The following is a 57671-nucleotide window of genomic DNA, read 5'->3' on the forward strand; positions in this document are numbered from 1 at the left end:
TTGCCGACGAGCGTGACTTCATCGCCAACGCCGCGCAGTTTTCGGCGTTTCTTTATAACCAGGTGGACGACCTGAACTGGGCGGGGTTTTACCTGAACCGCAACGAAGAGCTGGTGCTCGGGCCGTTCCAGGGGCAGGTGGCGTGTGTGCGCATCCCGTTCAGCAAGGGTGTGTGTGGCGCGGCTGCGGCCACGCGGCAAACCCAGCGGGTGGAAGACGTGCATGCGTTCCCGGGGCATATCGCTTGTGACAGCGCGTCCAACAGCGAGCTGGTGATTCCGTTGGTGAAGGCGGGCAGGTTGATTGGAGTGCTGGACCTGGACAGCCCGAAGGTGGGGCGGTTCAGTGAGGCGGACCAGGTGGGGTTGGAGCGGTTGGCGGCGATCTTCCTGGAATTGACCGACTGCTGATTGCTGTATTGCCTGTACTGGCCCCTGTGGGAGCGGGCCAGCACAGGTTAACGTATCAGTCGTACATCGCCTTCTTCTTCCAGGTCTCTTCCTCGTCGGTCTTGAGGCCGTCGGTCAGTTCGTTGTGCTCGTCCTCCGCCGGCGCCATGCGGTCCATCACCTGGGCGTTGGCGCGTGCCAGCAGTTTCTCCAAGTAGGTCAGCTGCTCTTCATACACCTTCGGCTCTGGCTGCTTGCGCAAATACTGCACACCCCGCTCGAAGGCGAGGCGTGCCTGGCCCGGCTGAGCTTTCTGCAAGGCCAGCTGGCCAAGGTTGTTGAAGAACTCGATGTGCAGCAGCACCAGGATATGACGGATCTCCTTGACCCACTGCTTGGCCTCGTTGGCAGGCAGGAAGCCCTCCTGTGCGGCGCGGGCAACCTGCGTGTGCAGCGCTTCGAGCAGAAAACGCACGTCCTTGGCCTTGGCCTCGGTCTGGATCGGGTTAGGCGGGTTGTTCACCGGGATCTTTTCGCCCAGGGCGATCTGGCCTTCCAGCTCGGCGATGCGCGCTTTGAGTTCAGCATTGTGTTTGTCCACCGTCAGCTGGCGCTGGTTGAGGTTCAGCTCCAGGCGGGCCAGCAGCAGCTTGAGGGCCGGGGTCATGAACTGGCCGGGGAAGGTCTCGGTGATTTCGCCGCAGCGGCGCAAGCGGTCGGCCAGCTCGATCTTCAACCGTGCACGTTCCAGCTTGCTGTTCTCGACCACATTGTTGAGGTAGCCGATCACGATCAGCAACGCGATACCCGCCACGATGAGCAGAGTGATCAGAAGTGGTGTCACCGTTAATGCCTCATGAATAGGTTTGCATTATTGAGTGTAGGAGCGAGCTTGCTCGAAAGAGGCCCTGACAGGCATTCTCTTTTCTATCGGCAAACTGTGCCATGGCTGGATGCTGGCACATTAATGCTGACTTGACGCCAGAAAATCAACGCCAAACCCCTGCGGGCTGCCTGAAACAGCGCTCGGCACACCCGGAAGTCATTGATTTAAATAAATTTCTACAAAGGGGTTGACGCACCTTCGAAGCATCCATAGAATGCGCGCCACTTGCAGCGTAAAGCACACAGCGAAACGCGGCAGGGAGTGAAAGCAGCATGTAAATGCTTGCAGCGTGTCCCCTTCGTCTAGTGGCNNCGAGTCTCGTTTCCCGCTCCATTTATTGGTTTGCAGAGTCATGATTGTTCTGTGGGTCATTGGAAATAGACGCTTAGGCGTCTTTTTTCGTTGTATTTAAATATCCAGATTACAAAAACGCCACTCAATCGAGTGGCGTTTTTTTTTGCAAAAATGCTCAACGTTCGGAGTCCACCAACGTCGCGTCCACGAACGGAAAGACCCTCCAACTTACCTTATTGTCGAAGCTCACGCGTACGTGGATCCGGAACTGATAAAGTGGCGCAAGCGTCTCGAGGCTGGCTTTGTCCAGTGAGCCCAGGGTAATGGTCGTATCCTCGCTTGGCACTTCCATCTCAGTGGCGATCGGCAGTATCACTGTGTTCTCCACATTGCCTCGCTCCACGCCTTCTATCCAGGCACTGATGTACTGCGTGGTGGCGATGTGTGACCAGGTGCCGAGTGTGAAGGTGGCATGGCCGATTAGGGTATCCAATACCAACACGCCATCTCGGATCTGTTCTGACTGCGTGGGGGGCATGCCGGTAATCCATTGCACGGCTGTACGGTGGATCTGCGACGGTTTCTCGCCCTCGACCTGGACTTGGTAGTGGACCTCGACGACCTTGTTCATGTGCGGTGCAATGAAGGCCTTGGGGATTCTGTATTCTCTGGACCCTGGAGAGACTGGCGTGTCAGTTTCATAGGCAAAGGCAGTGCCAGGAGCCCCCCAATACACCAGGGTTTTGGCCCCTTCGATCACTGCTGAAGCCGGTATGAGCACTGTTGCGCCATTGATCGCGTCGGCAGGTTTGAGTTCGCTTGAAAACGCGTTGCCAGAGGCTTCCTTGATGGTAGGCGGCGTGCGGGCAGCAACCGGAGTACCTTCGAAATTCAGTGCCACGCTCATCGAACGCTGAAGCGCCGTGCCGGCGCGGTCCTGAACTTCGTACCGAGGGTAATGTCGTCCGTTGCCGGATTGGCGTATGAAATCAGCCGGAAACCTCACCTCCAGCGGCTTGCCCAGGTCGGCCTTTTTCAGTTCAAGACGGCCGACCAACTCATTGCCAGCGGGGTCTTGGCTCCAGTACCACATCACTGCATCGCCCACCGCAGCACCGATAAAAGGCAGCGTTTCACCTTCGAAACCCGGTGGAATATCTTCAGCGCGAGGCCGTGGCAATGCCCCTATGAGCTGTTGATCGTTGTTCTGGAAGTAGGCATCAGTGAGTGTGTCCCTGACCACAGGCGGGTTGAAAATGAACAGGGGCGTCTGGCCTAGTGAGGGTGGTGTGGTGTCGATGTTGATGATCAGTTCTTTGGACGGGGTCAGATCGCCGTTGAACAGTTTGACTTCGTAGTGGTACTTGTAACGACCATCGCGCAAATAGCGGGTGGGAACGTCAACGAACAGGTCGTTTTCCTCAATCGGGGCAGTCCACGTCTTAGAGGCGACTGGGACCCGCATGGCCGTCCTGGCACTGGCCAGGTCATACAAGACTTCCATGTACAGCGTCAGCGTTTCAGGGTCGTCCTCAGAAGGGTCGGAGAGCAGCCATTTGGGGAACTCCACACGCAGTGGCTTGTAGGTGGCAGCGAACGGTAGCTGATTGCTTGGCGCATCGTCCACGTCCATGAGCAGGTCGGGAATGATGGGGGGTGAATAGAATGCGATGTCATCACGCGTTCTGCTGCTTTTCGAGCGCTTAGCCGGGGTTGATCGTTTACCGCGGGGCGACGCGTTTGAAGGGGCCATTGACGGTTCTCCATGGACAAAAAGGGGAGGGTCGCCGGCGACCCTCCCCATGAACAAAAATCACCAGTTGTAACGCACTCCGAGATTCACGCCCCAGGGCTGTTCGAGCTTCTCGCCGTTGCTGTAGTCGAAGTCGGCGTGAGCCTGCCATTTGTCGGCCCAGGCCACCGCAACCCCGACACCCACTTCACCGCGCGAGCCTGAAAGGTTGTTGTTGAAATGGTTGCCGTTGACCTTCACCGCATTGTCGTTGGCAAATTCATGTACCCATGCCATCCGCACATAAGGTTGAACCGTGCGTGCGTCGTCGACGTTGTAGGTGCGCCCAACAGTAGTCCCGAGCTTGCCCAGCACCGACTGGGTGTTGCCGCCCTCGGCGCGCATGCCATTGTCAAGGTCGTAGTCTTTCCCTTCGATGACCAGCGCTGACAACTGGGCGAAGGGTTCAACAAAGTAGCCTTGGTCAAATTTCAGATGACGGCCGCCCTCCAGGGAAACACCGACGCCATGGTTGTTGTACTTGCCTTTGGTTTTCTGGCCGTCGCTGAGGCGTACATCGGAGCTGTTTTCGTAGCGGTTGACCCGTGCCGCAGCATCGAAGTAGTAGCCGTTTTGCGGGTCGAGCCAGGTGGTGTATGCACCGAGGTGATAGCTGTCGACATTGGCCGATGTGCCCCGGTCAAGGTTCAGTTCGGAGCTGCTGTAGCCTGCAGTCACACCGGCCAGCCAGTTGCCGTCGCCGATCGGCAGTGGCGTATCGGCACCGAACGAAAAGCCCTGCTGGGCTTGTTGGTAGGCCACACCGGCTGCTGCCGAAACGTTGTACTTGTTGCCGAACGTACGTATCCATCCTCCAGCTTTGCCGCTGTTCTGGCGCACTTCGCCCATGCGGCTACGCAGGCTGCCGAGCTCGCCGTACCAGACGGTGGGGGCGCTGTTGAACAGGGCCAGTACCGAGCCTGCAGCAGGGCTTACCTTGCGGGTGGTCAGGTCGAGGTACCAGTCCGTGTTTTCCTTGCTCACCAGGTCATAGGAGAATGTGCCCAAGTCTACCGGGCCGCCCTCCAAGGCAAAGCGGGCATCGCCGTTGGCGGCATGGACCACGTGCAAGCTGCTTTCGGCCACGGGGTCCGTGCCACTGCTGTCGATGCGCAGTGTGTGCTCGCCGGTGGCGCTACCGGTGATGTTGAGCAGGTCCGCTTGGCCGGTGGCAAAGTTACCTTCCATGATGAAGGTGCCGTTGCCGGACAGGTTGTCTACTGAAAGCGTATGGAAGTCGCCGGGGTTGCCGAAACGGACGCTACCGCCCGCCATCGCCAGGTTGGCGAGCGTGCTGTCGCCGACGGTAACCCACTGCGCGCCGCTGTCCACTGCCAGCCGCTCTACGTTGTCGAGGCGGCCTGTGAGGGTGGCGGAATGTTCGAGCGTCACGCTGGCATTGCCTCCTTGCGCCACGCGCACGTCACCCACCAGGTGCGTGTTGCTGTCACTGACGCGCAAGGTTGCTGTGGCACTGTCGGCAACTTCCAGCAGCACACCATTGCTGGCGCGGAGCTCGGCGCCATTGCGCACCTCGATCTGTGCCGAGGTGGGGCGTCCGGCGCCGCGGCCAACCACTACCGCTGAACCGTCGCGGCCCTCGACCAGGCTGTTGTCGAGTACCAGCGTGGCAACGCCGCCTACCGCACCGGGGGCTTCGCGCATGCGTACGCCGTTTTGTCCACCGCTGACGCTGCTGTCTTTGGCCACCAGTGTGCCGTTGAAGAATTCTGCGCCAACGCTGTTCGCGTCAAGCCCGCGCAGCTCGCTGCGCTCAAGTTCTAGTCGACTGTCGTTAATCACGGCGCCGCGGTTGCCACCGTGAAGGATGCTATCCGTGGCCTGGATCAGGGAGCCACGGCCAGCGCTATCTACGGTCGCGGTCACAGCGCGGCCTGCGGCCGTGACCGTGGTGCGGTTCAGGGACGCATTGGCGCCCACCAGTGCTACGCCGATCGCGCCCCTGCTGCCTGGATCGACCTGGGCGTCATTGAGCACCAGCGACGCGCCGGATTCGACATCGACATAGAGCAACTTGGCGTCATTGCCGGTCAACGTAGCGCCGTTCATGACCCGGTAATTGTCCAGAGGCGCCCCAGGGCTGATAACAGTGTCCTTGGTCACGTTGGTCTGTGCCAGCGTCGGTGTGGCAAGCAGCAAGAGCGGGCCGGCGAGCAAGGTAGGCGCGAAGCGAAGCAGTAGGTTGGGCTGGGGCGTTGAGCGATTGGTCATTGAGAGCACCCTGTATTGAAAGTGAGGTCACACACGTGATCCGGAAGAACTCCAACAGTCGATGGATCGGTAGGGTGCTGAGCGTAGATTCCTTGTTTCCGCGAAGATGTAGGAAAACCCCTACATCCCTAAGTGAAAAACCCTACGTTGAATGGCAGGGGAGTAGCTGGCCGTACCTTGTGGGTACGGCCTCGCTAACTACGGCTTGCGTGGGGGCGGCAGTGGGCAGGAAGTGTTACCGGCTGCTAGGCTTAGCTTGTGCACTATCCAATCGGACGTGATCGAGCCGTCCTCCTTGGTGACGCGGAAGCGCGCCCGTGCTCTGGTGTGGTCCGGATAGTTGAATGTCGGGAGCAAGCGCTCGTGATAAGGTTCGATGTGCCAGGTGAAACCACCGATGTTGGTGTCGTCCAGTGTGATGGTCTGTCTATCTTCGGCGCCGGGCACAGGAGTGTCACCATCGTTATCATTGCTACCAATCCAGGGCTCCCATATCATGGTCACACGATCACCGCTTTTAAGGTGCTCGCTCAGATCAAGAATGGTTACCCTGAGTGACAATGGCCCATCTGGAATGGTCGGGTGTGCCAAAGATCCACAGTTGAGCCAACCGTCCTTGATGCCCTCATACCTGGGCGCCGGCAGCTTGATTTCAACGGCAGCCACGTTCACCGATTGCGGCACGGCATGCTGCTCGTTCAGGGCGGCGATGTCGGCGCGTACGGTGTAGTAAACCTCGACGTCAGGTTTGTTGCCGGCCTGCAGGATGTACTTCCAGGGGATATCGATCGAAATGGGATCAGGGTCGCTGGTATCGACTTTGTATTCTTTCTCGCTGACCCGTACGCCATTCCAGTAAAAGTCCACATAGTGCCCGTCCATGATGCTCGGGTAGTGGGGAAATGTCAGCGTGGCATCCTGGTCTTTGTCTGCGGGTGTCAGCACGTTGTCGGTGTTCGATACCTTCCCGCGAATGGTCGGTGCCACGAGCTGATCGTTGATGGGGTTAGGCCATGTATCGTCGGGGTTGGGGCGCTCGGGCCCGACCACGCTGAAATCGACCTGGACGTCCAATGACAAGGGGGTATCAGGGAAAGGCACCTCACCGCGCAATACCTGATAACTGATCGTCGTGTTCAGCGGGCCCGCAGCGGTACCGAACTCATGGCGCAGGACGGGGTTAGGGACATGCACAATAATTTTATCTTTCACCCCCACGGTCTCCGGGGCCAGCACGGAGTTACCCCAGCGGACCACAACGCGATCATTCTCGCGCGCGTGGTCGTATCGATCGATGACCACGGTAACGCCTTCGATCGCGTCCTTCAGGTCGATGAGGTTATCGCGCTGAGCCAGCGGCACTGTGTGAAGGTTGAGGTTATCGGGCAAATCACCCAGTACCACATTCAGCGTAACGGGAAGGGACAGTCGACTTTTATTACCAGCCCTGTCCCACAGGTAATAGGCCACATGGTATTTGCCGTCCCCTTTGTCCCTGAAGTGGTTAGCTGGAATCACCACGGCCCTGTTAGCATGTACAACACCCTCGCTGACAGGGTTTCTGAAATCGTCGCCTTCTTCTGGCCAGCGGTCGAGGAAATACAGTTCGTAGGTATCACCCTCGCCGCCGTGGGGGTCGTCGGGGAGGATGCCCTGCACACCAGTACCCAGGTTTGCTTCATTGATGACCAGTGCGGTGAACGCTACCCCCTCGGGCTGAGCGTCCCTTCCCCACGGTGGTAGGCTGTCGCAAATAAGTGCGCGAGCAATGGAAACAGTGGGATAACTCGTAAAGTTGACATGACGGTAACGGACGTGAATGGTGCCGTTTGCAGGAAGTTCATTTTGAGGGATGTGCATGGCGTACGGGAAGATTGAATCGTCGACTGGCCCGTAGAATGTTGCGGAGGCGACATCTTTGTAGCCGGAATCGATGTCCCCTGTTTTGGAAATTTGCAGGTATACATACTCTGTGTCGCCATCATCTGGTAACAGCAGCCAACTGGGAATGCTGACCTCAAGGTCGCTGTCCAATGCCTTGCGTGCCAACGTGCCGTCGGGGTGAACCATGTCTTTTACCTCCACAGGCTGCAGAGGCTGGTTGGTATTCCTGGGTTTTGCATATTCATCAAGGCGTGATTGCCTGGCCTGTTCGCGTGCAGTGCGGTAATCAAGGCGAACTTGTTCGGCGGTGTTGCGTGGGTTGGATGAAGCGAGTGGTGTGCTCATGGTTTTGCTCCATTCGACTGGCGGGTGAATGCGTGGGCAGATACGTGTGCGGCGTACTCAATGTCGTTGAAGATAATTTAATGACGTACCAATGATCCTGAGGTTGAAGCTAGCTGGGCATCGAATAGTCGATTAGAGTGGATTGTCAGTTTCTCAAGCGGGGATGGTGATGGTGGTGGGATGATTCGTTGAGGGTACGTTGCTGTTTCAAGCTCGTAAGCATATTCAGCCGCTTTGAGGGAGAAGTTATCTGTCCGTGTTCCAAAGACTTTGTTGAATCCATACCGCATGAATTTGGGCATGCCCATCCCTATTCTGTTCGCATGGTGGCTTAGCCATTTTGGTGAATGTCGGGCCAGTGCCTTAAACGCTTGTCCCATACCCCGTCTAATCGTATTGAGCGTCCCTGGTAGATAGGTCGCAGCCGCTGCAATCCCTGTCCAGAGCGCAATGTCACCCGCTTTTGTATTATTAGGGTCCGCCAAGTTAATGCCGCCGGCGACCGTTGAGGCGGTCGCGAGTGCGGCGCCAGTGACTTTGAGTGCTGCCGTCGCAGCAAATATCGCGGGTGTGGCTGCGCCGGCGGTAGCCACCACGGCTGCCGCCACGGCAAAAGCCGTGACCACAACACTGATGCCGTAAGCGATCCAGAACCCGACCGTTCTCAACGACGTGGACCTGGCGCGCACCGTCCCGTTGTTGGGGTCGTCTTCATAGACTTCGCGCAACCGACCGCTCCATCCGATAGCAGACGCCCCGGTAGGGTCGCGGAAGTTGACGGGGTTGCCTTCGCAATAGGCGTAGTAGTTCAATCCGCCTTCGCCGAACGGGCTCTGAACATCTGGGCTATGGAAGCGCATCAGTGCTGGGTTGTAGGCACGATAACCAGTACCGAGCAGATACCAGCCACTGTCAGCGTCCACTGCCTCGCCGTTGTACCCCAACCCTGCGCGCAGCGGTTCGGCGAGGTTCACAGGCTGAGCACCGTACGCCGTGTAGGCCGCGTACCGATAGTCACCTGCCAGGCTTTCAGCGATGACGCTGTGGCTGGCGCTGGTCTGCAACAATAGCGGTGCCTTGCCGTCATTGCTCTGCTGCGCCAACGGCCAGTCGCCGAGGTGGCAGTACAGGCTGTTCAGGCTGCCACGCACGGCAAGGCGTAGGCGGTCGCCGTCGAACAAGAGCAAGGTCTCTTCTCCGTTGGCATCCTGTTTGCCCAGCAGGTGCCCGAAGCCATCGTAGCGGTAGCGGGTGGCATCGACCGAGAGCAGCTTGTTGCGGCTGTCATACGTCAGCGTGCGCCCGCGTTCGTCACTGATCAGGTTGCCATTGGCATCGTAGCGCAGCACCGAATTACCGGTGGGGCGTGCCGGGGTGTACTCAATGCGTCGCAGTTGGCAGGGGTCGTTGGCGGCGTAGAAGTACCTTGCGCGTTCCTGGCGTGAACCATCCGCATATTGAGTGACAGTCGTGCTGACGTTGTCATAGGCATCCATCACGAACGTCTGCGACTGGATCGCTCGACCCAGGGCATCACGTGGCAATTGCGTGCCTTCGCATCTATGACTGGTAAGGCGGCTTCGCCTGTCATAGACGAACGATTCCTTGAGCAAGACCTGGTTGTTTTCGGTCAGCTCGCGGCTGATCAGCAAGTCGTCTCCGCCCCACTCCTGTACCTGGAGACGGTCCGGTCGGCCGGCCTGTCGCCAGATTCTTCGGCACTCTCGGTCTCGGTGGTCATAGGTGAGTTCAGTCACCAACTCTGTGGACGTGACGGTATCAAGGGTGGTGATGCGCAACAGCCGAGCGAGCTCGTCATACGCGTGGGTGGCCCTCACTGCCCCTTGTACCGTCGTGGCCAGGCGACCATAACGATCGTAACTGTGCTCAGTGGTGATGCCATTGGCTTCAATGCTTTGCAGCAGCCGGTCTTCGACGGAACTGAGGTATTTTCGCGACTTGGTCGTTGCGTCTTGCGGGTTGACCCAGCGCTCCTCAATGATCTGATTGGCGATGTTGTAGTCGTAACTGCGACCACTTTTAGCATTATCAGCGGTTGTAAGGCGGGCACTCACCGGGTTGAAGGCAAAAAGGTCTTCCTCATCTTTAGCGACGATGGAGGTCGGCTCTGTGGTAAGCGCCAGGTTGTAGTCATAGGTGACCGTGGCGCCTGCCGCCGTTTTGTGCTCGCGGAGGTGCGATTCGCCGCCACGGTAGTAGAAGTACTCGGTTCGCGGACCGGTTCGGGTGAGGCCCAACCGATCAAGGCCATCGAACCAGCGCTCGCCAATCTGGCAGGGGAGAAGGGTGGCATTGTCAGGGATGACGGTGATGCCGGTGGGCAGGTCTGCTTCGGTATGAGGGGCGTAGTCGCGTTCAACGCGGGTGCCATCCGCCAACTGGGTGCTGATCATCCTCCCCCAGCCGTCGTAGCTGTAATCGGTAGCATACAGCCGCTCATCGAGCTCACGTACACATCGGCCCAGGCCATCGTACGCGTAAGTTCGGGTCACGCGCTGCCCACCCGATGCGTCAAGGCGCAGGCTGCGCTGGGGTTTTTCGAACAGGTTCTGCCAGACCTGTTCCCAGTTGCTAATGATCTCAGACGAGCCTCTGCCCACCTGCCGCCAACTTGTCACGATCGGGCCACTCGGATGCTCGCGGCTACCGAGGGGGTCGGTGACTTCGTAAACACGCACGGCATCTGATCCAATCGCTGTTGCGTCCACCCCTTCAGGGCCGATGAGGCAGCATTGCTGGCCCCACTCGTCATACTCGAAGTATTGGGTCAGGTCGCGGCTTCCTTGCGCGTGGAGCCAGTCCGAGCGCGTTTCTGATGCGCGTTGGCCGAGCGCGTCGTAACGTAAGGTGTGGGTGGTGTGAAAGCGTTGTGGGTAACCTTCGTAAACGTTGTCGCGACGCTCTTCCACTACTCTGGCGAGGCCATCGACCAAGGTCAGGGTCTTTACCTTGCGCGCGTTGGTCACCGTCTGCGAGGTTTGGCCACCGGTTGAGTTGGCGAAGGTATAAGCATACTCGCGCACGGCCTCGAAGGCAGTGCCGGGTGCCACGGTTTCCTTGGTTACCCTCAGCAGTGGGTCGTACTCGTAGCAGATGTCTACGCCGTTCTCGTTGCGTACCAGCAGGGGTTTGCCATGCTGCAATGAGCGTTGGTCCAGGGTACTGCGACGGGTGCCGTCATAGCCGATCAGTACCTGCTCCGTCTGCAGGGCGGGGTGGCCTGCGTCGGGTCCATCGACCTGGGTGAAGTGCCACTGCGTGACGGTTTCCAAGCCATTGCACACTTTGACCTGCAAGTAACGGCGGCCATGCAGCAGCAGATCACCGGCAGAATTTGCATAGTAGTAGCGGGCCTGCGAAAGCACCTGTTCGGTGTCGGTTTGTTCGGTCACGGTCTCGCTATGCACGGCATGCCACTGCTGTTTGTGCCACGCGTGGTCGGGATTGGTTTCGTCATGTTCCGGATCGTTCAAGCGCGGCAGGGTGAGGTAGCGATAGCGCTCGTGTTGCACCCTTGCTGGCGTTTTCCCCGGCGCGGGCGCAGGCGTAGTGGTTTTTTGCTTGAGGTGGCGGACGAAGCCTTCTGGGTCAGCTGGGCAGCCTTCTTCACCCGCAGCGGAATACCATTCGAAACGTTCAATCACCCCATTGGCGAGTTTTTTCGTGCGTATGTTTCCGTGGTTGTCGTAGGTCGTTTCGATGTATTCGCTGCGGGACGGGCGAGCATTGTCGAGAAGGCGCCAGCGACGTTGCTCCTTGATAATAAGCTGGCAGGTGGCGGGCTGCTGATCGAACGGCTTGTCGTCAATAGCGGCGTACTCATTGAGCACCTCAGCCACCGTATTGCCTTGGGTGGTGATTTCTGCAGTCTGCAGATGAAATCGATTGAAGCGGCGCTCGACCGTGCGAACAACATTGCCGTTGACCCTGGCCTGTTCCTGCGAGCGATACTCGTACGGACCGACGTACTTGTAGAGGTTGTCTCGGCCTGAATCGTCCCAACCGATGTTGGTGCCGCTGCCGATGAAACTGTGGTTGCGAAACACGCCGCCCGCGTCCATGAAGCCGTAGGTGTAAGTGACTTCCATGGGCGGCTGGCCGAAGCGTGGTTCGATGCGGTGACGGGTCACCCGCGGTAAGTTTGGGCCGATATTACCTGGGAAAGGATGACCGCCATCTTCGTATGACAGGTATTCTCTAGCGCCGGTGGGCGTATGAACGGTATCCAAGCAGAGAATGCCGAGCACGTTTCGATACCTGAATTGCCACGCGGCGGGTTCATCACCCGGCAGCGTGATTTGGCTGACCCAATTCTCGCTGCCCTCCAACACCATGGTGTAACGCAAGCGTGATGTGGTCGCACCCTTCCGCGATGTGGCCGTACCCTTCGTAAATGGCAAGTAGTCGAATGTCACCTGGCCGGCAGATCGTTCAACCTTCAACAAGGGTGCCTGGTCACTGTCCTTGATGGTGTCGACGACATACTCATCGCCTTGGAAATGTGTGTAGGTCAAATACAGCTTGTGGCCTTTCGGTGAGTGAATCTCCACCGGAAGTGCAGTGCTTTTTCCGTGCACCTGAAGGATCTCGACCACGCCCGAACGGTGCATCACTCGAAACCGCTTGACCTTGTCCAGGCTGTCTTTGCCCTCTTTATAGACATTGAAGCTAGTCAACTTTTGTTCGTTCACGCCGAGGCGTTGCCCCGAACTACTGTCTGTCAATTGGAAGGACTCACCGGTGCTCAGGGACAAGACCTGATTTTTGGTCGAATACTGTGACAGGTTTAAGTTCCAGCCTTTTCCGTAGCCAGAGTCCGCCTGGTTTAAAGGGTTGAAGTCAAGGTTCAAGGTAAGCGATGGCTCACATTGGCGGTTGCCGAGCAGTGCGGGAAGTTCGACCGACAACGTGTACTGCCCCGTGCGTGGATCTACCCCATTTTTCATGAAGCTTAGAAAGTTCATCGCGTTGGAATGCAGTGACAAATTGGTCGACATTTTTTAATAACCCCCGTGTGCATGAGAGGGAAGGCGCTAGCCCCTTCCTGTGGGTGCAAAGTCGATTGCTGCTGATTACGCTATCGGTTTGAGCGGTACGGGTCACCTAGCATTTCTACTAGTTTTCAACGCTGGCCCTTGGCGCTAATACTTCCTCACATTCAACGAGCACGAGCGCTCAATGAGGGTGAGATCATGCGGCGCAATAAGAAATTGAAATCAATGGAAATACCCCACATCCCTGAGTCTTATCTAGACCCCGACACGGAGTCTGTAGACCTCGCGCTGCTGGCCGGTCGCGCCTTGCCAACGTACTTGCCGGCCCCGGGCATGCGCATTGGGGACTTCTTTCATGTTCGTTGGTGGGGCCGCACTGCAAGCGGTGAGGCGCGGGATATTGTCGACCGTGTTCAAGTTCAAGAACTGGATGACGAAGGGCGCATCAAACTCGACATCCCATACCCCACCCTGAACGCATTGAACGGTGGCGATGTTTTCTACTCTTATGCGCTTGATGGGCAAGACGGGGCTGCAGGCGAGGAGTCCAAGCGCCTCGCTTTTCGCGTCAACCGTCACGTACCCGCTGGGTTGCGGTTGGGGGTGGCTCAGGTACGCCAATCCCATGATTTGAAGATCGCAATCGAAGACTTGGAAGATAAAGATGCAACGGCAGTGACCCCCCCTTATCAGGCCATGACAGCAGGGGACGTTCTGACACTGACGTGGTTCGGATACTTTGATGAAAACGATCCGTTTGAGCCGTATATACGATCCTATACGCTGAAGCCGGAAGATGTTGGCCGCCCTGTGAGCTGGACCTTGCCCTACGATCAGATCGCCGTGCTTGAAGACGGGTTTGCTGATCTGCACTACTGCATTGAGTATGCCAACGGCGGATTTACTGAATCTCGAGTGCAGCGTTTTGACATCCCTTACAGCCGACCGCCTTCTGAGCCGCTGCTAGAGGCACCGCGCGTCAAAGGGCATTTGGGTGGGTCGCTGGATCCAGGCGCATTTCCAGATGGCATTGAACTGATCATACCGGTTAACGCCGAGTTGAGGATGGGCGATGTACTGGTCGTGTACATCGAAGGCGTCGAGCGCGTCGTTTATGCCGCACGAGTTGATCAAACCTCGCTGGAAAGCCAGTTCATGGCGGTAATCGACCGTGCCTGGATCAGCAATGTCGAAAACTTCGGTAAGCCCTTCGCGATCAGCTATCAGTACGCCCGCCGGCACCTGGACAGGCACTCGCACGCGCTGGGGTTGGTGTTGCGAAAGCCGTTGGTTTTGCCGGCGCCCATCATCGAAAACTCGATACCTGAAGGTGAAGAAAATCAGGGCGTGGTTTACCCGGTCGATTTACGCAGTGGCGCGAAAGTGCGTATTCCCGGTAACGCGGAGATCAGCGGGGGGGAGGTCAAGTTGATCTGGCAGGGCCATGAAACGCTGGAATTCCCCGTTTCGGTTGGTGACCCCCGTTTGTTCAACATCCCGCCCGGCGTGATTCCCGCCAACTTAGGCAAGCGCGTGCCCTTGTACTACACCGTTACGCTACCCGACGAATGGCCACACGATTCAGACCCGTTCGACCTGCGTATTGCTGATTTCAGTATTGGCAGTTATCCACCCATACAAAGTGAGCACGTCCGAGAGGGGGGGCTTTCTTTGGCTGAAATTGCCGATACAGAGTCTGAGGAAGCGCTGTTCACGTTGAAAAGTTGGCCGTTCATGGCCGAGGGGCATCGGTTGCGGATTGTCGCAGAAGGGGAGTCCCAGACCGCTGCCGACTGGTCGATGCGCCATTCCGATATTACTAACAGCGAATATCTAGCCGGGCTCGCTTCGGCGTCTTTACCCCATGCATTCCTGAGTCAGTTGCAAGTGAATAAATATTTTCGGGTATCGGTAAGTGTCAGTTTCGACGGTGGGCACAGTTACAAGAACTTCCGCCACATCGACATTCAACTCATCGCTTGATACCACACGTGAATCGTGAGAGGTGCAGCATGTCTTCAACTTCCCTTGAAAGTGTATTGCAGTGGTTACGCGCACACGACCGTTTGTTTGGTTGGGACGCGATTGTGGCCCTTGACCGTGGCAAGCTCAATGCATTGTTGGTGCAGGAGTATATTCGTCGCTTCAATACTCAAAGTTTTCTTGATCCGGTCAATGGCGAGCTGAGTGTGAGCAATGAGTCAAAGATTTTTATTCATGACTTTCTTCTCGCCCATCCCCGCTTGTCGTTTGAGAATGCTGACCAGTTTGATTCCAAGGCGCGGTTGCGCATGGCCGTTATCGGGGGTAATCAACTGGGGTTGAGGAAGGATGTCAGCCACTGGTATGTACAGCGCTTGGATTGGATTGGACCGTTGGCGGGGCCGGAGTTGCGCCTGGATCTGCGCTTGGATGATGTCCCCGGCGATGTGTCGGACGGGGGGGCGATCAGCCTCGACCTCAGCAAGAGCGACAACTTCACGCTCACCTTCTCCAATCAGGAAGAGGAGCGTGAATTAGGGGGTAATTTCTTCAAAGAGTTGTTCCAACGCCTCCCGGATGAGCAGCGGGTATGGTCGCTTGGCTCCATTGCGCCGAGCAACCGGCCGCTGTTGCGCCCTGAGGCCTTCAGATTGCGAACGCAGGCCAAGCCAGCCAGTGCCTTGGCACCGGCCGTCGAGGGCTCGCAGGATGGGGATGGCGCCATGCTTGCGTTCATTCGCATGCACAAGGGCCTGGGCGGTAGCATGCCGGACAGAAACTCTGATTTTCGGTACTTGATCCCGGACAAAGGGACGAAGGGCTTTTCGGCAGCTGGAATTTTTAACGCTCGCCGTTTGATCCTGGAGCATCTGCTTGGGCGGTTAACGCCATTGTTAGTGCCGATGACACCCTCCGGGCTACGTTTTCAAATTGATGAACATCCCAAGGGTGTGCTCACAGGGGCAAGTGAATTTTGGGGATACATTTCATCGCCGGTGATAAATACCAGTGTGTCGATTTTACTGGGGCCTAGTCATTTAGTAGAAATCGACATGGAGATTTTGAGGGGGCCGGTGTCTGCGTTCCCTCTTCGAGTTGAAGTCGATGACGATGGCGCCCGTGTAACGTGGCCAATGAAACTTATAGCCAGCGCCAAAATGTTGTCGTTAAAAGACAACTTCAACCGGTATACGGCGGACGATTTCCCAGATCTCAAGACCATTGATATTGATAAGGACATCACGTGCCTTGTTTCCTACCGTCTTGCCGACCGTGAAGGCGGTGTTTATGAACTGTCCAGTTTTATTTTCGACGCTCTTGAAGAGGCGCCACCAGGCGGGTTAGAAGCATCTAACACTCAGTCATTACGCTTGAGAAAGGGATTAGGCGATGCTCACAAGAAACTCATACGTGCGTTTTACCACTACGCTATCCGCAAAAGGGTGGAGGATGCGGTTGTTGCGCTGTTGCGGGATGAGCTGGCCATGGATTTAAACGTGGACCAACTCCTCGAGCCCTTGCTCAAGGAAACGCTGCACTTGAACTTTGGTAATGCGTTTGTGGGCGATGAAGTGCATGGCGCTAAAGCCATTGCCGTTTTTGGCAATGTCAGCCCAGATGGCAATAACTTTGCAGTCTATCCAATGGAACCCAAACTCAAGCCCGGTGGCACTTTACAGTTCAAGGTCGAGCCGCCGGTTAATAACGTGCGCTGGCAAGTCGATGCATTGCAGGTGTTTTCAGATGAGGTCGGCAGCATTGACCCGGACGGGACCTATCACGCTCCGTTTGCCCTTGGGTTCACAGGCGGTTTCACGCAAGTACGCATTACCGCGACGGACCCAATCACAGCCGTGACTCGTTCAGCGTTGGTTACCGTGGTCGATCATGCCATCGCCTTGAGTCCGTTGCTTGAGGTGACCGCGCCGGGTGAGTCGCTGGAACTGACTGCCGGGAACGGTGGAACGGTCGACATTGAGTGGTCGTTCGCTAACGCGAACCCTCATGGTCGGTTGGCTGACCCAAATGCCTCAGGTGCTGCCAACACTTACATCGCAGGTGCGGATTCGCGCACCGACGCATTCAAAGTCGACGTCATCACGGTCCGCAATAAAGGTGTCTACGGCGAGCGCAGCACGTGTGTGGTAACGCGCATGAAGCGGAAAAAGCCCATGCCGGTCACCCCCGAAGAGTGGGGAAGCTCAATCGAAACGGACTGGGTTCGGCCAGCACTTTGGGTCGCTACTGACGAGCAAAAGGATGTCGAGTGGTCCGTAGTGTACGGGCCGGGAACCATCAGCCAGGACCGCTACGAGGTCAAGCGTAACAGCCGTGACCGGTTTGCCGTAGTTGCAGGGCGTGTCCGGAGCCAGGAATGGGGTCATCTTGAAGGCTTCATTATTTTGCCGCTCCCTTTGGATGCATCTATCGAAGCCTATGAGGCTCAGTCTTCGGTCACGAGACGCCGCCTGGCCACTAGCACCCAGACCTCCACTGCTTCTAATGAAGCGCCCAAGCCCTGAACGCATTTGAGGTGACTGCCATGCCTGGTAATTCTCTATTGGCCTTGTTGGAGTGGATGAAACGCAATCCACACCTGTCGGACTGGGATTTCATTTTCGCGATGTCGCCCGCTACGGTCGGCTCACTGGTCGAGCAAGCCCAAATCAATCACATCATTCAAGGGCGGGATGTGGGTTGGGAACAGCTCAGTATCAGGGTTCCCAGTAGCAAACAAACGCATGTGCTGAACAACTACCGGCTCACAGCGCCGTCTCTAGACTGGCGTGTGGCCTCCTACGATAACCCCAGGGTGAGTTTCAGTTTGGCGGCAGAAGGCGGCACACACATTATTGAGGATGATTTCTACGATGTGCTGGCCGTCTCTGCGCATGATGCGCTCGACGGTTTGCAGGTGCGTGGGCGCACGCGCTTTGATACCGAGTCACTTCGCCTTGGGTTAGACCTGAAACGGCCTGAAGCTGAAAGCCTTGAGTTCGATGTGGGTGACAGTCTTCAGGAACGCTGGGCAGGTGGCCAGCAGCTTGCGGACTTCCTTCAGACCTTGCCTGAGGACCGTGGCCTTTACGCGCTGGCGGCTGTGTCAGCAACGTCCAGTAACCCATTCCTCCAGGTGCGGGGCATCGGGGCGAGGATGCAAACCAGTCGTGTTGACAAGCAAGGTGCGCTGGTTGTTTTTGCGGCGCTTGAGCACGGCCCCCTGGGCCAGTATCCGAGGGAAGATTCGGACTTCCCCTTCCTGCTGCCGGATGCGATGGCGGAGCGTGCGCCGGTCACGTTTTTGCTCTCCCGGCGGTTGTTGCACCGTGCCGCCTATGCCTATGCCTTCGAGACCATGATCGAAGGCGGCATGATCGACTACCGCCTGACGCCGCAGGGTGTGATTCAACGCTTGCAAGCCACTGCTGGAAAGCTTCCGGTCTTTGAGCTTGAACACAAGGGCAACCGCTATGAGTTCAAATCGCAGCGGTTCAGCGTTGAGGCGTGGATGGGCGATACGCCATTGCGCGCCGAGTTCGATGAGGAAGAAGTGCAGCTGAACTGGCACTCTCAGTGCGACCTTGACTTCGACTACAAACCCAAGGGCGAAGAGGGCTGGCGGGGGCTTTCTGGAACATTCGAATTTCACCTGCATCATCGATTCTATTTCTTCCGACCATCCGAGCAAGAGGCAGATGGCGGCTTGCTTATGGCGCAGGTGGCATCGCCTTGGCCGGAGCACGTTGAGGTCACGCTGCGTAAGGGGCTTGAAGGCAATCTTCCCGAGGCGCTGCGTGAGGAGGTCAATCAGTTCGTCGCATTGGTACTTAAGCAGGCACTGCTTGAAGGGTTGTCGCGCACGCTTACGGCGAGAATCCCCGAGAGGGTGCTCGAGGGCGTCAGCCTGGCCGGAAACAACCGCTTCGTTGGACAGGATGTCGAGCTTCCGCATGGCCTGGCGTTGTTCGGGTCGATCGCCAGCAATGCTCAACGCCTGCGTATTCTTGATCAAGGCATACGACTGTCGCCTGGGCAAACACATACGTTCAGGGTCGAATCGCCCTTTGCTTCGGTCAGCTGGGCGCTGGAAGGGATGCCTGGTAATGCAGGTGACATTGGGCAAATCGATCCTGCATCTGGCCGCTACAGCGCCCCGCCGGCCCATGCGTTGCGCTATCGCCAAGCCCGTGTGCTGGTGGTGGCGACCGATAACCAAACCCGCGCTCGCAGTACCTCGATGCTGATCGCCTTACCACAGGGCATCACTGCCAATCCGCAGATTCGTGTCTGTTCCTTCGGCGATCAGCTCACATTCACCGCCGGCGCTCTGGGTGGCGACCCGCAGTGGCGTGTCATTGAGCAGGAAGGAAGCGGGCAAGTGAGCCCCAGTGACGACGGCCGCCGTTGCACCTACACGGCCGGTTGGCAGCTGGATGAGGGGGCCTATCTGCTGGAAAAGATCGAGGTGAAGAACAGTGAAACGGGTGAGCTCACTCATGTTCATGTGCTGGTCATGCAGGAAGAGCCTCTCCTGTATCTGGAGGCAGGAGCACCAAAGCCTGACGGTAGCGTTCAATTGAGTGCGTCCTTCAACGGTACGGACTTCACCCAAAAGGTGATCTGGAAACATCATCTCGGTGACGGCTCCCTGGAAGACACTGGGCTCTACTCGCCACCCGATGACGGCGCCCTTGCATATGCACTGTTTACGGCCGTATTGCCCGATACGCCGTTTGGCGATCTGGAGGGGCATCTGGTACACCCGCTTAATCAAGCAGTGCAGGGCATGTAACGCGCCATCAGTTTGTGATCATTCAACGCATCGAACCGGATGCATCGTCAAGAGGATTAAACCATGTCCAACTCCATGCTAGAAGTGCTGGCGCGTATGTGGGGAAAGTCTGTCACCCTCGGGTGGGGAGCCGTGGCGATATATAGCCGTGAGCGACTCAACCGGTTGCTGCACCAGCAGTATCTGGACCGCTTGGGTGGCCCTCGGGACTTGCCACTGCTGACACTTGAACTGAGCACAGGCACGCGGGAGGCAACTGGGGGCCAGCCCGAGCTTGTCAGTAACGCCCCCTCATTGACTTCGGTCCGCGCCAAGCGTGTCAGCGATTCGCGCGTGCACCTCTCGCTGGATATCGATGAGGGGGCTGCAGTTCAGAGCGATCGTGCCTCAGCGCCCTCCACTGCAATCAGCCTGACAGGAATCGAGCTCGGTACGCCGCTGCTGTCATTCAGCACGGCTTCGGTGACGAATTCCAGGGCCCGCCTGACGATGAGCATCATTGCCGGCACCTGTTCGAGTATCAACAGGGATGACAGTAAGCTGTTCTCGGTATTCAACTTCAGTGAAGCCATGGACTTCCGGGTGGAGATCGATGTGAACCTGGCCATGGTAACCGGTTCGGTGGACCGCAAGGGCCGGGTGACGCTTGACCTTGCCAAGGGCAGTTCGTTTCGGTGCAACCTGTTTGCCGACAACCCCGCTCTCAACGCCCAACTCACTGCCAGCCTTGCCGAGTGGTTCAAAGGGTTGCCAGCACGTTGCAGCCTTTTCGAGCTGGGGGTTATCGACCTTGACGGATATGGCCCGCTGACCCCCACCGGGTTTATTTTGCGAACTCAGGCTGCACCGGGTGCAAAGGTCAGAAGTGCAATAAACTATGGTGATGGTGCGGTACTGGTGTTCATTCGCGTGCGTGCAGATGGCCGGGACGGTGCATCACCCGACCAGCACTTTCCGTATTTGCTACCCGATGGTGACTACTCCGCCACGTTGGTGATTTCCGACCACTTGTTGGGGCATGCCAGCGAAATCGATTTGGTATTGCTCAACAGCATACTCTTCCCGGCCTCCCACGAATTCATTGAGCGCGAGCGGGCTACGCCGTGTGATCTCGCGGTGTTTGGCAACATCAATCCACTGCGTACGACCATGACTGTGCAGCCCTCTGGCCGCGTCATTCACGCCGGTGAGCAAATGCAGTTCAAACTGTATGACGGCACCGGTCGAGAGCAGCGAGCCAGCCGCTGGAGCATCACCGGCTTGACTAATCATACGGCTGCCGCGCAAGGGGACATCACAGCCAAAGGCCTCTATAGCGCGCCTGATGTGGACCACATTGGCCACGAAAGCCTCACGGTGCTGGTCACGGCTGAGTTTGATCAAGGCGGTGAGACGTATATCGCGTCTGCACGTGTGCAAGTCGCTTATGAACGGCTCCAGCTGATGCCACGGGTCGCCAGTTTCGCTCCGAATCAACGAGAAATTCACCTCAGTGCCTGGGAAACGGGTGGGTCAGGAACCATTGATTGGAGATTGCTAGGCGCTGAGCAGGGGGATCTGGGTGTCGTCGACGGGCACTCGGCGGTGTTCGTGCCCTTTGCGGATACCACCTTGAGGCCGCTGGCGGTTCAACAGATTCAGGCAAAGGACAGCGAAGAGGGCACGGCTGCCCTGGTCATGGTCAATGCGCAACAACTGCTCGCGCTTGAGCCGCGTTTCGTGCCGCGGTTGCAATCCCAGGCCAGTGTGAAGCTGGCAGAGACCTCGGGCATGTTGTCGACGCTGCCCAAGCGTTGGCGAATAATGGCTGGGAAGGGTGCGATCAACCAAAGCGGGCAATTTACGGCTTCGGACAACGCCCAAACCCAAAACAGTGTAGTGCTCTGCGAAGTATTGAAGGACGGTGTGGTTTATGCCACTGATTACAGCGTGGTGCAGCAATCACAACTGCAGCAAGAACCTACCTGGAAATCGTTAAAGGTCCACAACATTAAGGTCAAAGGTGGTGCGAGCTTTGGCACGACAGGGGCGCTCTTCCCTAATGGGTTCCAGCAACTGCAGATCGAGGTGACGGTTGATACGGCAGAAGTGGATAATGAGCATTACCCCTTGAGCATTAAAGAACTCAACAGCATTCGTATTTTTGAGAGCCCTGCCCGTCAAGAACTGCCTGATCTGGGAGACGCTGAAGGTATAGAGACTGCTCCACTGCGTTGGGCCACGCGCAAGCGCCGCAATCGCTTCGACCCTGCCATTACTGTCAATCTGCTTTCGTCGATGCCGGCGACGAAGTCTGATACGGAGCAAACCTCGACGTTCTATTTGCATACCCTGGGCACGGCAGGTGAGATCCCTACGTTTTATTCAGGGTTGCAGTCTGACAGTAACCAGTGGTTCTACTCCAACAGTACCAGCGATACGAATTCAAAAATTGAGGTGACAGCGAAGTCGCTTCCTGACTTTACGGATGACGATCTCTACTCGTTCAAAGGCTATCGCGTAGACGGTGGAGGTAACTATTACGAACTTCCTGACCTTCCGGGGCACGATGATTTCTACCTGTTTCCGCGTACGGTGGATTACTGGAAGTTAAAATATAAACTGTCGGCGTTTATGACCTGTGAGTTTGTCCCGTCTGGGCTGGAACCCTTGCCGCCTGATGTGGATGGAAAGTTAAATGTCAGTACGCTCAGTTGGGAGAACAACCACCCTAACGAACAAGGGGTCAGTTTCACAGGTTGGATATTTCATGCGACAACGGAGGAGGGCACTCAACCGCCGACGCATGTATTGTTTGATGATGCATTGAAAAACCGGCTCCCATCCTTGATCGATTTGGAAATTCCCGTGGATTCCAAGGAGTTTGAAGTCGAGACCTTGATCATTACCAACCATCGTCGCGATGACGTGAGCTGGATGGATTCCAAAAAGACCGACGCCATCGAAACGCTCTCTAGAGAAATGGCAGTGCGCTTGCGTGACCGAAACGGAAATCTACATCAGCGAAAGATTTCATTCTTGCCAGAATCGATCGTTGGGCATCGTAATCATCTGAAACACAGTCGGTTTGTGGATGTCACGTCCTCGAATAACGGAGACCGCTAACATGAGCGCATTCAAATGGAGTGTCGCGTTGTGTACAGTCAGTGTTCTGGCGGTCGGGTGCGCCCATGCGGCGCAAACGTCGTCGTCAAATAACACCGTGAAAATTTCGTTTGCTAATAATAGAGACGATGGTCCGGGCAAGGCGTGCACCAAGGAGCTTAAATGGGTTTTCAAAGCACAATTCCATCTTAAGGATATGGCGTGCGGTAACGACCAAGCCTACTGGTTCAAGGTGGAAAATTTCCCCTCTGGAGCACTGCTTTGGCTAGCGGACGATCATCATTGCGCAGACGACGGGAACTTCTTCTTTACCGTGAAAGGCACAAAGCACCCGCTGGGCATGGAATGGATGAAAATTGAGGCACTTGATCATTATGCAGTGGGTGACCAGGTGACTGCTGGCCTGCGGCTCGAGAGTAAAAAGGTGAATGGGCAAATCCATGGAAAGCTGTCCTGCTTTGGATATGAATACTGATAACGCGTTCTGTCACGCTGGTGTCTTTGGAGATACGCCGTCATGAGTAATGTCACGTCCGTCCATTCCAATGCCTTTAGTTTCATGAGTTTTACCCGGGGCGGGGTAGACCCCCGCACCGGGCTGTATACCCTGTCAATCGACTTACCGAGTCTCAAGTCTTATGCCCTGAACGGGCCTGAATTCAAGGTCGGGCTTACGTTTAATCCGCTTAATACTGCCGATTCGGGGTTCGGCAGAGGCTGGAACCTTGGGCTGACGCAATATACCCCACACAATCAGGTGCTGGCCTTGAGTACGGGGGAGTCCTACCGGCTAGAGGACAGTACGCGCGAGGACAAACGCCTGACGGTACCTCAGCAGAAAATCGCCAGTTTCCACGTGTACAAAGAAGGCAATGCCGCGCTGGGGGCGACCACCCGTTTTCGCGTAGAGCATCGCTCGGGGCTCAAGGAAATTCTCGAACTTCAGGGCGGCCGCGTTGCCTTGCCGGTTAGCCTGGTGACGTTGGGCCATAAGCTGAAACTCAAGTATGTCCCCTTTGACAGCGCCCACAGGATGCTAGCTTCGATCAGCGAGGTGGACGATGACGAGACGGAGTTTGAACTGCTCACAATCAACCGTAGCAGCGGACGGGTTGAAATACGTGAACACGCGGCGAGCGTCGGTTCCATCGCGCGATTTATCCTCACCTTGGAGGGCAGTGACAATCGGGTAGCGAAAATCATCTTGCCGACCGCCAACGCTGCCTGTTGGGAGCTGGGTTATCAGTATGATCCAACCCAGAACTACCTCTCCGTCAGTTCGGTCAGGACGCCATCGGGGGCGCGGGAGGACCTTGAATACACTGATGGCGGACACCGTTTCCCGAGCGCCAGTGCCCGGGCAGCCCTGCCACGCGTCAATCGCCATACGAAAACCTTAGGTAAAGCGGACCCAGAGCTGGGAATCGAACACGCCCTGATCGATGTACGTTATGCCTACGACAACAGCGAGCCAGACGGATGGGGGCGCAATAACTTTCTGGGCGATGATGCGACGCCGTGGGGGGAAGACGACGGGCTCGATAACCTTTATAAACGCCAAGGGCGATTTGTTTACGGAACGCTGGAAACACAGTGGGTCGACGATAAACCGGTCAAAGTCACTGAGCGGCGTTTCAACCGCTTTCACCTGTTGACACTGGAAAGCACCCAACAGGGGAATGCGGTGCAGGACACGTTGAACACGTACCCCGTGAATGAAGAAAGGCCGTTCGAGCAGCAACCTGCCAACTATCAGTTGGCCACCGAGGAACAACAGCGCTGGAGGCTGGTAGACAACTCACGCCCGCCTCGCTCGCAATCGGTAGCGTCTACCTATGACAACCACGGCAATCTGATCTGGCGCAAGCGCGCCAATGAGGTTGAGGAAGCCTATGTCTGGTACCCCGTCGAGGGCGAAGAAAATGCATGCCCGCCTGACCCGGAAGGTTTTGTACGACACCTGAAGCAGACCACCCTTACACCCGCGCCCACAGGGTTTGGCAAAGCACCGACCTTGACCCGGCATTACACCTATGTCCGTTTACCAGCAGTGTTTGATAGCGAATACGCTGAGGGCGACCCTGATAATGCATGGAGGGGTTACGGCAGGCACCAAGTCGACAGTGAAACGCTCAAACAGGCTGACCTGTTGCTGGAGCAAACCTGCTACACGATTATCAACAATCCGGCCGATGCGTTCTTGCACGGCCGGATAGAATCTAAAGTTCTCAGTTACCCTGGCGCGGATGGGCCGCTGAGCACAACCACGTCATATGCCTATAGCTTGGTTGATGGTAGCCATGCCGATGAGCGGGTTGTGCAAACCGAGGAAACCGTCACGGGCTACGACGGTGCGGTGAAGATCATTACCTTGCAACACTCGATCATCCACGGCGAGCCAGTGCTCAATCGCGATGACAGCGATGTAGAGATTGCTTACACGTACGACGCACTGCGACGTGTCACGTTCGAGACGGTTGCCCCGGGTACGCAGTACGAGGCGAGTCGCAAGTATGAGTACCACCTGTGTGCCCATGCAAACGACGTGGCTGAGCAGTCGATGTTCGACGTTAAGAGCGTCAAGACCCGTTCAGTCGTCAATGGATTGAACCAGGTTGTCTACGAAGAGCGTAACGATGATGACAGCCGGGTTTTTGCGGGTGCGCCACGGCCTATCTACCGTGCGCACTACAATGGGCTCGGACAACTGCAGACGCAGACTGAGATCGATTGGCTGGGCGACGCGCTGCTCGAACTCACCAGCACGTTCGAGTACGACGACTGGGGCGAACAGTCCTGTGAAACTGGGCCAGACGGTGTGGCCAATTTTGCAGTGACTGATCCACTGGGGACAGCGGAGCACAGAGGGCCCATCACCAAGCGCTGGCGTGTCGGTACCGATGGTAGGCTCAGCGGTGTGTCGCGGACGTGGATCAACCTCTTCGAGGAACCGACACGGATTGAGCGGTACACCGAGGAAGGTGAGGGTGAGGAGGCGATCGAGCACCGAGAAAGCCTCAAAGTACTGAGGTACGACGGGCTCGGCCGTTTGCACCAAGAGCGTGATGGCGAGGGTGGCGCTACGCGCATCAATGAGTACGGCTACGATGCGTTCGACCGCACCCTTGAACATACCTTGCCGGGCGGGGCGATCGTTTACCGCACCTACGCAGGCCACAGTCGCGATGACCTGCCCGTCAGTATCAAAGTGCGCACCGTGTTGCTGGGCACGCAGGCGTTCGATGGCTTGGGCCGACGCACCCGCGCGACTACAGGCTATCGCGAGCAGACATTCAGGTATAAGGACGGCGAACTTCAACCGCGCTGGGTGACGATGCCCAGTGGGGAGGAGGTGACGTATGAGTACTCGCCGGTTTTGAATGAAGAGCCTACAAAGCGGGTGCTGGGCGGTATTGCAGCGAACTATGAGTACGATCGCCAGAACGCGCGCCTGTTGAAGTGCGATGTGCCGGATCAATCGGTCACCCGTGAGTACTTCACCCACGGCGAAGTCAAGTCCGAAGTGCGTGTCGTGGAGGGGGAGCAGTATACGATGCGTTATGATTACAGCTACCGCAGCAGGATGCTGAGCTATACCGATGTGCTCGGACAAACCCAGCAGTACGACTATGACGAAGCCGGGCGGCTCCAACAGACCCGTTTGCAGGGGGCCTTACCGACGAAACGTCGCCGCGCAAGTGTTGTTGGCCCGTTATTGCTTCAGGCTGATTTCACGTATGACGTGTTTGGACGCACGCAGACGTACACCACAACAGATACCCTTACTGGCAATCAGTTGACGACGAGCCTGGAGTATGACGCCTTCGACAGGGAGGTCACGCGTACTTTCAACTTTGGCGATGGCAACATACAGCGATTGACCCAAACGTATGATGCGTTCGACGGTATCGTTGAGCGGCACCTGGAAGACGTGACCGCAGGCGAAACGTTGCGCCAGGAAGGGTATGGCTACGATACGCGAGGCCGTCTGGTCAGATACAGCTGTACGGCTGCCGATAACAGCTCACCGGAAAATCCAGACAACCACTACTGGCCCCAGGACCCGTATGGCAACAAGATCAAGGCGCAGCTGTTTACGTTCAGTGATATCGATAACATCACGGTGGTGCTCAGCACGTTCGTTGACGATTCAAACCGGGCACGGTATTTCTTTGGCGACCCTGCAAAGAAGGAGGATCCTGCGCAGTTATTGAGAATCACCAACACCCACGCCAGTTACGTCAAGGAGATTGCTCTAACTTATGACGCTAATGGCAATTTGACCACTGATGAGGCGGGGCGCTCGCTGCGTTACGACGCGCTCAATCGCTTGCTGGAGGTTCGACTGGGTGCGGGTAGTGCCAATGATCCTGGCGTCGGCGCTTCCTATCATTACGATGCAGAGAATATTTTAAGCGGTACGTCACCGCTTTAGAGTGATTGCGTCAACGGGTTGCAACCCTTCCGGCTGGCAGTGTTCGTCACTGCCAGCTGGCCTTTCGATTGCCTTTAGCGATAGCGCACCACGAAGTTGAGTGCGCCCTTGGCAAGCCCGGCCCGTACGGCATGGCTGTCCTCGGTTTGGTGAAAGCTGGCACTGAGGTTGAGTACGGTGTTGCCAGTGCTCAAGGGCACCATTTGCTCTTCAGTCTGCAGAGGCATCGGCCGGCCATCCTGCTTGAATACCTGGATACCAACACCTGCAGCATCTGAGTCGGCGGTGAGGCTGAAGACACCATTTGCGATGGGGCCGATCGGCAGCGAGCCATTCTTGCCATCCAATTCCAGTGTTGCGAAGGCGTTCTGGTCAGGGTCGGTCTGGCAAGCGGAAAGAGTGATCTGGAAGTCAACCTTCGGCGTCGTATAACCGACGTGGGTAAAGTCCGACCGGCTGAATTCACCCAACGGTACCGGATTGGGCGTAACGGCGTCAGCACCTACGCTGCACTGCGATTGAATGACTTCGGCGCGCAGACGGTACCTGAAAGCGTCACCGATATTGTCGAAGTCCAGGTGGCCACGAAACATCTCTGCATCGATCTGATGAATACCGGGATCGACTGGGCCGGTCCTGACCAGGATCACCCGGTTTATCAGGCTGATAAGGTTAAACGCCGAAAACTGATGTTGCGTATCACGCACTGTGTTGAATGGCACCCAGTTATGCCCGTCCTCGGAGCGGAAGTCGGCGCCTGCTTCGCTATTGAAATGTGAAATCAGTTGGATTCGGGCGCCGATGCCAGGGATGTTGGTCGGCAGAATCTGGCCAGGTTCACTGTAGATGGCGAGCGGCAAGGGTGGGCGAGTGGGGATCAAGCTGAACCTCATGATCGCTTGACCTCCATTCCAGCATTCCAACGTCCGCCTCTCGTTGGTGGGGATACTCGAACGGCCGGCATCAAAGAACGCATTGCCTACAACGGCGTCGCGAGGCATGAATACCGTGTTGAGGTTTCGCTCGAACGTTACAGGGCCGCCCCCTCCATCCTGGAAACGACAATAGGAATCCTGGGCGTGGCTGACGGACGATACGAGGCCAAGCAACAATCCCAGTGGCAGGGCGATACGGGAGAGAGTGATCATGCCGATTCCTTGATGCCAGCTTGGCTGCACGTCAGGGTTTGCAGGTAATAGCCCTCTGTGCGTTGCATTGATTGTGGGTCGACGTCTACCTGGCAGCGTTGGTCGTCTTGGTTGCCCCAGCTGAGCGTAAGTGTCTGCGCCCCATCGACGGCGCTCAACAGCACCAAACCTGCTTGCCCGACCATGCCCACCTGTACCGCATTGGCATCCAGGACCAGACTGCCGAATGGCACGGGAGCGCCGTTTTGGTGCAGCAGGGTAAGCACCCAGCGTGAAACATGACGGGCATTGAAGTGGTGCTTCACAATGGCTCCGCGTCGCGGCACGACCTGAGCGCTACCGTTGTCGATTTCAACATCAGGGCCAAGCCGCTCGGTTTGCAGTGTCAGCGTATTGTTGCGGTAGGGTTGCAGGTGCGAAACGATCGCGTATCCCCGTTCATTGGTTCGCGCGCCTGCACTGTTCAGCACGCCGACGTCGGCGATTCCGGGAACCTCGATTAAGCCTGCGGTATCGCCCAGATAGGTACCGAACGCCAAGCCGTCGGCATGCAGTAGCAAGGCGCCGCTGGCGTTGAGCGACAGGCTGCGGTAGTCGGTGCTATCGCTTAGCCCCGTCCCGAAGCTTGCGTAGTCGGTCCTGTAGCCCAATGCCAGTGCAGCGGTTCGCTGACGGCGTTCATCTTGACTGATGCTGGTGTTGTAGCTCAGCTGGCCGTCGCGGGCGCTGCCGCTCAAGGCGGCGCGTTGACTGTAGCCGTGCGCCTGTTTTTGTACATCGAACGTGGCATTGGCCGAGCGACCGAAGTCCAAGGGCATTGACAGGCTCAGGCCGAATTGACGATCGCTGCCGCGCGTGTCAGTCAGCGACTGAGAGGCAAACAGGTTATAGCTGATACCGGCATGGTAGGTATTGAAACCCAGCTGATACTGACGCTGGGTGTTGTCCAGTCGCCAGTATTGCTGTTGCGACAAGGTTAGGCTCAAGCTATGGCGCTGGCCGAGGCGCTGATGCACCGAAGCTTCCATGCGGCTGCGGCGGCTGCCCATGAACGTTGTGGCGTGGCTGCGTTGCTGGACAGCTTCGCTGAAGTCCCGGTAGTCCTCGGTCGAATAGCGATAACCCGCGAATCGCAGGTTGGTACCCGTACTGAAGGCCTTGCCGTACTTAAGGGCATAGCTTTGGCCTTGGACATCGGTGCTACCGGCAACCTCAATTTGGCTGTTGGCCTGAGTGACATCAAACGAAAGGGCTCCCAGGCTGCCCAGGTCCTTACCAACACCCAAATTGGTGGCACGGTAGTATTGGCTGGCCATCAGGCCGCCAAACAGCGTCAGATCCCATTCCATGCCTCGACTGAAGGTGGCCTGCCAGATTAATGGCTTATCCACGCCGCTGGCCGGGTTGTATTGGCCAAGCGTGGCGGTGTAACGCCACGTTCCCTGACGCAGCAGGTTAGTCAGGGTGGAATAGGGCTGGATGAACCGTCGCACTTGGCCATCGGCTTCGGTCAGTACTACTTCCAGCTCACCGTTGCCTACGGCACTCAAGTCTTCGATGGCATACGGCCCCGGGCTGACATAGGTCGCGTAGATGGGGTAGCCATTTTGCCAGACTTCCAGTTTCGCGCGAGTCTGCGCGACTCCCCGGATGACCGGTGCATAACCTTGAAGGGCATCGGGCAGCATGCTCATGTCCGAGGCCACGCGAACCCCGGTGATCGGCACGCCGTTGAAGATGTCGCTGTCAGTGAAGGTCTCGCCCAGGGTGAGGTTGGCGCGGTTGCCAGGCAGGTCACGCTGGGCATGGGTTTGCGCGCGCGCCCACTCGCGCGTGCCATTGCTGTCTTGGCGCCACGACTGGGTGGTGCGCAGTCGCCAGTCGCCGAGGTTGATGCCACCGTTGAGGTACAGGTCGTCGTTGCTGTAGCGGCCCCTGTAGCGGCTATTCCCCTGCAGGGTGGACGCTTGGTAATTGAGGAAGGCAGCATTGATGCCGCTGTCCCAGCGCGAAGGATCGACACTGCCTGTGATATCACGGCGCATGGCGATCTGCGGTATGGAGATAGATAGACGCAGGCGGCTGCTGTCGAAGTCGACGCGTGCACCAGGGATTGCCGACGCCAGGTCCAGGCAGGCCTGTTTGGCATCTCCTGCCACGGCCAGGGCGTCCAGGCGCAGCCCCCACTCCCCGAGGCGTGTGGATGGTAGGCAAGGTTGCAATGCGTTGTCGGCATCAGCCTGAAAATCGAGTTCATGGCGGCCGGCCGGTTGCAAGTTGACCAGCACGGTCACCGGATAGCGCCCCGGTGCGAGGCTTTGTTCGCTTGCCAGAAAACTGAGCGCATGTACACCCGCCCCATTGGACTCACGGAGGAAGCCCGATTCGAAGCCAGGGTTGGAGTTCGCCTCCACGATAGGGATGTGGTGCAGTGCAGCGAGGCTACCGGTCAGGTACAGCAATACGTGACGCCGGCCGCAGATCGACCAGCGCTTGGAAAAGGGGGGCATGAAAGCGACTCCTTGCGGTGTGACGCGGTGCGGCTCTAGCGAGTCGATTGAAGCGGCAAAGTCATCGGTTGGGTGTAACCGCCAAAATCGTTGATCACGGAGAAAAGAACGCTGGATGTTTCGTTCAAGTGCATCCCCGCCAGCGGGTAGGCCTGCTGAGACAGCGGCGCGAGCATTTCCGGGCTGCTGATTTTGTGGAGGTGGCCGTTGGTGCTGACTTCCAGCCGAATGAAGGTGATATGGAAGGGGGTCGGGTTATTGACCAGCAGTTGTTTTACGGCCTGGCTTTCATTAACGGAAAATGTTAAAGACTTGAGTTGCTCGGTTGGCTTGCCTTTAAGGTGTTGCGGCCGATAGAACAGTTTGATCCGCGTACGCATGGCAATATTGAGTTGATTACCGGGCTCCGTGCTGGCGTGTGGGATTTCCTGCAAGTTAAAGAAGAATAGCGACTCTCGATCTTGCGGTAATGCATTGGGCAGCGCGTTGATTTGCAGAAGTTGTTCGCTGTTGGGGTTGATCTTGAACAGCGGTGGGGAGGTCGCAAATGGAACAGTGGTGGTGGTGTCATCCGTCTCCGTGTTGATCCACGTCTGTACGGCGTAGCTGCTGTTGGATGGGTTTCTGACGACAACGGAGGTATTGCGTTTATCGCTGTCGAATACGATGCGTGTATTGTTCAATGTCAAGGCGGCATGGCCGGCCATCGACAGCGTGAGCGTCGCCAGGGTCAGGCAGGCGCAAGCGACGACACGAACGGGTATCGTGAGTATGAACTGTTTGATCATCGGATAACTCGCTGCATCCAGGCGCATCAACTACGCCTGGATGGTTTGGCTAGTGCCAATAGGCACACAGGTAGTGCATGTGCTTAGCGATAAGCGACGGTGTAACGAACCTTGGCCGATGCAAGCCCTGGTGTGACGCCTGTGGCCGTAGAACGGTAGTAGGCATCAAAGCGAAGGTCGGTCGGCCCTGTAGCGTTGAGGGGGTAATCAACCGAGGTGCCACCGGGCGCGATCGATGTGTTGGAGATGTCTTTGATGACGATAGAGACGTTGGTTGCCGCGCCGGAAATGGGGTCTACCCTGAAGTAGTCGCCGCTGGCGTCGGCAGCACCGTCGAACTGGACGAAGGCGTTGTCTTGGGTGATGGCGCAGACATTTTTGTCCGGCACGCGGATGTCAAAAGATGCTCCACGGACTTCAATATTGGCGGCGGTGAATCGACCCACGGGAATATCGCCCATGGCAACACGGTCATTCACACTGCCGTCACCGGGATTGACGATTTCGATAGGGCAAGTTTCCGGCGTGATAGTACCTTCGAAGAGTACCGATCCGCTGGTAGCAAATGCGGAATTGCCTGCCAGGCCGGCAAGCAGGCCGAGCGATAGAGTAGCTAACGACTTTTTCATGACATAACCTGATTGAGTAGCTCAGTTTGGTTTCAGTGCAAGGTGCTGACTGGTTTGTTGGCCAGTCTTTGCCTCGGCGCTGATTCTAAGTGTCATGAGTTTTATTAAGCTGTAGGAATAAGTTAGATCGCTGTGCGACTTTTCACTTTGTTACATTTCTTGCACATGTAACGTTGTAGATGCGCCTTGGTGAGGCCAAGACGCATGAGCTGTATCAGTGTCTGTTGCCGGGTGCGGCTTGGCTCAGCAGTTGTTTTTCCAGGTACCAATCGAAGGGCTCGCCGCTGGATTCAGCCTCATGGCGACGCTCTTCCAGTTGCTGGTAAAGGTCCAGTTCTTCGTCCGGCATGAAGTGCAGGCAGTCGCCGGCAAAGAACCACAGCAGGTCACGTGGCACCAGATGAGCGATCTGCGGGTAGCGCTGGATCACCTGGCAGATCAGGTCTTGGCCCAGGTACTGGCTCTCCAGTGGATCCTGCGGCAACAGCGTCAGCAGTTCGTCGAAGCGTTCGAGGAACAGGGCGTGGCTTTCTTCCGGCACCTGCTCTGCCTCGCCCAGCGCCACCAGAATGGTGCGCAGGTGCTGGAGCAGTTGCAGGTGGTATTCCAGGTTGGGGTTGGCCATGGAATGGGTCCTCGGTATGGCTGAAACGGGGGGCGGAGTATACGCGCCCCCCAAGTGCTCGCGAAGGGTCAGCGCACCTTGCCAGGTTCGGCGAGTAGCTGCACTTTGTCGAAGGCATCGACATCGATCACCTTGCGCCGCGCCTGTTCGGCTTCGTGCAGGCGTTGGCCTTCGCCGGGTTGCAGCACGCCTGCCTCGACGGCGGCGTCGAGGCCGGACTGGCCGGGGCCTGGCCGGACTTTCCCTTCCTTGATGGCCTGGTGCAGTGCCTTGCCTAGCGGCGCTGTATCGTCGAGCAGGTCGCAGGCCCGTTGCAGCGCTGCGACCGGGTCGTCTTCTGCCTGCGGGCGGTAGCAGCCTGCCAGCAGTTCTTCCAGTGCTGGGTCGCCCTTGCGCCGGCCAATCAGTTCCGCCACTTCGGCGTCCAGTTCATCGCTGGGGCCGGTGTGGCAGCGGCCGAAGGGGAAGACCAGCACGCGCAGGGCGCAGCCGACGAAGCGGTTGGGGAAGTTGTCGAGAAGCCGGTCGAGCGCCTGCTCGGCCTTGCCCAGGCTCTCTTCCATAGCCCAGCGCAGAAGAGGTTGCATGTGCTCCGGCGAGCCGAGGTCGTGATACCGCTTGAGTGCCGCGCTGGACAGATACAGGTAGCTCAGCACGTCACCCAGGCGAGCGCTCAGGCGCTCGCGGCGCTTGAGTGCACCGCCCAACAGCATCATCGACAAATCTGCCAGCAGAGCAAACGCTGCAGCCTGGCGATTCAAGGCACGGAAATAGCCCTGGCTCAAGGCATCGCCTGGCACCCGTTCGAGGCGCCCCAGCCCCAGGCCGAGCACGATGGTGCTGGCGGCGTTGCCGGCAGCGAACATGATGTGCTTCATTAGCAGCTCATCGAACTCGACCAGCGCCTGCTCACGGTCTTCGCGGCCGGCCAGTGCCATTTCCTTGAGCACGAACGGATGACAGCGAATGGCGCCTTGGCCAAAGATCATCAGGTTACGCGAGAGGATGTTGGCCCCCTCGACGGTGATGAAGATCGGCGCACCTTGCCAATTGCGCCCCAGGTAGTTGTTCGGGCCCATGATGATGCCCTTGCCGCCGTGCACGTCCATGGCGTGCTGGATGCACTCGCGGCCACGTTCGGTCAGGTGATACTTGAGGATCGCCGACAGCACCGAAGGTTTTTCACCCAGGTCGACGGCTTTGGCGGTGAGCAGGCGGGCGCTGTCCATCAGCCAGGCATTGCCGCCAATGCGCGCCAATGACTCCTGGATGCCCTCGAAGGCTGCCAGCGGCACGTTGAACTGTTCGCGGATATTGGCGTACTGGCCCGTCACCAGGCTGGTGTACTTGGCGGCACCAGTGCCCACGGCGGGCAGCGAGATGGAGCGGCCCACCGACAGGCAGTTCATCAGCATCATCCAGCCCTTGCCGAGCATGGCCTGGCCGCCGATCAGCATGTCTAGCGGCACGAACACGTCCTTGCCGCTGTTGGGGCCGTTCATGAAGGCGGCGCCGAGCGGCAGGTGGCGCTTGCCGATCTCCACGCCCGGGGTGTCGGTAGGAATCAGCGCCAGGCTGATGCCCAAGTCCTCTTCGTCGCCCAGCAAGTGCTCCGGGTCGTAGGCCTTGAACGCCAGGCCGAGCAGGGTCGCGACCGGGCCGAGGGTGATATAGCGTTTTTCCCAGTTCAGGCGCAGCCCGATGACTTCTTCGCCTTGCCAATGGCCTTTGCAGATGATGCCGGTATCCGGCATGGCGCCGGCATCTGAGCCCGCCAGTGGGCCGGTCAGGGCGAAGCAGGGGATCTCGTCGCCGCGTGCCAGGCGCGGCAGGTAGTGGCTGCGTTGTTCATCGGTGCCGTAGTGCAGCAGCAGTTCGGCCGGGCCGAGCGAGTTGGGCACCATCACCGTCGAGGCCAGGTCGCCGCTGCGGGTGGCCAGTTTCATTGCAACCTGCGAGTGGGCGTAGGCCGAGAAGCCCTTGCCGCCGTATTCCTTGGGGATGATCAGGGCGAAGAAGCCCTGCGCTTTGATGTGCGCCCAGGCTTCAGGGGGCAGGTCCATGTCCTGGCCGATCTGCCAGTCGCTGACCATGGCGCACAGTTCTTCAGTGGGGCCGTCGATGAAGGCCTGTTCTTCTTCAGTCAGTTTCGGTGCCGGGTAGGCCAGCAAGGTGCGCCAGTCGGGGCGGCCGCTGAACAATTCGCCATCCCACCAGACGGTGCCGGCGTCGATGGCTTCGCGCTCGGTCTGCGACATGGGCGGCAGGGTACGCTGGAACCACTTGAACACTGGGCCGGTGAACACCTTGCGCCGCCATTCCGGCAGGGCCACCACGGCGATTTTCACGGCCAGCACGACCCACAGCAGGGCCAGCAGCCAGCCGGGTGCGCTGCTGAAAATACCCATCAGCAGCACGTAGGCTGCCATGGTGCCCAGTATCTGCAAGGGCGCCAGGCGCCGGTGCGTGAGGTATGCCGCGCCGATCACCAGTACCACCAACCACAACAGCAACATAATCGGTCCTCCTTGGAACCAAGGGCTTGAGCCGTCCCAGACAGCTTAGACGCAACGCTGTGAACGGCCTGTTCAGAACAGTGACAGGGTGTGGCGGTGGGAGTTTCAGATCATTGTTCGCCTGTGCCGGCCCTTTCGCGGGTAAGCCCGCTCCCACAGGATTACGGTGGCTTGAAGATTGGGGTGCTGCCTGGGGGAGCGGGCTTGCCCGCGAAGAGGCCAGTACAGGCAATAAGACTCTGGAGTAGACTGGACCACCTCTGCATTCATAAGGACGTTGCCATGCTGAAGATCTGGGGCCGCAAGAATTCGAGCAATGTGCGCAAGGCGCTGTGGATCGCCCACGAACTGGGCCTTGATTTCGAATCCATCGACGCCGGCGGCGCCTTCGGCGTGGTCAACGAGCCGCATTACCGCGCCCGCAACCCCAACGGCCTGGTGCCGATGCTCGAAGACGGCGACCTGACGCTGTGGGAGTCCAACACCATCGTCCGTTACCTGTGCGCCGAGTACGGCGCCGAGCAGGGCTGGTACCTGGAAGACCCGCGCCAGCGCGCCTTGGCCGACAAGTGGATGGACTGGACCACCTCGTCCTTCGCCACCCCCTTCCGCCCGCTGTTCTGGGGCCTGCTGCGCACGCCGGAAGACCAGCGCGACTGGGTCGCGATCAACGCCGCGCACAAGCAGTGCGCGCAATTGCTGGCCATCGCCGACGAAACCCTGGCCCAGCAACCGTACCTGTCCGGTGACCAGATCGGCATGGGCGACATCCCACTGGGTAGCTTCATCTACGCCTGGTTCGAAATGCCCATCGAACGCCCGGCCATGTATCACCTGGAGGCCTGGTACGCGCGCCTGAAGCAGCGCCCGGCCTACCAGGCGGCCGTGATGACCGCGCTGACTTGAACCTGCCTCGATAGTCATTATCAATACATGTGACTGTACTTGTGTGGCCGGGCCTTGCACCATGGCCGCACTCACTGCGCCAGTGACTTTGCCTGGCGTGTCCTGAACCTTTTTTTTCGGTAAATGGCCCGCTATGAGTTCCGCCCTGTCCATTCGACAGCTGACCAAGACCTACGGTAATGGCTTCCAGGCCCTCAAGGGCATCGACCTGGACGTTGCCGAAGGCGACTTCTTCGCCTTGCTCGGCCCCAACGGCGCCGGCAAATCCACCACCATCGGTATTCTTTCGACCCTGGTCAACAAGACCAGCGGCACGGTGAACGTATTCGGCCACGACCTGGACCGCGAGCCTTCGGCGCTCAAGCGCTGCCTGGGCGTGGTGCCGCAAGAGTTCAACTTCAACCAGTTCGAGAAGGTCTTCGACATCGTCGTCACCCAGGCAGGCTACTACGGCATCCCGCCAAAGCTCGCCAAGGAGCGCGCCGAGCAGTACCTGACCCAGCTGGGGCTGTGGGACAAGCGTGACGTGCCTTCCCGCTCGTTGTCGGGTGGCATGAAGCGCCGCCTGATGATCGCCCGTGCCTTGATCCACGAACCGCGCCTGCTGATTCTCGATGAGCCCACCGCGGGTGTGGACATCGAGCTGCGCCGTTCGATGTGGAGCTTCCTCACCGAGCTCAACCAGAAGGGCATCACCATCATCCTGACCACGCACTACCTGGAAGAGGCCGAGCAGCTGTGCCGCAACATCGGCATCATCGACCACGGCACCATCGTCGAGAACACCAGCATGCGACAGCTGCTGGGCAAGCTGCATGTCGAAACCTTCGTCCTCGACATCAAGCAGGACCTGGCCTCGGCGCCTGTGCTGCAAGGCTACCCGTGCCGGCTGCTGACCCCGCACACCCTGGAAGTGCAGGTGGAGAAGGACATCGGCATTACCGCGCTGTTCGGCCAGCTGGCGCTGCAGAACATCGAGGTGCAAAGCCTGCGTAACAAGACCAACCGACTCGAGGAGCTGTTCGTGTCCCTGGTGGAAAAAAACCTGTCGAAGGTGGCCGTATGAGTGTGGAACTGCGCACCAATTGGGTCGCCCTGAACACCATCGTCTACCGCGAAGTGCGGCGCTTTTTGCGCATCTGGCCACAGACCCTGCTGCCCCCAGCGATCACCATGGTCCTGTACTTCGTCATTTTCGGTAACCTGATCGGTCGGCAGATCGGCGACATGGGCGGCTTCACCTACATGCAGTACATCGTGCCGGGGCTGATCATGATGTCGGTGATCACCAACTCCTACGGTAACGTGGTGTCGAGCTTTTTCGGTAGCAAGTTCCAGCGCTCCATCGAGGAGCTGATGGTGTCCCCGGTGTCGCCACACACCATTCTCGTGGGGTATGTGCTGGGTGGCGTGCTGCGTGGCTTGGCGGTCGGGGTGATCGTCACCATCCTGTCGATGTTCTTCACCGACCTGCAGGTGCATCACCTGGGTGTGACCGTGGTCGTGGTGCTGCTGACGGCAACCATCTTCTCGTTACTGGGCTTCGTCAACGCGGTGTTCGCGCGCAACTTCGACGATATCTCGATCATCCCTACCTTCGTGCTGACGCCGCTGACTTACCTGGGCGGGGTGTTCTACTCGATCAACCTGCTGCCGCCGTTCTGGCAGACCGTGTCATTGGCCAACCCGGTGCTGCACATGGTCAACTCGTTCCGCTACGGCATCCTAGGGGTGTCGGATATCAGTATCGGGACGGCGATCACCTTTATGTTGGTGGCTACCGCAGTGCTGTACACCCTGTGCATCCGCCTGCTGGTCAGCGGCCGCGGCATGCGCGCCTGAGCCTTTGAGTTTGCGCCGGCGCCACTGCCGGCCCACCCACCAACGCCAGTACAGCAAGGTGCTGAAGTAGGCGAGGATGCCCAGCACCACGCCACACACCACCGAGCCGAGCAGGAACGGTTGCCACAGGGTCGACAGCTGGTCGGTGATCCATTCGAAGGTCAGGTCGTCGGGCAGGGTGCGCGGCGGGATCTGCAGCAGCCAGGCGCCGGTCATGTAGGTGACGAAGAACACCGGTGGCATGGTCAGCGGGTTGGTCAGCCACACCAGGCTGACCGCGATCGGCAGGTTGCCGCGCACCGGGATCGCCAGCGCAGCGGCCAGCAGCATCTGCATGGGGATGGGGATCAGCGCCGCGAACAGGCCCACCCCCATGGCCCGGGCCACCGAGTGCCGGTTCAGGTGCCAGAGGTTCGGGTCGTGCAGCAACGTGCCGAAAAAGCGTAAGGACTTGTGTTCCCGAATGCTGGTCGGATCCGGCATGTAGCGTTTGAAAAGTCGGCGCGGCATGTAGGCTCCCGGGGCGTTGATCGGGGCAGTATGCCTTGATTCCTTAACGGCCTCGTTTAGAGTTTGTGACAATTGTTGAGCAAGCTTTGCCGGCATTTGCGCTATGCCTGAGAAGGTCATTTCGCAGCGGAGCTCTACCTCATGCGCACAGGGATGTTTGCGCTCGCGCTCGGGCTGCTCTGCCTGGGCTTTCTCCCCGTATTGCCATCGGTCGGATGGCTACTTCTGCTGTTTGTCGGTGGTGTTGCCAGCCTGTTCACGCGGTTTTGGCCAGTGGGCTGTTTTTTGTTGGGCCTGTGCTGGGCGTGCGGGTCGGCCCAGCGAGCGCTGGATGATCGACTCGCGCCTGAACTTGATGGCCGCACGTTGTGGCTGGAGGGCAAGGTTGTCGGCCTGCCGAGCCGTACCGCGCATGGCGTGCGCTTCGAACTGGAACAGCCCCACTCACGGCGTGGCGAACTGCCGCGGCGTTTGCAACTGAGCTGGTTCAACGGGCCGGCTGTGCGTGCGGGCGAACAGTGGCGGTTGGCAGTGACCCTGCAGCGGCCTGCCGGGCTGCTCAACCCCCATGGGCCTGATCGAGAGGCACAGTTGCTGGCTCGGCGGGTGGGGGCTACTGGCACGGTCAAGGCCGGGCAGGTATTGAGCGCTGTCGCGGGCAGCTGGCGAGACCAACTGCGGCAACGGTTGTTGGCGGTCGAGGCCCATGGCCGGCAAACGGCGTTGGTGGCCTTGGTGCTGGGCGACGGTGCGGGCCTGGCCCGCGAGGACTGGCAGACGCTGCAGGCCACAGGCACGGTGCACCTGCTGGTGATTTCCGGGCAGCACATCGGCCTGGTGGCGGGTTTGCTCTATGGCCTGGTTGCCGGGTTGGCACGCTGGGGCCTGTGGCCCGCGCGGCTGCCCTGGCTGCCCTCGGCCTGCGGCCTGGCGATGGCCGCTGCGCTGGCCTACGGCTGGCTTGCCGGTGGCGGTGTGCCGGTGCAGCGGGCCTGCCTGATGCTGGCGGTAGTGTTGCTTTGGCGTCTGCGCTTTCGTCACCTTGGCGCGATGCTGCCATTGCTGCTGGCGCTGGTCGCGGTGCTGTTGTTCGAACCCTTGGCGGCGCTGTTACCGGGGTTCTGGCTGTCGTTTGCTGCCGTGGCGACCTTGATCTACTGCTTCAGTGCCCGCTTGGGCGGCTGGCGGCCCTGGCAGGCCTGGACGCGTGCGCAGTGGGTGATCGCCATCGGCTTGCTGCCGGTGCTGCTGGCCACTGGCTTGCCAGTGAGCCTGAGTGCGCCCCTGGCCAACTTGCTGGCGGTGCCGTGGGTCAGCCTTGCGGTGTTGCCGTTGGCTTTGCTGGGCACGCTGCTGTTGCCTGTGGCGGGTGTCGGCGAAGCGTTGCTGTGGCTGGCCGGGGGCTTGCTGGAGGTGCTGTTCAGCGTCTTGGCCCTGGCCGCGAGCTGGCGCCCGGCGTGGGTGTCGCCGGCCTTGCCGCTGTGGGCCTGGTTAGTGGTGTGCTTAGGTGCGCTGCTGGTGCTGCTACCCCGTGGCGTGCCCTTGCGGGGGTTGGGCGGGCTCATGCTGCTGGCGTTATGGGTGCCCCGCGAGTCGGTGCCCTTGGGGCAGGTAGAAGTCTGGCAGTTGGACGTCGGCCAGGGGCTCGCGGTGCTGCTGCGTACCCGCCATCACAGCCTGCTCTATGATGCCGGGCCAGCAAAAGGGGAGTACGACGCGGGGGAGCGGGTGGTGCTGCCGACCCTGCGCAAGTTGGGGGTAAACCGCCTGGATGCGATGCTGATCAGCCACGCCCATGCCGACCATGCCGGGGGCGCGCCGGCCATTGCGCAGGGCATGCCGGTCATGCGGGTGCTCGGTGGCGAGGCGCTGGAGGGCCTTGGGCTGCAGCCGTGTGTCACGGATGAGCAATGGGAGTGGGATGGCGTGCGCTTTTCCCTCTGGCATTGGGCTGAAGGGCAGAGCAGCAACGACCGCTCATGCGTGCTGCTGGTCGAGGCGCAAGGGGAGCGCTTGCTGTTGGCCGGCGATCTGGAAGCCGCTGCCGAACGGGCCTGGCTGGCGTCCACTGAAACACCCCGAATCGATTGGCTGCAGTCCCCGCACCATGGCAGTCGCAGCTCGTCCACCGAGGCATTCATCCGCGCCACGGCGCCACGTGGGGTGCTGATTTCGCGGGGGCGCAACAATGGTTTTGGGCATCCGCATGCCCAGGTGCTCGAGCGCTATCGGCGGCATGGGCTGGCGATTCATGATACAGCGGTGGAGGGTGCGTTGCGCTTGGTGCTGGGGGGGCAGGGTGACGTTGAGGGTGTGCGGGGGCAGCGGCGCTTCTGGCGTGAAGCGGGCAGTGGCTGATCTGGCCCTTTCGCGGGCTTGCCCGCGGAAGGGCCCGCCAAGGCAACCGAGAACCTAAGGTGGCAACTGGGTCCGGCCAATTCCCTGACCTTCGGCAGATGAGCCCCCGGCGGTCCTATGGTAGAGTGGCGGCCTTTTTCCGAAGGGGCGTTTACTGTGTGGGAATTGGTCAAGTCCGGTGGTTGGATGATGCTGCCGATCATTCTGAGTTCCATCGTTGCCATGGCTATCGTCGTCGAGCGCCTGTGGACCCTGCGCGCCAGTCGCGTGACCCCGCCACACCTGCTGGGCCAGGTCTGGATGTGGATCAAGGACAAGCAACTCACCAGTGACAAGCTCAAGGCCCTGCGCGCCGATTCGCCGCTGGGCGAAATCCTTGCCGCAGGCCTTGCCAACTCGCGCCATGGCCGCGAAATCATGAAAGAGTGCATCGAGGAGGCCGCATCGCGCGTCATCCACGAGCTGGAGCGCTATATCAGCACTCTTGGCACCATTGCCGCGATGGCCCCGTTGCTGGGCCTGCTGGGCACCGTGCTGGGCATGATCGACATTTTCAGCGCCTTCATGGGCTCGCAGATGACTGCCAACGCTGCCGTATTGGCCGGGGGTATTTCCAAGGCCCTGGTCACCACCGCAGCAGGCTTGATGATCGGTATCCCGGCGGTGTTCTTCCACCGTTTCCTGCTGCGCCGCATCGATGAGCTGGTGGTTGGCATGGAACAAGAGGCGATCAAACTGGTGGAAGTGATCCAGGGCGACCGTGAAGTCGAAGTGGCCGGAGGCAAGGCGTGAAGTTTCGGCGCAACCGCCAGCGGGAAAACGTCGACATCAACCTGGCGTCGCTGATCGACGTGGTGTTCGTCCTGTTGCTGTTCTTCGTGGTCACCACCACTTTCACCCGCGAGACGCAACTGCGCGTCGAACTGCCCGAGGCCGCCAGCGCCGAGCAGCCGCCGGCCGATGAGCGCAAGCTGGTGGAAGTCACCATCAGCGCCGAGGGCGTGTATTCGGTCAACAACAACCTGCTGCCCAAAAGCGACCTGGCCACCTTGAGCGAGGCCATCGAGCGTGAGTCGGGCGGTGATCACACGTTACCGCTGGCGATCAGCGCCGACGGCAAGACACCGCACCAGGCCGTGGTGACCGCGATGGATGCGGCCGGCAAGCTCGGTTTCAGCCAGTTGCGCATGACCACCGTCGAGGCAGCCCAGGGGACGCCTTGATGGCCTTTGCCGACCGTTTGCTCGCCGCCTGGTACGCCGGGCACCCGGCCCTGGCGCTGCTGCGCCCGCTTGAAGCCCTGTACCGCCGCGTGGTGACACGCAAGCGTGCGCGTTTTCTCAGCGGCGAAAGTGCCAGCTATCGCGCGCCGGTGCCGGTGATCGTGGTGGGCAACATTACCGTGGGTGGCACTGGCAAGACGCCGATGATCCTCTGGCTGATCGAGCATTGCCGCCGGCAGGGGCTCAAGGTCGGTGTGGTCAGCCGCGGTTATGGCGCCAAGCCAGCTCACCTGCCTTGGCGCGTTGAGGCCGACCACGCTGCCGACCAGGCTGGTGACGAGCCGCTGTTGATCGTCCAGCGCACGGGCGTACCGTTGATGATCGACCCCGACCGCTCGCGTGCGGTGCAGGCGCTGCTGGCCAGTGAGCCGCTTGACCTGGTCCTGTGCGATGACGGCATGCAGCACTACCGCCTGGCGCGAGACCTGGAGCTGGTGCTGATCGACGCCGCCCGCGGCCTGGGCAATGGCCGCTGCCTGCCCGCCGGGCCGCTGCGCGAGCCGGCCGAGCGCCTGCAAGAAGCCGACGCAGTGCTGTTCAACGGTGCCCGCGCCGACTCACCCGCGGGCTTTGCCTTCAGCTTGCAGCCCTCGGCACTGGTCAATGTGCGCAGCGGTGAGCGGCGAGGCGTGAATCTGTTCCCGCCTGGCCAGCGCCTGCACGCGGTGGCGGGCATCGGTAACCCGCAACGTTTCTTCAATACCCTGCAAGGACTAAACTGGCAGCCGGTGCCGCACCCGTTCGCCGACCACGCGCAGTTCAGCGCCGAGCGCCTGTCGTTCACGCCGCCGTTGCCGTTGGTGATGACCGAGAAAGATGCGGTCAAATGCCGTGCCTTCGCCGCTGACGACTGGTGGTACCTGGCCGTCGAGGCGCAGCCGTCGCCTGCCTTCAGCGCCTGGTTCGACAGCCAGTTGCAGCGCCTGCTGCTTGGGCACCCAACGCCCTGAGCCCCTTTTCAATTTCCGGCCACCTGGCCTCAAGGAAGCTTCCATGGACACCAAACTGCTCGATATCCTGGCCTGCCCGATCACCAAGGGCCCGCTTAAGCTCAGCGCCGACAAGACCGAGCTGATCAGCAAGGGCGCGGGCCTGGCTTACCCGATTCGCGACGGCATCCCGGTGATGCTGGAAAGCGAAGCGCGTACCTTGACCGACGATGAGCGCCTGGACAAATGAGCCTGGACTACACGGTAGTGATCCCCGCCCGCCTGCGCTCTTCGCGCCTGCCGGGCAAGCCGCTGGCGCTGATCGCCGGTAAGCCGATGGTCCAGCACGTGTGGGAGCAGGCGCGCAAGAGCGCGGCCAGCCGTGTGGTCATCGCCACGGATGACGCCAGCATCGTCGAGGCCTGCCAGGCATTTGGCGCCGAAGTGCTGCTGACCCGCGCCGACCACGAATCCGGTACCGACCGCCTGGCCGAAGTGGCAGCGCACCTCGGGCTGCCCGCCGACGCCATCGTGGTCAACGTGCAGGGCGACGAGCCGCTGATTCCGCCGGTGATCATCGACCAGGTGGCGGCCAACCTGGCGGCCCACCCGGAAGCCGGTATCGCGACCTTGGCCGAGCCGATCCACGAGCCACAGGTGGTGTTCAACCCTAATGCGGTCAAGGTGGTCTGCGACAAGAACGGCCTGGCCCTGAGCTTCAGCCGTGCGCCGCTGCCCTGGGCGCGTGATGCTTTCGCCGCCAACCGCGAGCAACTGCCGGAAGGCGTGCCTTATCGTCGCCACATCGGCATGTATGCCTACCGCGTGGGCTTCCTTCAGGACTTCGTCGGTTGGGGGCCGTGCTGGCTCGAGCAAACCGAGGCCCTGGAGCAGTTGCGTGCCTTGTGGCATGGCGTGCGCATTCATGTCGAAGACGCCCTCGAGGCACCCGCGGTGGGCGTCGATACCCCTGAAGACCTGGAGCGCGTACGGCGCTTGCTGGAGGCTTGATGCGCGTCCTGTTCGTTTGCCTGGGCAACATCTGTCGCTCGCCTACCGCCGAAGGCGTACTGCGCCATCAGTTGCAGGCCGCGGGGCTTGCCGAGCAGGTGCACGTGGCGTCTGCCGGTACCGGTGACTGGCATGTCGGCAAGGCGCCCGACAGCCGCACTTGCAAGGCCGCCATGGTGCGGGGTTACGACCTTTCGCAGCAGCGCGCCCAGCAGGTCAATGTGGCCCACTTTGCCGAGTACGACCTGATCCTGGCCATGGACGAAAGCAACTTGAGCCATTTGCGTGCCATGCGCCCGCAGTCTGCGCCCGGCGAGCTCGACCTGTTCCTGCGCCGCTATGGCGCGAAGCTGGATGAAGTGCCAGACCCGTACTACGGCGGCGCGGAGGGTTTCGAGCAGGTCCTGGACCTGATTGAGGAAGCGTGCAGAGCGTTGGTCGTGGAAATCAAGGGGCGGTTATGACAGCGCTGTGGCAGGAGCACGTTTCGCTCAAGCCTTACAACACCTTTGGCATTGACGTCAGGGCCCGGCATTTCAGCCAGGTGCATGATGACGACGAGGTGCGTGAGGCGCTGGCCGAAGCGCACCGCCGAGGCGTGCCGGTGCTGGTCATTGGCGGTGGCAGCAACCTGCTGCTGACCGGTGATGTCGACGCGTTGGTGCTGCACATGGCCAGCCGTGGCCGCCGCGTGCTCAGCGATGACGGTGAGCGCGTTGTGGTCGAAGCCGAGGCGGGCGAGCCCTGGCACCCGTTCGTGCAGTGGACGCTGGCACAAGGTTTTTGCGGGCTGGAGAACCTCAGCCTGATCCCGGGCACGGTAGGCGCTGCGCCCATGCAGAACGTGGGCGCTTATGGCGTCGAGATCAAGAGCGTGTTCGCCGGCTTGACCGCGCTGGACCGTCAGACCGGCGAGCTGCGTGACTTTGGGCTGGAAGAATGCGCCTTTGGCTACCGCGACAGCCTGTTCAAGCGTAACCCTGGGCGCTGGCTGATCTTGCGCGTGCGCTTCAGGCTGACCCATACACTACAAGCCCACCTGGACTATGGCCCTGTGCGCCAGCGTTTGGTGGAGCAGGGCGTAGCGCAGCCGAGTGCGCAGGCGATCAGTGATGCCATCTGCAGCATTCGCCGCGAGAAGTTGCCGGACCCCGCCGAGTTGGGCAATGCCGGCAGCTTTTTCAAGAACCCAGTGGTGTCTGCCGCGCTTGTCGAGCGTATACGGGGGCAGTTCCCGGGTGTCGTGGCTTATCTCCAGGCCGATGGCCAGGTGAAGCTGGCGGCAGGGTGGTTGATCGAACAGGCGGGGTGGAAGGGCTATCGCGATGGCGATGCCGGCGTGCATCGGTTGCAGTCGTTGGTGCTGGTCAATTATGGCCAGGCGAGCGGGGCGCAGCTGCATGACCTGGCGCGGCGGATTCAGGCAGATATCCACGAACGATTCGGGGTTGAGCTGGAGATGGAGCCTAACCTGTACTGAGGCGTGCTGTAGGGGCAGCCTTGTGCTGCGAAGAGGCCGGTGACAACGCCATCGATCTTCGCTGCGGCTACTGGCCTCTTCGCAGCGCAAGGCTGCTCCTACCTGGTTCGGGTTGAGGCCTTAAATAGAGGCAAGCAAGAAAAAGCCCCGCCAGTTTGCACTGGCGGGGCTTTTTCATTCAGCCTTGGCTATCAGCCGTGATGAGGTTTGTGCTCATCAGCGGTTTCCAGGGCAGTTTCCTGCGTCGATGCAGCAGCTTCCTGCGCGGCTTTAGCCGCAGCCTCGGCTTCACGCTTGCGGCGACGCACTTCACGTGGGTCGTTAGGCGCGCGGCCGTTTGCCAGCATCACAGTGGCGGTTTCGACCGCCGCAGGTGCTTCGACCGGTGCAGGCTCTACCGCAACTGGAGCAGGCTCAACGACTACTTCAGGCTGGGCTTCGGCAACCGGAGCAGGTGCTTCGATGACCGGTGCTTGTTCGATGAAGGCTGGGGCCTTTTCGATTTCACCGGCTTCGACCGCGGCAGCTTCCGCTGGGGCTTCGGCAACCACTGCAGGTTCGGCCGCAGGGGCTTCTTCCACGACCGGCTGTGGCGCAACTTCAACCACAGGTTCGGCAGTCGCTTCCACCACTACGGGTTCGCTGACAGGTTGTTCGACCACCGGAGCAATGGTGACTTCCTCGGCCTGTGCAACGGCTTCGACCTGCTCGGCGGGCTTGGCGGCTTCGCGGGTGTCGGTTTCGGCGACTTCAGCGGTGGCGCGCTCGGCCTGCTGATTGGCTTGGGCTTCGGCATCGGCACTGATGCTGCTGCTGGCAACAGCCGCGGTCACAGCCAGGCCGGCAGCCAGTTCGGCACCCAGCTCGCTGGCCTGGTGCTGTTGTGGCTGCTCTTCGCTGCCGTCGTCTTCGCTACCTTCGATCAGCTCACCGTTGGCATTGCGTTGACGCTCGCGACGGTTGCTGCGACGACGCTGACCGCGGGAACGGCGGCGCGGACGCTCGCCATCGGCGCCTTCCTGCTCGTCTTGCAGCAGTTCTTCGTTCGGCAGTTGCTCTTCGGCAAGCTCTGCAGTCTGCTCGGTGGCTTCTTCGCTGGCACGTGGCTGACGCTCTTCACGCGGTGGGCGTGGGGCACGCTCTTCACGTGGGGCACGTTCTTCGCGAGGTGCGCGTTCTTCGCGCGGGGCACGCTCTTCACGCGGAGCACGTTCTTCACGTGGTGCGCGCTCTTCGCGAGGGGCACGTTCTTCACGCGGTGCACGCTCTTCGCGAGGGGCGCGTTCTTCACGGGCTACACGCTCTTCACGTGGCTGGCGCTCTTCACGGGCAGCGGGTGCCGGCGTGGCTTCCAGCGGCTCGCGCAGTTCGCGTACCGGGCGTTCTTCGCGGTTGCCACGACGGTCTTCGCGAGGCTGACGTGGTTGGCGCTCTTCGCGCGGTGCACGCTCTTCACGCGGGGCACGTTCTTCACGTGGCGCGCGTTCTTCGCGAGGCTGACGCTCTTCGCGTGGGGCGCGCTCGGCACGCTCTTCGCGTGGCTTGCGCTCTTCATCGCGGCGGCCGTTACGGTTGCGGGTCTGCTGGCGGCCGTTGCGACGCTCTTCGTTGCGTGGGGTGCGTTCAGCAGCTGGTTTTTCGGCTGTGACGGCCGGTGCGGCGACCGGTTCGTCCTTGCCGGCGAACAGGCTCACCAGCGACTTGACCAGGCCTTTGAACAGGCTTGGCTCTGGGGCGCTTGGCGCTGGGGCTACCGGTGCGGCAGGCTGCTGCGGCTCTTCGACAGTGCTCGGCACTGGCGCGTTGGCGCGGGCCGGGGCAGTCTTCACCGCAGCTTCCTGGCGAACCAGGGTGCGGGTGGCGGTCGGCTGCGGCGCTTCTTCGGTTTCGGTGGCGGCGATCTCGTAGCTGGACAGGTTGTTCAGCACTTCAGGGTTGTCGTCGCGCAGGCGCTGGACTTCGAAGTGCGGGGTTTCCAGGTGATCGTTCGGCAGGATGATGATGCGTGCACGGGTGCGCAGTTCGATCTTGGTGATCGAGTTGCGTTTCTCGTTCAGCAGGAAAGCAGCGACCGGGATCGGCACCTGGGCGCGCACTTCGGCAGTGCGGTCCTTCAGCGCTTCTTCCTCGATCAGGCGCAGGATGGCCAGCGACAGCGACTCGACGTCACGGATGATGCCGGTACCCGAGCAGCGTGGGCAGACGATGCCGCTGCTTTCGCCCAGCGATGGGCGCAGGCGCTGACGGGACATTTCCAGCAGGCCGAAGCGCGAGATGCGGCCAACCTGAACGCGGGCGCGGTCGGCCTCAAGGCACTCACGCACACGCTCTTCGACGGCGCGCTGGTTCTTGGCCGGGGTCATGTCGATGAAGTCGATGACGATCAGGCCGCCGATATCACGCAGACGCAGTTGGCGGGCGATTTCTTCGGCCGCTTCCAGGTTGGTCTGCAGGGCGGTTTCCTCGATGTCGCTGCCTTTGGTGGCGCGCGCCGAGTTGATGTCGATGGAGACCAGGGCCTCGGTCGGGTCGATCACGATCGAACCGCCGGACGGCAGGTCGACGACGCGCTGGAAGGCGGTCTCGATCTGGCTTTCGATCTGGAAGCGGTTGAACAGCGGGACGCTGTCTTCGTACAGCTTGACCTTGCTGGCGTACTGCGGCATCACCTGGCGGATGAAGGTCAGGGCTTCTTCCTGGGCGTCCATGCTGTCGATCAGCACTTCGCCGATGTCCTGGCGCAGGTAGTCGCGGATGGCGCGGATGATGACGTTGCTTTCCTGGTAGATCAGGAATGGCGCGGCGCGGTCAAGGGAGGCTTCCTTGATGGCGGTCCACAGCTGCAGCAGGTAGTCGAGGTCCCATTGCATTTCTTCGCTGCTGCGGCCAAGGCCGGCAGTGCGCACGATCAGGCCCATGTCGCCCGGCACGGTCAGGCCGTTCAGGGCTTCGCGCAGTTCGTTGCGCTCTTCGCCTTCGATGCGGCGGGAGATGCCACCAGCGCGTGGGTTGTTGGGCATCAGCACCAGGTAGCGGCCGGCCAGGCTGATGAAGGTGGTGAGGGCGGCGCCTTTGTTGCCGCGCTCTTCCTTCTCGACCTGGACGATGACTTCCTGGCCTTCGCTGAGGACGTCCTTGATGTTGACGCGGCCTTCGGGGGACTTCTTGAAGTACTCGCGGGAGATTTCTTTCAGCGGCAGGAAGCCGTGACGTTCGGAGCCGAAGTCGACGAAGGCGGCTTCGAGGCTAGGTTCGATGCGGGTGATCTTGCCTTTGTAGATGTTGGCCTTTTTCTGCTCACGGGCGCCGGACTCGATGTCCAGGTCGTAGAGGCGTTGGCCGTCCACCAGGGCTACACGCAACTCTTCGGGTTGAGTTGCGTTAATCAGCATTCTTTTCATGTTGTACCGTCGGTTTCCGGGCTGCCGGAAACGGCGTTCGGCACACACGACGTCTCATGGTCGGTGCCAAGGTGCGCAAAGGGTGGCGGGGCCACCCCCGTGTCGAGCGACGTTCGGCACCAGCCGGTTGCCCAGCCTGCCGTTGTCACGACGACGCGTCCTGTTTGCTGCGGTGCCTACCAGGCCCTTGTGGCTTTCGAATAGGTATCCGAATCAACCCAGCGGGCCAAGTGCACTCAGTCAGGAGGAGGAATCAACCTTCAGCCGTGGACGCCCGGAGGCATCTGTTTCAGGACCTTATCCGCTCGCCGCCCATGTCAGTGGGCCGGTGGCCGGACGCGGTGCTACACGGTCCGAGGGCTGTGCATCTCCACCCTGCACGTATCCCTGATAATTCGGGTGCTGCCGCGCGCTGAATCCGCAACGGGTTGCATTTTTCGCCAGCGCGGGTTCCGCGCTGGCGCCATTCATGTCCAAGGCAGGTATTTCCGAAGCATTCGCCGTGCGTTGCGTGGAAGCGACGAGGCGGGCAGAGGTGCAGCGAAAAGAATCGGGTAAGCAGGTGAAACACCGCACTTGTCGTTTTTTTTCGGTCTTCTCTACACAGCGCTGGTGGCGATTCCAGGCAATTCGGTAAACTGGCGAAAACCCCGTAGGACGGCCTCGCGTCCTGGAGAATTGCGAAGGTCAGGGACCGGCGAAGAGCCTGGTGCCGCTGGCCTGCCGCTTTTGGCGGCGTTCGCGACTATAGCAGCAATGATTAAGTGCTTCAATTCCATAAAAAATTGTTATGATCCCTTGATGACGACCAATACCCCTCCGACTTCCGGCGTTCAGCTGATCGAAGTCGCGCCGGAGCTTGCCGGCCAACGCATCGACAATTTCCTCATCACGGCCCTCAAGGGCGTGCCCAAGACGCTTGTCTACCGCATCCTGCGTAAGGGTGAAGTGCGGGTCAACAAGGGGCGCGTCAAGCCTGAGTACAAGATTCAGGCCGGCGATATCGTGCGGGTGCCGCCCGTCCGCTTGCCCGAGCGTGATGCGCCTGCGCCGGTGGCGCAAGGCCTGTTGCAGCGCCTGGAAGCGGCGATTGTCTATGAAGACAAAGCGCTGATTGTGATGAACAAGCCGGCCGGTATCGCCGTGCATGGCGGCAGTGGCCTGAGCTTCGGTGTGATCGAGGCGCTTCGCCAACTGCGCCCGGACGCCAAGGAACTTGAACTGGTGCACCGCCTGGACCGCGACACGTCCGGCCTGCTGATGATCGCCAAGAAGCGCAGCATGCTGCGCCACCTGCATGCCGCGTTGCGCGGCGACGGTGTCGACAAGCGCTACATGGCCTTGGTGCGCGGCCATTGGCCGACCGCCAAGAAGCAGGTCAACGCACCGTTGCTCAAGAGCAACCTGCGTTCTGGCGAGCGTATGGTCGAGGTCAATGACGAGGGCAAGGAAGCGCTGACCCTGTTCCGCGTGCTGCGCCGTTTTGGCGAGTTCGCGACCATTGTCGAGGCGCGCCCGATCACCGGTCGTACTCACCAGATTCGTGTGCACACCTTGCATGCTGGGCACATGATCGCAGGCGACAGCAAGTACGGCGATGAAGACTTCAGCCGCGAAATCCGCGAGCTGGGCGGCAAGCGCTTGTTCCTGCATGCCTACGCCCTGACTGTGCCGCTGCCTGACGGCGGTGAGCTCAAGCTCGAGGCGCCGGTGGATGAGGTGTGGGCTAAGACGGTTGAGCGTTTGAGTGCGTCCTGAGCTATGAAAAAGCCGTATGAACTGCTGATTTTCGACTGGGATGGCACGCTGGCCGATTCCATCGGCCGCATCGTCGAGGCCATGAATGCCGCCGCTGAGCGTGCCGGTGAGGCGCCAAGCCACGAAGAGGCGGTCAAGGGCATCATCGGCCTGGCCCTGGGCGAGGCGATCCATACCCTGTACCCGCACCTGACGCCGGCAGCGCTCGAGCGCTTCCGGCAGCACTATGCCGACATCTACATGGCGCTCGATCAGCAGCCCTCGCCGTTGTTCGAGGGCGTGGTCGAATCGCTGGATGCCTTCCGTGCCGAGGGTTACCGACTGGCGGTGGCGACCGGCAAGGCGCGTCGCGGCTTGGATCGGGTGCTCAAGGCCAATGGCTGGGAGCAGTTCTTCGACATTACCCGTGCTGCCGACGAGACCCGTGGCAAGCCGCACCCGCTGATGCTCGAGGAAATTCTCGGCCATTGTGGTGTCGAACCAGGACGTGCGCTGATGGTTGGCGATTCGGCGTTCGACCTGCAGATGGCCAGCAATGCTGGCATGCATTCGGTGGCTGTCGGGTATGGCGCGATGTCGTTGCAGGCATTGGCCGAATTCGGCCCGCAGCTGTGCATCGATCATTTTTCCCAGTTGCGTGAGTGGCTGGGCCGTTCCGCGTAATTTCACGCCCAAGGCAGGTAAGCATGGCAGACGAATGGAAAGCCCCTGAGTCCGAACCCGAGGAGCGCGAAGAGCGCAAGAGCTGGAAGCTGTTGGAGAAGACCCTGCTGGCGGGCGTCCAGGAGCAGCGTCGCGCACGGCGCTGGGGGATCTTCTTCAAGCTGCTGACCTTCGTCTACCTGTTCGGCATGCTGGTGCTGTTCACGCCGCTGATGGACATGGACAAGGCGGCTTCGCGCAGTGCCAGCCATACAGCGCTGATCGAAGTGCGAGGCGTGATCGCCGACCAGGAGGCTGCCAGTGCCGATAACCTCGTCAAGAGCCTGCGTGAGGCGTTCAAGGACGCCAAGACCAAGGCGGTGGTGCTGCGCATCAACAGCCCAGGTGGCAGCCCGGTGCAGGCGGGTTATGTCTATGACGAGATTCGTCGCCTGCGTGCCGAGTACCCGGCCATCAAACTGTATGCGGTAATTACCGACCTGGGCGCTTCCGGTGCTTACTACATTGCCAGTGCGGCGGACGAGATCTATGCCGACAAGGCTAGCCTGGTCGGCTCCATCGGGGTGACGGCAGCGGGTTACGGGTTTGTCGGGTCGATGGAGAAGCTTGGGGTCGAGCGGCGTACCTACACGGCAGGCGAGCACAAGGCCTTCCTGGACCCGTTCTCGCCAGAAAAGCCGGAAGAGCGGGCGTTCTGGCAGGGTGTGCTGAACACCACGCACCAGCAGTTCATCGCCATGGTCAAACAGGGGCGGGGTGACCGCCTGAAAGACAAAGAGCACCCGGAGCTGTTCAGTGGCCTGATCTGGACTGGCGAGCAGGCCAAAGCGCTGGGCCTGGTGGACGGCCTGGGCAGTGCCAGCTATGTCGCGCGGGAGATTGTCGGCGAAAAGGAATTGGTGGATTTCACGGTCGAGGAATCGCCGTTTGATCGCTTCTCGAAGCGGCTGGGCGCCAGCGTGGCGGAGCATCTGGCGATGTACATGGGGTTCCAGGGGCCGTCGTTGCGTTGAGGGTTCGCCGTAACAGTTTTGGTGCCTGTGAGATCAAGCGCCGCGCGGGCGGCGCTCGATCTCACAGGCGCCACAAATGTTGAGCCTAAGGTATCTCCACCCCTTCCTTCATCAGCATATCCACCAGCCGAATCAGCGGCAGCCCCACCAGGCTGGTTGCATCGCACCCGTGCGTGCTTTGGAACAGGCTCACCCCCAGTCCCTCCGCCTTGAAGCTCCCGGCGCAATCCAGTGGCTGCTCTGCCGTCACGTAGCGCTCGACCCGTTTGCTGTCCAATTCACGCATGGTGACGGTAAAGGGCACGCAATCGACCTGGCAGTGCCCCGTGGCGCTGTTCAGCAGTGCCAGCCCGGTCAGAAAGGTCACCTGCTGCCCACTCGCCTCCAGCAGTTGCTCGCAGGCGCGGGCAAAGGTGTGTGGCTTGCCCAGAATCTGCTCGCCCAGTACAGCGACCTGATCAGAGCCGATGATCAGGTGCCCTGGGTGGGTGGCTGCCAGTGCCTCAGCCTTTTGCCTGGCCAGGCGCCGTACCAGCTCCACGGCAGGCTCGTCACCCAGCCGCTGCTCGTCTATATCGGGGCTTGCGCAGGTGAATGGCAGGCGCAGGCGGGCGAGCAGTTCGCGTCGATAAGGGGAGCTGGAAGCCAGTAATAAGGGAAGCATGGTAGACTCCTGGTCAGTTGAACCAAATTCTAACATGCAACATGCCGCCTAATTTCCTTTGACAGGTGCGGGGGGCATCCCTAGAATGCTGCGCCTATGTTGAATGACCCGATTCCACCTCACGTTGACCCGCGCAAATTAGCCGATCGTGGCGTAACCCTTAACGGTTCGCTGCAACTCGCTGATTTGGAAAGACTCTGCGACCCGCTTTCCGACAATGTCGGTACGGTGCAGGCGAAGTTAAATTTTGAACGAGATGAACAGCACGTGGTGGTTATCCACAGCGAGCTCGACGTCGAGGTCAAGATGGTTTGCCAGCGTTGTCTTGAGCTGGTCACCCTGCCGATCCACAGCGAATGTACTTACGCCGTGGTGAAGGAGGGTGCGAATACCCAGTCGTTGCCGAAAGGCTATGACGTGCTGGAACTGGGCGAAGATCCATTGGATCTGCAGGCGCTGGTCGAGGAGGAGCTTCTGCTCGCCTTGCCAATCGTGCCTGCTCATCATCCGGAAGAATGCCAGCAGCCGGCGGGCGCAGACGAGCCCGATTCGAGCAAGGACGAGGTATCGCGGTCCAACCCGTTCAGTGTTTTGGCGCAGTTAAAGCGTGACCCAAACGTTTAGGAGTTAATCAATTATGGCTGTTCAGCAGAACAAAAAATCCCGCTCTGCCCGTGACATGCGCCGTTCGCACGACGCCCTGTCGGAAAACGCGCTGTCGGTAGAGAAAACCACCGGTGAAGTTCACCTGCGCCACCACGTATCGCCAGAAGGCGTATACCGTGGTCGCAAAGTGGTCGACAAGGGCGCTGACGAGTAATCCTTGTCCGCTCAGATCATCGCGATCGACGCAATGGGCGGGGACTTCGGTCCCCGCAGCATTGTCCAGGCTAGCATTGCCTGCCTTTCGGCTACTCCCTCGCTGCACCTGACCCTCGTCGGTCAACCCTCCCTCCTTGAAGATCTTGTCAGCGGCCTTGCGGCGGCGGATCGCGCGCGCCTGCAGATTGTCGCGGCCAGCGAGGTGATTGGTATGGACGAACGGCCATCCCAGGCGTTGCGTGGCAAACCGGATTCGTCGATGCGCATTGCGCTCGAACTGGTGCGTGACGGCAAGGCCCAGGCCTGCGTGAGTGCCGGCAATACTGGGGCGCTGATGGCGTTGTCGCGTTTCGTGCTCAAAACCCTGCCGGGTATCGATCGGCCAGCCATGGTGGCGGCGATCCCGACCCAGGCGGGGTACTGCCAGTTGCTCGACCTGGGCGCCAATGTCGATTGCAGTGCCGAGAACCTCTTCCAGTTCGCCGTGATGGGCTCGGTGGCCGCCCAGGCGCTGGGTGTGCATCGGCCGCGCGTGGCGCTGTTGAATATCGGCACCGAGGACATCAAAGGCAACCAGCAGGTCAAGCTGGCGGCCACCTTGCTGCAGAACGCCCGTGGGCTTAACTATGTGGGCTTCGTCGAAGGCGATGGCCTGTATCGCGGCGAGGCTGACGTGGTGGTGTGTGACGGTTTTGTCGGCAACATCCTGCTCAAATCCAGCGAGGGCCTGGCGACGATGATCGCTGCGCGCACCGAGAAGCTGTTCAAGGGTGGCGTGTTGTCGCGCGCCGCCGGCGCGCTGGCCATGCCATTGCTCAAGCGCCTGCAGGCCGACCTGGCACCGGCGCGGCACAACGGTGCGAGTTTCCTGGGTTTGCAGGGGATCGTCATCAAGAGTCACGGTTCGGCAGGGGTGCAGGGCTTTCAGAGTGCGATTCAGCGGGCGCTGATCGAGATTCAGGAAAACCTGCCGCAGCGGCTGCATGGCCGCCTTGAAGACCTGTTGCCTTAGGCAATTCGCCGATGAAGTGCTTAAATGTGACCGCTTGGTCCGCGTCTCCATCCAAGTTTTCAGATTCCGCGTCAGGCTGATGCCCGGCGCACCCTATCCGACGACAAGATCATAAGGGCTTGTTCAATGTCTGCATCCCTCGCATTCGTCTTTCCCGGTCAAGGTTCCCAGTCGCTCGGCATGCTCAAAGAATTGGGCGCCGAAAAGCCGGTGATCGTTGAGACCTTCAAGGAGGCCTCCGAGGCTCTGGGCTATGACCTGTGGAAGCTGGTCCAGGAAGGCCCGGAAGAACAACTCAACCAAACCGACAAGACCCAGCCGGCCATCCTCACTGCCTCGATCGCCCTGTGGCGCCTGTGGCTGGAAGAGGGCGGCGCGCAGCCGGCGTTCGTTTCCGGCCACAGCTTGGGTGAATACAGCGCCTTGGTTGCCGCTGGCAGCCTGTCGCTCAAAGATGCAGTGAAGCTGGTCAAGCGCCGTGGCGAACTGATGCAGGAGGCCGTGCCTGCCGGTCACGGCGCCATGGCTGCGATTCTCGGCCTGGACGACGCCGTGGTGGTCGATATCTGTGCCAAGGCCGCCGAAGATGAAGTGGTCAGCGCGGTGAACTTCAACTCGCCAGGCCAGGTCGTGATCGCGGGCAACAAGGCTGCCGTGGACCGTGCCATGGCGCTGTGCAAAGAGGCCGGTGCCAAGCGCGCCCTGCCGCTGGCGGTCAGCGTGCCGTCGCACTGCGCCTTGATGAAGCCGGCTGCCGAGCGTTTTGCCGAATCGGTCAACGCCATTGAATGGAAGGCCCCGCAGATCCCGGTGGTGCAGAACGTCACCGCCGCTATCGCCGCCGACCTCGATGCGCTCAAGCATGACCTGCTGGCACAGCTTTACCAGCCTGTGCGCTGGGTCGAGTGCGTGCAGACCCTGGCCGCCAATGGCGCGGTCAACCTGGTCGAGTGCGGCCCGGGCAAAGTCCTCGCCGGCCTCAACAAGCGTTGCGCCGACGGTGTCACCACCTACAACCTCAATACCCCTGACGCCGTCGCCGCCACCCGTGCGGCGCTGGCCTGAATTGGAGAAGCTTGCATGAGCCTGCAAGGTAAAGTTGCACTGGTCACCGGCGCTAGCCGTGGCATCGGCCAGGCCATTGCCCTCGAACTGGGCCGCCAGGGCGCGACCGTGATCGGCACCGCCACGTCGGCTTCCGGCGCCGAGCGCATTGCCGCCACCCTCAAAGAGCACGGCATCGCCGGCACCGGCATGGAGCTGAACGTGACCAGCGCCGAGTCCGTGGAAGCGGTGCTGGGTGCCATCAGCGCACAGTTTGGTGCGCCGACCATCCTGGTCAACAACGCCGGCATCACCCGCGACAACCTCATGCTGCGCATGAAGGACGACGAGTGGTTCGATGTGATCGACACCAACCTGAACAGCCTCTACCGTCTGTCCAAGGGCGTGCTGCGCGGCATGACCAAGGCGCGTTGGGGTCGTATCATCAGCATCGGCTCGGTTGTCGGTGCCATGGGTAACGCCGGCCAGGCCAACTACGCGGCGGCCAAGGCCGGCCTCGAAGGCTTCAGCCGCGCCCTGGCGCGTGAAGTGGGCTCGCGTGGTATCACCGTCAACTCGGTGACCCCGGGCTTCATCGACACCGACATGACTCGCGAGCTGCCAGAAGCGCAGCGCGAAGCCCTGCAGACCCAGATTCCGCTGGGCCGCCTGGGCCAGGCCGAGGAAATCGCCAAGGTGGTTTCCTTCCTGGCCTCCGACGGCGCAGCCTATGTAACCGGCGCTACTGTGCCGGTCAACGGCGGGATGTACATGTAACAACTGCAACTCAATGTGACGGATTTCGTAAAAAAAGAGTCATACTGCGAGCCTAAAATCCGTTATAAAGCTGCAACCAGATTCCAGGCAGCGGGTGCGGTGACTAATCCGAAGGTGCGTTTAGCTTGAAAAGCGAACGTCTTTCTATAAAATTGGTCACCGGCCAGCTGCCTGACATATGTCCATTAGGAGTGAAAACTAGGTATGAGCACCATCGAAGAACGCGTCAAGAAAATCGTCGCCGAGCAACTGGGCGTCAAGGAAGAGGAAGTGACCAACGAGAAGTCCTTCGTCGATGACCTGGGTGCCGATTCGCTTGACACCGTTGAGCTGGTGATGGCTCTGGAAGAGGAATTCGAGACCGAGATTCCTGACGAAGAAGCCGAGAAGATCACTACCGTTCAAGCCGCTATCGACTACGTCAACAGCCACAAGGCCTAAGACGCAGTAGTCGACGCTTCTTGTCGGGAAAAACCGCACTGCCTTTGCTGGCGTGCGGTTTTTTCTTTGCGAGCCCCCTGCCTTTAGCTCAAGGGTATCGTTCACCGCGCACCGAGAGCCTGTTGTCATTCCATTCCATCGTATGAATGCAATGCCAAGAGACTCTGTTATTAGAAAAGGAGAGTACTGTGTCGCGTAGACGCGTCGTGGTCACCGGTATGGGTATGCTGTCGCCACTGGGTACCGATGTACCGAGCACCTGGCAGGGCATTCTGGCTGGCCGCAGTGGCATCGGTCCGATCGAGCATACGGACCTGTCTGCCTACTCCACCCGTTTCGGCGGCTCGGTGAAAGGCTTTGAGGTCGAACAGTACCTGTCGGCTAAAGAG

General features: G+C 59.9%; 42 protein-coding genes (2 of these 42 only partly in view). 28 read left to right on the forward strand and 14 right to left on the reverse strand.

The window, feature by feature from the left end:
• A protein-coding gene (locus tag MFF34_RS20550; protein WP_027596054.1) for a GAF domain-containing protein crosses the window boundary here: on the forward strand, positions 1–410 show its 3' portion. It extends 73 nt beyond the left edge of the window; only the last 410 of its 483 coding nucleotides appear in the window; its start codon lies beyond the left edge, outside the window; the stop codon is at positions 408–410.
• 55 nt (positions 411–465) lie between these two features.
• Here the strand turns inward: MFF34_RS20550 and MFF34_RS20555 are convergent, their stop codons facing one another.
• From MFF34_RS20555 to MFF34_RS20575, 5 genes are all read right to left on the reverse strand, one after another.
• Positions 466–1233, reverse strand: coding sequence for a hypothetical protein (locus MFF34_RS20555; RefSeq protein ID WP_027596055.1), 768 nt, complete (start codon positions 1231–1233; stop codon positions 466–468).
• A gap of 511 nt (positions 1234–1744) precedes the next feature.
• Positions 1745–3322, reverse strand: coding sequence for a hypothetical protein (locus MFF34_RS20560; RefSeq protein WP_238216145.1), 1578 nt, complete (start codon positions 3320–3322; stop codon positions 1745–1747).
• Between the two features lie 60 nt (positions 3323–3382).
• Positions 3383–5593: an autotransporter outer membrane beta-barrel domain-containing protein gene (locus MFF34_RS20565; RefSeq protein WP_238216147.1), complete on the reverse strand. Its 2211-nt coding sequence runs from the start codon at positions 5591–5593 to the stop codon at positions 3383–3385.
• A gap of 198 nt (positions 5594–5791) precedes the next feature.
• Positions 5792–7822 (reverse strand): hypothetical protein, encoded by a 2031-nt coding sequence (locus MFF34_RS20570; protein ID WP_238216149.1) that lies wholly within the window; start codon positions 7820–7822, stop codon positions 5792–5794.
• Positions 7823–7899: 77 nt separating this feature from the next.
• On the reverse strand, positions 7900–12840 hold the full coding sequence (locus tag MFF34_RS20575; RefSeq protein ID WP_238216151.1) for an RHS repeat-associated core domain-containing protein: 4941 nt from the start codon (positions 12838–12840) through the stop codon (positions 7900–7902).
• Between the two features lie 195 nt (positions 12841–13035).
• Here MFF34_RS20575 and MFF34_RS20580 point away from each other — a divergent pair, with 195 nt between their 5' ends.
• The 6 genes from MFF34_RS20580 to MFF34_RS20605 all read left to right on the forward strand — a co-directional run bounded on the left by MFF34_RS20580 (position 13036) and on the right by MFF34_RS20605 (position 27152).
• The gene (locus tag MFF34_RS20580; RefSeq protein WP_238216155.1) at positions 13036–14820 is read left to right on the forward strand and encodes a hypothetical protein; all 1785 of its coding nucleotides are present in this window, start codon (positions 13036–13038) and stop codon (positions 14818–14820) included.
• Between the two features lie 29 nt (positions 14821–14849).
• Positions 14850–17342, forward strand: coding sequence for a hypothetical protein (locus MFF34_RS20585; protein WP_238216157.1), 2493 nt, complete (start codon positions 14850–14852; stop codon positions 17340–17342).
• A 20-nt stretch (positions 17343–17362) separates the two neighbouring features.
• Positions 17363–19612: a hypothetical protein gene (locus MFF34_RS20590; protein WP_238216159.1), complete on the forward strand. Its 2250-nt coding sequence runs from the start codon at positions 17363–17365 to the stop codon at positions 19610–19612.
• A 63-nt stretch (positions 19613–19675) separates the two neighbouring features.
• Entirely contained in the window at positions 19676–22717 is a 3042-nt protein-coding gene (locus MFF34_RS20595) for a hypothetical protein (protein ID WP_238216161.1), read from the forward strand.
• Between the two features lies 1 nt (position 22718).
• On the forward strand, positions 22719–23192 hold the full coding sequence (locus tag MFF34_RS20600; protein WP_238216163.1) for a hypothetical protein: 474 nt from the start codon (positions 22719–22721) through the stop codon (positions 23190–23192).
• A gap of 42 nt (positions 23193–23234) precedes the next feature.
• Complete coding sequence (locus tag MFF34_RS20605) at positions 23235–27152, forward strand: RHS repeat domain-containing protein (RefSeq protein WP_238216165.1); 3918 nt, start codon at positions 23235–23237, stop codon at positions 27150–27152.
• A 74-nt stretch (positions 27153–27226) separates the two neighbouring features.
• Here the strand turns inward: MFF34_RS20605 and MFF34_RS20610 are convergent, their stop codons facing one another.
• From MFF34_RS20610 to MFF34_RS20635, 6 genes are all read right to left on the reverse strand, one after another.
• Entirely contained in the window at positions 27227–28300 is a 1074-nt protein-coding gene (locus tag MFF34_RS20610; protein WP_238216167.1) for a fimbrial protein, read from the reverse strand.
• On the reverse strand, positions 28297–30810 hold the full coding sequence (locus tag MFF34_RS20615; protein WP_238216168.1) for a fimbria/pilus outer membrane usher protein: 2514 nt from the start codon (positions 30808–30810) through the stop codon (positions 28297–28299). The genes MFF34_RS20610 and MFF34_RS20615 overlap by 4 nt, the downstream gene beginning before the upstream one ends.
• Positions 30811–30845: 35 nt before the next feature.
• Positions 30846–31625 carry a molecular chaperone gene (locus tag MFF34_RS20620; protein WP_374707415.1) on the reverse strand — a complete coding sequence of 260 codons (780 nt, stop codon included), beginning with the start codon at positions 31623–31625 and terminating at the stop codon, positions 30846–30848.
• A gap of 56 nt (positions 31626–31681) precedes the next feature.
• Positions 31682–32227 carry a fimbrial protein gene (locus MFF34_RS20625; protein ID WP_238216171.1) on the reverse strand — a complete coding sequence of 182 codons (546 nt, stop codon included), beginning with the start codon at positions 32225–32227 and terminating at the stop codon, positions 31682–31684.
• Positions 32228–32441: 214 nt separating this feature from the next.
• The gene (locus MFF34_RS20630) at positions 32442–32852 is read right to left on the reverse strand and encodes a PA2817 family protein (RefSeq protein ID WP_238216172.1); all 411 of its coding nucleotides are present in this window, start codon (positions 32850–32852) and stop codon (positions 32442–32444) included.
• A gap of 68 nt (positions 32853–32920) precedes the next feature.
• Complete coding sequence (locus MFF34_RS20635; RefSeq protein WP_238216174.1) at positions 32921–35368, reverse strand: acyl-CoA dehydrogenase; 2448 nt, start codon at positions 35366–35368, stop codon at positions 32921–32923.
• Positions 35369–35650: 282 nt separating this feature from the next.
• Between MFF34_RS20635 and MFF34_RS20640 the strand changes: the two genes are divergently transcribed.
• From MFF34_RS20640 to MFF34_RS20650, 3 genes are all read left to right on the forward strand, one after another.
• Positions 35651–36274: a glutathione S-transferase gene (locus MFF34_RS20640; protein WP_099453294.1), complete on the forward strand. Its 624-nt coding sequence runs from the start codon at positions 35651–35653 to the stop codon at positions 36272–36274.
• 133 nt (positions 36275–36407) lie between these two features.
• Entirely contained in the window at positions 36408–37340 is a 933-nt protein-coding gene (locus MFF34_RS20645; protein ID WP_238216176.1) for an ABC transporter ATP-binding protein, read from the forward strand.
• On the forward strand, positions 37337–38116 hold the full coding sequence (locus tag MFF34_RS20650; protein ID WP_016500910.1) for an ABC transporter permease: 780 nt from the start codon (positions 37337–37339) through the stop codon (positions 38114–38116). The genes MFF34_RS20645 and MFF34_RS20650 overlap by 4 nt, the downstream gene beginning before the upstream one ends.
• On the opposite strand, the gene MFF34_RS20655 is transcribed toward MFF34_RS20650, so the two are convergent.
• Positions 38000–38626: a DUF2062 domain-containing protein gene (locus MFF34_RS20655; protein WP_143491078.1), complete on the reverse strand. Its 627-nt coding sequence runs from the start codon at positions 38624–38626 to the stop codon at positions 38000–38002. The genes MFF34_RS20650 and MFF34_RS20655 overlap by 117 nt on opposite strands.
• A 141-nt stretch (positions 38627–38767) precedes the next feature.
• Here MFF34_RS20655 and MFF34_RS20660 point away from each other — a divergent pair, with 141 nt between their 5' ends.
• From MFF34_RS20660 to murB, 8 genes are all read left to right on the forward strand, one after another.
• A complete protein-coding gene (locus MFF34_RS20660) occupies positions 38768–40984 on the forward strand; it encodes a DNA internalization-related competence protein ComEC/Rec2 (RefSeq protein ID WP_238216178.1) in 2217 nt (738 codons plus the stop codon).
• A 156-nt stretch (positions 40985–41140) separates the two neighbouring features.
• A complete protein-coding gene (locus MFF34_RS20665; protein ID WP_027596066.1) occupies positions 41141–41776 on the forward strand; it encodes a MotA/TolQ/ExbB proton channel family protein in 636 nt (211 codons plus the stop codon).
• The gene (locus tag MFF34_RS20670; RefSeq protein ID WP_027596067.1) at positions 41773–42207 is read left to right on the forward strand and encodes a biopolymer transporter ExbD; all 435 of its coding nucleotides are present in this window, start codon (positions 41773–41775) and stop codon (positions 42205–42207) included. Before MFF34_RS20665 ends, MFF34_RS20670 begins: the two co-directional genes overlap by 4 nt.
• Positions 42207–43217, forward strand: a complete 1011-nt coding sequence (gene lpxK, locus MFF34_RS20675) for a tetraacyldisaccharide 4'-kinase (RefSeq protein ID WP_238216180.1) — start codon at positions 42207–42209, stop codon at positions 43215–43217. Before MFF34_RS20670 ends, lpxK begins: the two co-directional genes overlap by 1 nt.
• 43 nt (positions 43218–43260) lie before the next feature.
• Positions 43261–43446 carry a Trm112 family protein gene (locus tag MFF34_RS20680; protein WP_003247142.1) on the forward strand — a complete coding sequence of 62 codons (186 nt, stop codon included), beginning with the start codon at positions 43261–43263 and terminating at the stop codon, positions 43444–43446.
• The gene (gene kdsB / locus MFF34_RS20685; protein ID WP_099453299.1) at positions 43443–44207 is read left to right on the forward strand and encodes a 3-deoxy-manno-octulosonate cytidylyltransferase; all 765 of its coding nucleotides are present in this window, start codon (positions 43443–43445) and stop codon (positions 44205–44207) included. Before MFF34_RS20680 ends, kdsB begins: the two co-directional genes overlap by 4 nt.
• On the forward strand, positions 44207–44671 hold the full coding sequence (locus MFF34_RS20690; RefSeq protein WP_238216182.1) for a low molecular weight protein-tyrosine-phosphatase: 465 nt from the start codon (positions 44207–44209) through the stop codon (positions 44669–44671). Before kdsB ends, MFF34_RS20690 begins: the two co-directional genes overlap by 1 nt.
• Positions 44668–45687 carry a UDP-N-acetylmuramate dehydrogenase gene (gene murB, locus MFF34_RS20695; RefSeq protein ID WP_238216184.1) on the forward strand — a complete coding sequence of 340 codons (1020 nt, stop codon included), beginning with the start codon at positions 44668–44670 and terminating at the stop codon, positions 45685–45687. Before MFF34_RS20690 ends, murB begins: the two co-directional genes overlap by 4 nt.
• A 191-nt stretch (positions 45688–45878) precedes the next feature.
• On the opposite strand, the gene rne is transcribed toward murB, so the two are convergent.
• Positions 45879–49088: a ribonuclease E gene (gene rne, locus MFF34_RS20700; protein WP_238216186.1), complete on the reverse strand. Its 3210-nt coding sequence runs from the start codon at positions 49086–49088 to the stop codon at positions 45879–45881.
• An 801-nt stretch (positions 49089–49889) separates the two neighbouring features.
• Between rne and rluC the strand changes: the two genes are divergently transcribed.
• Genes rluC through sppA form a run of 3 tightly spaced genes read left to right on the forward strand, consistent with a single transcriptional unit; the run spans position 49890 to position 52522 of the window.
• Positions 49890–50846 carry a 23S rRNA pseudouridine(955/2504/2580) synthase RluC gene (gene rluC / locus MFF34_RS20705; RefSeq protein WP_027596073.1) on the forward strand — a complete coding sequence of 319 codons (957 nt, stop codon included), beginning with the start codon at positions 49890–49892 and terminating at the stop codon, positions 50844–50846.
• A 3-nt stretch (positions 50847–50849) separates the two neighbouring features.
• The gene (locus tag MFF34_RS20710) at positions 50850–51509 is read left to right on the forward strand and encodes an HAD family hydrolase (RefSeq protein WP_027596074.1); all 660 of its coding nucleotides are present in this window, start codon (positions 50850–50852) and stop codon (positions 51507–51509) included.
• Positions 51510–51532: 23 nt separating this feature from the next.
• On the forward strand, positions 51533–52522 hold the full coding sequence (sppA, locus tag MFF34_RS20715) for a signal peptide peptidase SppA (RefSeq protein WP_027596075.1): 990 nt from the start codon (positions 51533–51535) through the stop codon (positions 52520–52522).
• Between the two features lie 85 nt (positions 52523–52607).
• On the opposite strand, the gene MFF34_RS20720 is transcribed toward sppA, so the two are convergent.
• Complete coding sequence (locus tag MFF34_RS20720; RefSeq protein ID WP_238216188.1) at positions 52608–53186, reverse strand: nucleoside triphosphate pyrophosphatase; 579 nt, start codon at positions 53184–53186, stop codon at positions 52608–52610.
• A 96-nt stretch (positions 53187–53282) separates the two neighbouring features.
• On the opposite strand from MFF34_RS20720, the gene MFF34_RS20725 reads away from it, so the two are divergent.
• The 7 genes from MFF34_RS20725 to fabF all read left to right on the forward strand — a co-directional run.
• Positions 53283–53810: a YceD family protein gene (locus MFF34_RS20725; protein WP_027596077.1), complete on the forward strand. Its 528-nt coding sequence runs from the start codon at positions 53283–53285 to the stop codon at positions 53808–53810.
• Positions 53811–53823: 13 nt separating this feature from the next.
• Positions 53824–54006 (forward strand): 50S ribosomal protein L32, encoded by a 183-nt coding sequence (gene rpmF / locus MFF34_RS20730; RefSeq protein ID WP_003247154.1) that lies wholly within the window; start codon positions 53824–53826, stop codon positions 54004–54006.
• 3 nt (positions 54007–54009) lie between these two features.
• On the forward strand, positions 54010–55020 hold the full coding sequence (gene plsX, locus MFF34_RS20735) for a phosphate acyltransferase PlsX (RefSeq protein ID WP_283236627.1): 1011 nt from the start codon (positions 54010–54012) through the stop codon (positions 55018–55020).
• A 126-nt stretch (positions 55021–55146) separates the two neighbouring features.
• On the forward strand, positions 55147–56085 hold the full coding sequence (gene fabD / locus MFF34_RS20740) for an ACP S-malonyltransferase (protein ID WP_099430111.1): 939 nt from the start codon (positions 55147–55149) through the stop codon (positions 56083–56085).
• Positions 56086–56100: 15 nt separating this feature from the next.
• The gene (fabG, locus tag MFF34_RS20745; RefSeq protein WP_027596080.1) at positions 56101–56841 is read left to right on the forward strand and encodes a 3-oxoacyl-ACP reductase FabG; all 741 of its coding nucleotides are present in this window, start codon (positions 56101–56103) and stop codon (positions 56839–56841) included.
• 204 nt (positions 56842–57045) lie between these two features.
• On the forward strand, positions 57046–57282 hold the full coding sequence (acpP, locus tag MFF34_RS20750; RefSeq protein WP_008096410.1) for an acyl carrier protein: 237 nt from the start codon (positions 57046–57048) through the stop codon (positions 57280–57282).
• Positions 57283–57470: 188 nt separating this feature from the next.
• Positions 57471–57671, forward strand: partial view of a beta-ketoacyl-ACP synthase II gene (gene fabF, locus MFF34_RS20755; protein WP_027596081.1) — the start only. It continues 1044 nt past the right edge of the window; the window shows 201 of its 1245 coding nt (coding positions 1–201); its start codon is at positions 57471–57473; its stop codon lies beyond the right edge, outside the window.

It is taken from the genome of Pseudomonas sp. PAGU 2196 (genome assembly GCF_022179005.1).
Lineage (GTDB): Bacteria > Pseudomonadota > Gammaproteobacteria > Pseudomonadales > Pseudomonadaceae > Aquipseudomonas > Aquipseudomonas kermanshahensis.

Bases quoted from the DNA above. Each gene is read 5' to 3' on its own strand.
- murB (WP_238216184.1), top strand. From the start codon at position 44,668: ATGACAGCGCTGTGGCAGGAGCACGTTTCGCTCAAGCCTTACAACACC.
- MFF34_RS20575 (WP_238216151.1), bottom strand. From the start codon at position 12,840: ATGTCGACCAATTTGTCACTGCATTCCAACGCGATGAACTTTCTAAGC.
- MFF34_RS20680 (WP_003247142.1), top strand. From the start codon at position 43,261: ATGGACACCAAACTGCTCGATATCCTGGCCTGCCCGATCACCAAGGGC.
- MFF34_RS20725 (WP_027596077.1), top strand. From the start codon at position 53,283: ATGTTGAATGACCCGATTCCACCTCACGTTGACCCGCGCAAATTAGCC.
- MFF34_RS20570 (WP_238216149.1), bottom strand. From the start codon at position 7,822: ATGAGCACACCACTCGCTTCATCCAACCCACGCAACACCGCCGAACAA.
- MFF34_RS20585 (WP_238216157.1), top strand. From the start codon at position 14,850: ATGTCTTCAACTTCCCTTGAAAGTGTATTGCAGTGGTTACGCGCACAC.
- MFF34_RS20605 (WP_238216165.1), top strand. From the start codon at position 23,235: ATGAGTAATGTCACGTCCGTCCATTCCAATGCCTTTAGTTTCATGAGT.
- MFF34_RS20590 (WP_238216159.1), top strand. From the start codon at position 17,363: ATGCCTGGTAATTCTCTATTGGCCTTGTTGGAGTGGATGAAACGCAAT.
- MFF34_RS20615 (WP_238216168.1), bottom strand. From the start codon at position 30,810: ATGCCCCCCTTTTCCAAGCGCTGGTCGATCTGCGGCCGGCGTCACGTA.
- rpmF (WP_003247154.1), top strand. From the start codon at position 53,824: ATGGCTGTTCAGCAGAACAAAAAATCCCGCTCTGCCCGTGACATGCGC.
- MFF34_RS20710 (WP_027596074.1), top strand. From the start codon at position 50,850: ATGAAAAAGCCGTATGAACTGCTGATTTTCGACTGGGATGGCACGCTG.
- MFF34_RS20600 (WP_238216163.1), top strand. From the start codon at position 22,719: ATGAGCGCATTCAAATGGAGTGTCGCGTTGTGTACAGTCAGTGTTCTG.
- MFF34_RS20650 (WP_016500910.1), top strand. From the start codon at position 37,337: ATGAGTGTGGAACTGCGCACCAATTGGGTCGCCCTGAACACCATCGTC.
- rne (WP_238216186.1), bottom strand. From the start codon at position 49,088: ATGAAAAGAATGCTGATTAACGCAACTCAACCCGAAGAGTTGCGTGTA.
- kdsB (WP_099453299.1), top strand. From the start codon at position 43,443: ATGAGCCTGGACTACACGGTAGTGATCCCCGCCCGCCTGCGCTCTTCG.
- MFF34_RS20720 (WP_238216188.1), bottom strand. From the start codon at position 53,186: ATGCTTCCCTTATTACTGGCTTCCAGCTCCCCTTATCGACGCGAACTG.
- sppA (WP_027596075.1), top strand. From the start codon at position 51,533: ATGGCAGACGAATGGAAAGCCCCTGAGTCCGAACCCGAGGAGCGCGAA.
- MFF34_RS20595 (WP_238216161.1), top strand. From the start codon at position 19,676: ATGTCCAACTCCATGCTAGAAGTGCTGGCGCGTATGTGGGGAAAGTCT.
- MFF34_RS20565 (WP_238216147.1), bottom strand. From the start codon at position 5,593: ATGACCAATCGCTCAACGCCCCAGCCCAACCTACTGCTTCGCTTCGCG.
- MFF34_RS20560 (WP_238216145.1), bottom strand. From the start codon at position 3,322: ATGGCCCCTTCAAACGCGTCGCCCCGCGGTAAACGATCAACCCCGGCT.
- fabD (WP_099430111.1), top strand. From the start codon at position 55,147: ATGTCTGCATCCCTCGCATTCGTCTTTCCCGGTCAAGGTTCCCAGTCG.
- MFF34_RS20690 (WP_238216182.1), top strand. From the start codon at position 44,207: ATGCGCGTCCTGTTCGTTTGCCTGGGCAACATCTGTCGCTCGCCTACC.
- MFF34_RS20640 (WP_099453294.1), top strand. From the start codon at position 35,651: ATGCTGAAGATCTGGGGCCGCAAGAATTCGAGCAATGTGCGCAAGGCG.
- MFF34_RS20620 (WP_374707415.1), bottom strand. From the start codon at position 31,625: ATGCGCCTGGATGCAGCGAGTTATCCGATGATCAAACAGTTCATACTC.
- lpxK (WP_238216180.1), top strand. From the start codon at position 42,207: ATGGCCTTTGCCGACCGTTTGCTCGCCGCCTGGTACGCCGGGCACCCG.
- MFF34_RS20630 (WP_238216172.1), bottom strand. From the start codon at position 32,852: ATGGCCAACCCCAACCTGGAATACCACCTGCAACTGCTCCAGCACCTG.
- MFF34_RS20635 (WP_238216174.1), bottom strand. From the start codon at position 35,368: ATGTTGCTGTTGTGGTTGGTGGTACTGGTGATCGGCGCGGCATACCTC.
- MFF34_RS20580 (WP_238216155.1), top strand. From the start codon at position 13,036: ATGCGGCGCAATAAGAAATTGAAATCAATGGAAATACCCCACATCCCT.
- MFF34_RS20660 (WP_238216178.1), top strand. From the start codon at position 38,768: ATGCGCACAGGGATGTTTGCGCTCGCGCTCGGGCTGCTCTGCCTGGGC.
- MFF34_RS20610 (WP_238216167.1), bottom strand. From the start codon at position 28,300: ATGATCACTCTCTCCCGTATCGCCCTGCCACTGGGATTGTTGCTTGGC.
- acpP (WP_008096410.1), top strand. From the start codon at position 57,046: ATGAGCACCATCGAAGAACGCGTCAAGAAAATCGTCGCCGAGCAACTG.
- fabG (WP_027596080.1), top strand. From the start codon at position 56,101: ATGAGCCTGCAAGGTAAAGTTGCACTGGTCACCGGCGCTAGCCGTGGC.
- MFF34_RS20655 (WP_143491078.1), bottom strand. From the start codon at position 38,626: ATGCCGCGCCGACTTTTCAAACGCTACATGCCGGATCCGACCAGCATT.
- MFF34_RS20625 (WP_238216171.1), bottom strand. From the start codon at position 32,227: ATGAAAAAGTCGTTAGCTACTCTATCGCTCGGCCTGCTTGCCGGCCTG.
- MFF34_RS20645 (WP_238216176.1), top strand. From the start codon at position 36,408: ATGAGTTCCGCCCTGTCCATTCGACAGCTGACCAAGACCTACGGTAAT.
- rluC (WP_027596073.1), top strand. From the start codon at position 49,890: ATGACGACCAATACCCCTCCGACTTCCGGCGTTCAGCTGATCGAAGTC.